This window comes from Caballeronia sordidicola (genome assembly GCF_001544455.2).
Lineage (GTDB): Bacteria > Pseudomonadota > Gammaproteobacteria > Burkholderiales > Burkholderiaceae > Caballeronia > Caballeronia sordidicola.
Map to the genome: position 1 here is coordinate 1 of NZ_FCOC02000027.1, position 54,884 is coordinate 54,884.

Below are 54,884 nucleotides of genomic sequence, written 5' to 3' on the forward strand. Positions count from 1 at the left end.
GGCTCTCTCAGTCCCCTCGAATACCGGGAAAGTCTTAGAATTGCGGCATAACCAGTCCAAGATTTTAGCCGCACCCCTGTTGGGTCAGATTTGGATGCAAATCAACAGACTTCCGGATCCGAGCCAGAAACTCTGCCGATGGTCGGTGGCGGGACGTTCCTAATGGCCGACCGGTTGAAAATCGTGCCATCATTGATTAAAATACCATCAATGATGGAGGGAAAAATGGCGAGCATGACGATCCGTAACCTTGACGAGCAGCTGAAGGCGCGTCTGCGCGTCCAGGCGGCGCAGCATGGACGGTCAATGGAGGACGAGGCCCGGGACATTCTCCGTGCGGCGCTCTCGACCGAATCCATCGGCGGTCAGCGTAACTTGGCTGAATCGATCCGAAGCAGGATCGAGCCATTCGGTGGCGTCGACCTGGAATTGCCGCCACGCGACGCGATTCGGGAACGAGTGGACCTCGGCGCATGATCGTTCTTGACACGAACGTTCTGTCTGAGACGTTGAAGCCTGTGCCAGACGTCAGGGTGATGGCTTGGCTTGGCGCACAGCCGCGCGCGGCGCTTTTTACGACGACGGTAACTCGTGCCGAAATCCTCTATGGGCTGCATCTGCTGCCAGACGGTTCCCGCAAGGGTGCTCTTGCCACCGCGGTCGATGCGATTTTCGTCGAGGATTTTGCGGGCCGGCTTCTTGCGTTCGACAGCGATGCAGCGGACGCATACGCAAGGATTGCGGGGTCGCGCAAAAGCGCGGGCAGACCGATCAGCCAGTTCGACGCCATGATCGCTGCCTGTACGCGCTCAAGAGGGGCGGCGCTGGCCACGCGTAATGTGAAGGATTTCATCGGATGCGAGATTGCAGTCATCGATCCGTGGGCGGTGTCCTGAGTTGGGATTCGAACCGTTTTTCGGCGGGTTGAAATCGGGAATTGGGCCGTGTCGGACAGCAGAAAAACGGGTCTTTTTGAATATGGGTAGAAGTATGGGTAGCGGAAAGGTGTTTTTTCGGAGCCTTGCCTGTAAAGGGTTTCCGGGCGATTTGGCATCCCTCCGTCGGGCGCAAGCCGATGATGATGTGGTCCGTCTTGTTGTACGCGCTGTTGACAGGGTGCACGGCGTTCTCGGGCAACCTGATTTACCTGTGCGTCTTGCGCTTCCTGACTGGCCTGGCAATGGGCAGCGAATGGAGCACGGGTATTGCGCTCATTGCAGAGACGTGGCCCCGCGAAGCGAGGGCCAAGGGTGCTGGATTTCTTCAATCGGGATTTGGCTGGGGAACGCTCATTGCCGCCGTGATCTGGTATGCCTTGTCGAGCTTCGATCCATTTGGCGCGGATAACTGGCGCGTGATGTTTGTCGTCGGCGCGCTGCCCGCGTTCTTCGTGCTGTATATCCGGCGCGGCGTCGATGAATCGGAGCAATGGCAGCAGGCGGTGCGCAACAAGCAGTGGAGCGCGACCGGCTCCAGCGATGAGAGCAACCTCTCGGCCAAGCGTCCCTTTACGCTGAAACAGGTTTTCAGCGAGCGCGAGTCCGTTCGCCGCATTGTGCTTACGACCATACTCTCGATCGTCACAATCGTGGGCTGGTGGGCTGTTTCGAGCTGGCTGCCTGCCCGCACAGCGGAATTGGCGGCACAGGAACATGTCGTCAATGCAGCTCACTGGATCTCGTCGGTATCGATTGTCTATACGGTGGGCGCCATTCTCGCCTATATGCTTTCCGGCTTCATTATCGATGGCGTGGGCGTCGCTGGTTTCTCTTTCTGGCCTTCGCGGGTTCGCTGGCGACCACCGTTCTGGCCTATGGCTGGATCAGTACCGTGGAAGGCATGTTGGCCGTCGCGGCAATCAACGGGTTCTTTACGCTCGGTTGTACGTTCGCGTGGCTTGCCATTTACCCGGCCGAATTATTCAATGCGTCGGTGCGGTCGACCGCGACCAGCTTTGTCTTCAACTCCGCCCGCCTGATTGCCTGGATTTTCCCGATTCTTTCCGGCTCGATGATCAAATCCTTTGGCGGTGTCTCGCACGCTGCACTGGTGTTCGGTTCCGTGTACGTCATCGGCATGATCCTTCCCTGGTTTCTTCCGGAAACGAGGGACATTGGCTTGCCTGAAGACCTCGATTCCCATGGCGCGCACGCCGCGCGCAATTAGGAGCCTCGAATGGGCAGTACGCTCTACGACAAGATATTCGACGCGCATGTTGTCCGAAGCCTGCCGGACGGCACTGTCTTGCTCTATGTCGATCGCCATCTCGTGAACGAGGTCACAAGTCCGCAAGCGTTCGAGTCGATGCGCATGGAAGGCCGGGCGATCTGGCGTCCGCTTGCGAACCTCGCTGTCGCCGATCACAACGTGCCCACGACGGACCGCACGAGGGGCATCGAAGACTCAACTTCCCGCACGCAGGTCATCGCGCTGGAAGACAACGCCGCGGCGAACGGTATTCGACACTTCGGCATGAACCATCCACAACAAGGCATTCTTCACGTGGTTGCGCCGGAGATTGGAAGCACCCTGCCAGGCATGACGATTGTCTGCGGCGACTCTCATACCAGCACGCACGGTGCATTCGGCACCTTGGCATTTGGCGTTGGAACGTCCGAGATCGAACATGTCCTCATTACGCAGACGCTTGTGACGAGGCGCAGCAAACGCATGCGTATCACGGTCGATGGCGTGTTGCCCGTTGGCTGCACTGCAAAAGACGTTGCGCTCGCCATCATCGGCCGCATTGGCACGGACGGCGCGACGGGTCATGCAATCGAGTTCGCGGGTCCCGTGGTTCGCGGCTTGTCCATGGAAGGGCGAATGACCCTGTGCAACATGTCGATCGAGGCCGGCGCGAGAGCGGGCCTCATAGCGGTGGATGCAACCACGCTGGCTTATTGCGCAACGCGCGCCCAGGCACCGAAGAGTGAAGACTGGGAGCGTGCAAAGAGCGAATGGGCGCATCTATATTCGGATCACGATGCCGTATTCGACTCGGAAGTCCATATCGACGTAACAGCGCTCTCGCCCCAGGTAACTTGGGGAACCTCTCCCGAGATGGTCACCGATGTGACGGGCTGTATTCCGGATCCTGCATCGACCGGAGATCACCCAAAACGCGCGTCCTATGCCAACGCGCTTCGCTACATGGGACTGGAAACAGGAACGCCGATGACTTCAATCGAACTGGACAAGATATTCATCGGTTCGTGCACCAATGGACGCATTGAAGACTTGCGTGCCGCGGCAGAGGTGCTGGCTAGCGTCGGCGGATGCATCGCCCCCAATATCAGGCTTGCGCTTGCGGTGCCGGGATCGACATCGGTTAAACGTCAGGCTGAGGCCGAAGGGCTGCACGAGATTTTTCTGGCCGCCGGATTCGAGTGGCGCGAAGCCGGCTGTTCAATGTGCCTGGCGATGAATGCAGATCGCCTTGGCCGAGGCGAGCGTGTTGCATCCACGTCGAACCGCAATTTCGAGGGCAGGCAGGGCGCTGGCGGCCGGTCGCATCTCGTGAGTCCGCCTACGGCGGCCGCAGCTGCACTGAAAGGGCGCTTCGCCGATGTCCGTGCATTATTGCAAGAACGCAGATCGCATAAATGACGCCCTTTACCAAACATACCGGCGTGGTGGTCCCGCTGGACCGGGATAACATCGACACCGACGCGATCATTCCAAAGCAGTACATGAAGTCGATTGCCCGAACCGGTTTTGGGCCCTATGTATTTGACGAATGGCGTTTCCTGGACGAGGGGTATTACGGAAAACCCTTGTCCGGGCGCACGCCGAATCCGGATTGTCCAATCAATTTTCCGCGCTTCGCCAATGCGTCGATCCTGCTGACGGGGAAGAACTTTGATGCGGCAGTTCCCGTGAGCACGCGCCTTGGGCGCTGTATCAATTCGGGATTCGCGTAGTGATAGCGGCAAGTTTCGCCGATATCTTCTTCAACAACTGCTGCAGGAACGGCATCTTGCCAGTCGTCCTGGAAGAGGCGCAAATCAGGACGCTGCGGCAAGCGGTGGAAGACACAGTGGGCTTTCGTTTGGGCGTCGACTTGACGAGGTGCGAAGTGAACGCGCCGAGCGGCGAGCGCTTTCAATTCAACGTGCCCGAAGCGCTGCGCACGAACCTTCTTCAGGGCGTTGACGAAGTCGGCGCGACGTTAGCGTTCGTGGATGAAATCAGGGCATTCGAACAGGCTAGGCTGGCTGATCGTCCGTGGTTGTGATGCAACTCAGGCGCAGTTCAGCCCGGTTCAGGCGTCTGGATGAGCGGGATAGCCTACGGTTTGCGCAAGCACAGGCAGACGCTCGCGCGACAGGCGCATATGCTCGGCGAGAACGCTCCGGTTGAACCAGCCACGCGCGGCCACCGAAAGTCCGGCCGACGCGCAGAAGAGGTACACGTTTTGCACGATCGCGCCGGCGCACGCCGCTGCAAAGATGTCCCGTTGAGACGCAGGAATTTCGCGCATGCGTGAGACATTGGCAACGTACACGAGATCAAGCGGTGCCTCGCCCGCAAAGTCCTGGTAGCCCGTGAGTCCGCGCAGGTCCTGCGCCGCGACCAGTTCGAGCGCGTGCGCCCTGGGCTCATACAGGTTGAGTCCGCGCGCGAGAACAGCATAGATATCGATTTCGTGCACGCCCAGAGCCGACGGCGCCGTGCGGCCGCCCTCGTCCGGGCGATTGATGCCATTGGCCGCCCAAAGCAGATCGCCAAGCAACACATCGGGCAATTCCGCCGATGCAAACTCGCGCCTTGTGCGGCGCAACGCGAAAGCTTCCATGAGCGGCCGGCCACCGCTTCGGCCCGGCGCGGGCAACGCGATCCTGGGCAACGCATCGCCACTCACGGGTCGGGGCCTGACGCCCTTGAGCAGCGTGTTGCCGAGCGTGAATAGGGGTTTCATCGACGTCTCGTTGAAATGCAGCGCCTTCGCGCCGATACACCATGCTGCGCTTTCGGATTGCAGCACCGTTGACTTGCATCAAACGCGGCGCGCACCGCGAAGATCAGGAGACCACATCGGAGAGCGCACGGCGCGGCGAGTGCCCGGCACGTGGCCCGCAGCCCATGCGCAAGAGCAGTTGCGGATAGGCGCTCATGCCCGTGACCTGGGCCAGCGCGTTACGCAGCGATTCCACCTCGATGGGCTGATTCAGATAAGAGGCTGTCAGCCCGAGTTGCACGCCCGTCAGCAACACCCGCTCAAGCGCCTGTCCGGCGACGAGCCACGCTTCGCGGTCATCCGTCGCGGTGCCGATGCATAAGAGGACCGGTGACCCGTACGCCAGCGATTTGTGCGCGGCGGCAAGCCCTCCGCCAAGATCGAAGGTGCGAATAATCGATGCTGTCAGCGGGACGGCGAAATCGAGCAGCTTGTTCACGTCGGGAGCGTAGGCTGGCATGCCGTCCGCCGCGCGGCGCGAATGAATCCAGCTGGCCAGTTCGCGCCGGAAACGCGGATCGCGAAACTGGATGCCATCTGCTTCAGCGACAAGGTTTCCGATCTGTTCACGGCGGTGCAGTTCGTCCATGCAGACTGCTTCCGCGCCTTCCGCATCAGCCGCCAGTAGCAGGCGATCCTGATCCTCCGGTGCGATGGCCTCGGCGCGGAACGCCTCGCGTGTGGTTACGCGCTTCCTGATGGCGTCAAAAAGCGATGCCGCGTGGGTATCGCGGGCGCCGTCAGGCAGCACACGCACGATTGCCAGCACGTCCGGGTCGGCGACGGCAGGAAAAAGCGTGATCGCGTAACCGAGCGCGAAATGGCTGAGCGCCACGCGCAGGTTGAAAAGCGCTGCGCCGCAACTGATGACGAGTTCGCGGTCGAATGGGTCGATCACCGGGAGCGCCCGGGTACGATCGGCGCACAGGATGATCGTCTTGCCATCGGCGATAAAACGCCACGGTTGCGCGTTGTGGCTGGAAGGCGCCAGAACCGCATAGTTCAGGGCAAAGCGCGCTCGGGCCTCCGCGGGGGCGTCTGGCGCCAGGCGGTTTTCGTCGATGTCCCAAACTGAAGGCGTCGGCATTTTGTATCACCATAGTCGGATGGAGCGTGCTTTGATCGTGTCAGTCTTGAGCGGAAAAGCATTGACGCAAATCAAGTGCAGGCGGCTTCATCGTGTCCAATGAATGTGGAAACCGACGTGAGGAGGCGACATGCGCGCGATGGTATTTGACGGAAACTCTCCGACGCTGCAAGCGCAGGATGTGCCCGATCCGGAGCCGGGACCGGGGCAAGTGCTTATCGATGTCCATGTGTGCGGCGTATGCCGAACCGACCTTCACCTGGTCGACAGCGAATTGCCGGAGCCGAAACGGCCGGTGATTCCGGGCCATGAGATTGTGGGCAGAGTGTCGGCGCTCGGTGCGGGCGTGTTCGGTTTCGCGCTCGGTGATCGGGTAGGCGTGCCGTGGCTCGGCCGCACCTGCGGAGCGTGTCCGTTTTGCCGTTCGGGGCGCGAGAATCTTTGCGATCAGCCCGGTTTTACCGGTTACACGCTCGATGGCGGATACGCCGAGCGCGTGGTGGCCGACAGCCGGTATTGCCTGCATGTGCCCGAGTGCTACACGGATGCCGAAGCAGCGCCGCTCATGTGCGCCGGGTTGATCGGTTATCGCACGTTGGCGATGGCGGGCGATGCAAGGCGTATCGGCATTTATGGATTTGGCGCGGCGGCGCATCTGGTGACGCAGGTCGCACGGCATCAAGCGCGCGAGGTGTACGCATTTACCCGTGAAGGCGACACCGAGGCCCAGGCTCTAGCGTTGCGCGTGGGGGCGTGCTGGGCTGGCAGCAGTGCGGACCTGCCGCCGGAACCGCTGGACGCGGCGCTGTTGTTCGCGCCGGTCGGCGCGCTGGTTCCGCAGGCGCTGCAGGCGGTGACGAAAGGCGGCACGGTGGTGTGCGGCGGCATTCATATGAGCGATATTCCATCGTTTCCCTATGCGCTTCTTTGGGGCGAGCGACGGGTGGTATCGGTGGCGAATCTGACACGCAAGGACGGCCGTGATTTCATGCGCATTGCAGGGGAATCGAAGCTTGACGTGGCGACGACACCCTACGAGCTCGCCGATGCGAATCGTGCACTCGGCGATCTGCGCGATGCAAGGGTGCACGGAGCCGCGGTGCTGCGGGTGCGGGGTTGATGGGTACGTGGATACAGGACGTCGCGCCATAGTCAGGTCCGATCTATCATTCGATCAGCCGGGTCGCTTTTGGAAAAATATGACACGTTCGGTTTTATTAAACCGAGGGCGTGATGCATCGCGTGTGTTCCGTAGGCAGCGTCATCAAGTTCGATTAATGCCACCCAGCGATGTACTATGCGCGCATATTGACGTGTCGATATTTGCGACGTGCTGTGAACTCGGCTGGGAAGGACGAAATCCGACGATGCCAGCTTCGCTGCCTTGATCCAGAGTTCGAGGCTCTCAAGGGTTTGCTTCGTCATCTCGAACTGCACCCCAGACTTAGCATCACGGGCTCACTCGCCTGAAGGTAAGGAGGCTTCAACCGCGGACCGCCACAGTAACCACAATGAGAGCCGAGAAGATCAGCGCCGGGGCGAGATGCGGGAAAGGCTCCCGATTTCGTAGCAGTGTGAAGAGCGCGCCAATCATGATCGCACTGGCCAGCGTTAAGCCTAAAACTCTGGTTTGTTGTCCAAAAAGAAGTGCTGCACTGAGCAACTCGAGAGCGCCACAGAGCAACCGGAACCGTGCCGGGTAACCCCAGCGTGCGAAGTCTCGCTTCACTGCGCTGGGTCCGGCGAGATTGACCACCCCAGCAATTGCGAACAGAACCGCTACGATCATGGCGAAAATCGACTCGAAAGATACGCTGTTCCACGCCATGATCAGGCTCCGTCGGTTTGCTGAAAGTGCTTTCGTGCAGAGAGGTCCGCAATCAGGCCAGGCCCATGGAGCTCCCACTCAAGAACTCGCCGGGCATGCTGGCCGCTTACCGTCTGGTCGAGCGCCAGCGCGTCAGCGAACGGTCCAAGCGATTTGCGAGCATCGTCGAGCGGCCAGGGTTCGACGCGGTCGGCGCCGACCGAGGTCCGAATCGCTTCACCCATTTCGGCAACGACAACGCCATCTTCCGCGACCACGTTGAAGATCCGTCCCGCCACTCGCGCGTCCCCGCCTGCCGCCCGCTCCACCGCGTTCAGGTAGGCCGTGGCGAGATCATCGACGTGAACGGCCGGCCAGTGGTTACGACCATCGCCGACGATCCTCACACTGCCGGTCTGACGGACCATGCCGGCAAGCATGCCGAAGACGCCGCCGCCGTAGCCGTGCACCATTGCCGGCCTGAGGATCACCGCAGCGATCGAGCGGCGTGCTGCCAGCGCCAGAACCTGCTGCTCCACTGCGGGCCGCCAGGCGACAAGCGGCGTCGGGTTCAGCGCCGATGCTTCGGTCGCGGGCTTCCCCTCCGTATTTCCGTAGACCCAGGTGCCCGACGTATAGACAAACGCCGCGCCCGAATGCAAATGCGAAAGCATTGCCGCAGCCGCGGCCTCATCAGCCGCCGCGGCGGAAGCATCGTTGGTCGACGCCATGTGCACCACGCCATCGGCGGCACCCGCAGTCGCAGCGAAAGACCGTGGCTCAAGCAAGTCTCCGCTATGCAATTTCACCCCGAGACTTGCCAGCGCACTCGCGGCCGCCGACCTGTCGTCGCGCACCAGCGCCGTCACCTGATGGCCGAGGCTGATTGCTTTGCGCGCGACCGCTTGCCCGATATAACCCGTCCCGCCTGTGATAAATAGTTCCATAGGCGTTCTCCTCAAAGATCAGCCGCAAAGTGGGTAAGTCACTTAAACGAGACTCATCGGTCTCGTTTCCGAAAATCTAAACGAGACTAGTCAGTCTTGTCAACTATTTGATGATCTGCTATTTATCTGGCATGAACACGACCTCTCTCTCCGACCTGAGCCCGTTGCAACGCCGTAAGCGGTCCGCCATTCTCGACGGCGCGAAAACGGTTTTTCTAAGCCAGGGTTTTGGCCTGGCAACGATGGACGATGTCGCCGCAGCTGCAGGCGTCGGCAAGCAGACGGTCTACCGCCACTTCAAGTCGAAGGAAGCGCTCTTCGTTGGTCTTGTCAGCGAAATGTGCGCCCAGGTGGGTGGATTTCTTGCCAGCGCTCAGGCCGAGCAATCCGATGGATCACCTGAAGTTGAGTTGCGCGAGTTGGGATGGTTACTGGCACGAAGCCTTATTACGCTGGACAATCTGCGGCTTTACCGCGCCATCGTTGCTGAGGCCGAGCGTCTTCCGGAACTCGGCCAGGTGTTTTACGAAAATGGTGCAAAGGTCGTGCGTGCCTTTGCCGCAAACATTCTGCGAAAGCGATTTGACAAATCGACTGCTGGATTGCGTGCTGCAACATTCGTTCAGTTGGTGCTTGGCGACGCGTATCTGGAACTCTCAATTGGCTACACGGTGCCCAATGTTGAAGCGCGCTTTGCGCTGCAGATCGATGAGGCGGTAACGGCTGCACTTCGCTAAGGAGCGCCGCATAAGATGTCGAGCCACTGCATGCGGAGCGCAACAGCGCGTAGCGTGGGAAGCAAGACACCGCGCTTCCGATTCCAACACATTCGCACACTGGTTTTCGCACGATCCAGGCGCGTTTCTAAAATTGTGAATGCCGTTTTGTGGCCGGCAACCGACATCAACCCGATGTCTTACCGTTGGTCATCGCGTGACCATCCCTCCATTCTCATGCGCTCACGAACCCTGTCCGCGCTCCAGTTCGACAAGACATGACGAGCAGTTTCGTAGGCGCTGTCCGAGAGCCAAGTTTTGACTGACTCGAACCGGGCTAACCAGAATGGCTCCGCAGTAGGTGGAGCGTCCGGTTGATGCAACGCGCTGTCAACGATGTTCGCCGCTTCCAGTTCGAGAAGTGCAGCAAATGTCGCCTCATCGAGGCTCGCGCGCGTCGCAACGGATGGAAGAGGAACAGAGTAGGGTGCGGCCGTCTGCCCTGAGAAGAGGGCACCGCGATCAGCCGTGCAGAAAAGATAGACGAGTGCCTCAGCCTCTTTGCCGATAATCTGCCGCACCTCGGGGCGCCTTTCCAACGAGACGGCGCTTAGTCGGAACTCTTCCTTTCCGTAGATGCTGTGAAAGGCGCCGGCGGTGACGAGGGCCAGCGAACTGCCCCACTTCTCGAGCCATCGGCCGGTCTCTATAAGGTGGACTGTCAGTGGTCTTCCAAAATGCATGATTGCGTCGGTCCCGAACTTGCGGACGTCGCGTTGCAGATGTTCGAGCATGAACTTCCCTTGCGGTTGCTGGTATTCGTTGGAAAAAGGATTCCTTCGCAAGTCGCCTTCATCTTCAATTCCAGCCGAGGCATAGACCGATGATCGACCTCAATCGATTTCTCGCAGAAACGACTGCCAGCGGCAAGATTCCTAGCGTGTCGCTTGCCACTCTTCGCGCGGGGATGCGCAGTACCAAATGTTACTTCGGTGTTCGCGGTGCACACGATCTCGCCGCTGTCGATGCAGCGACCGTCTTTGAGGCTGCGTCTCTCACCAAACCGCTCGTCGCGTACATCGCGCTCCAGCTTTCCGAAGAGGGGCTGCTAGACCTGCAAAGACCCCTGTTCGACATATGCGGAGAGTACGTACCCGGCTACTCAACTTCTCGGCGGATAACCGTCGTTCATGTGCTGACACACACGAGCGGTCTTCCAAATATTGTCCGCGAAACAGCTCCGCTGCGCACGTATTTCAACCCCGGCGAGCGATTCAGCTACGGCAGCAGCGCATTTGCGTGGCTTCAGCGCGCGATGGAGGCCGTAAGCGCACGCCCGCTGGAAACGTTGGCACGAGAGCGCATATTCGAGCCGTTGGGTATGCATCGTTCGAGCCTGGAATGGCAGGAGCGCTTCGCGGTCAACCATGCGCGGGGCCACGAGTGGGAAGGCCAGCCGGTGCCCAAGCGTCGCGTGCAAACGGCGCAGGCATCATGGTCGCTCGTCACGACGGCATCCGACTACATCAGCTTTATTCAGCATGTACTAGCTCGCCGGGGCTTGGCATCCGCAACTCATGATCAATGGTTTTTGCCACGCATCAATACGCGACAAGGCGACGATGCCGAAGACCTTATCGGTCACAACCCGCCTGATCTGAACATAGCGTGGGGGTTGGGCTGGGGCCTGGAGCCCTTCCAGGGTTGCTTCTTTCACTGGGGAAACAGCCCGGGTTTCCTGGCGTTCGTTCTCGCCAACCGTGCAACGCAGGATGCGGTCGTCTGGTTCGCTAATTCCGCCCAAGGCTTGAGACTGGTCCATGCGGTCGTACCGCAAACCGTTCCCGGCGAGCATCCTGCCATTGAATGGCTTCGGATCGGTAACTTGTGATGCATCGTCAACGGTTGAACTGCTGAATTCACCAGCGCGGACAGTAGCCAAGCCGCGGCTTGTATTACCAGCACCGCTAATGCCGGCAGCGTGAACATCCCTGTCAGCCGAGGCGTGGTCGGTGATTTTATTTCGATTCCGCCTCCGCGGCCGTTGATCAAGCCCCGTGTCCCGGCAATTCGCATGGCAGAAAAATCGCCCGGACATTGTCGAGCCCCTTGCCATGGGTGCGCCAGAAATCACGCACTTTGGCATCCAGGTCAATGAGTTCTATGCAATGCGGGAAACGGTGATGCGCAATCTCGATGTGTTCGTGATGCAGGCGGTCGCCTTTCAAATATCCCGCATGGACGCGATGCAGGAGTGCCTGCTCGATTCCAGCTTCCTTCGCATGGCGAAGTAATTGCGAGGCAAGGCTCGGTCGCGATACGCGATGCCAGAGGCGTGTCGGACGAGCCCTTTCGGAATGGTGGAAATAAAGGCGAAGCGAAATCAGTTGAGTCATGACGTTGAGCAGTAAGGTCTTCGAAGCGTTCAAGGTTGTGCGGCGACAGTCGCGGCCTTGCGGCGTGCGCGGCGCCAGGCCGGGATGTCTGCCAGTCGCATGCCGGCTGGAATGAGCGGATGTTTTGCGTGGCCGACCCGTTGCGCGCGGTAGATTCCCGTGTGACCAGAGAAGAGGTAGCTGACCACGCACGCGAGAGCCGCATACACGCCAATCTGAGGGCCAAAGAGTTCGATTGCCATTACCGTCGACGCGATCGGGGTGTTCGCCGCGCCAGCGAACACGGCGACAAAGCCAAGCCCCGCAAGCACAGGTATGGGCAACGCGAGGATGTGACCCAGCGCGTTGCCAAGTGTTGCGCCGATATAGAAAAGCGGAGTCACCTCGCCACCCTTGAAACCTGACGCAAGCGTGACCACGGTGAAACCGAATTTGCCGGCAAAGTCATAGACCGGCAACGGACCGTTGAAGGCCTGCACGATGGTCGGTATCCCGAGACCCAGGTACTGCGGAACGTTCAGAACGGTAGCGAGGATCGCGACCACCGCGCCGCCAAGGACAGGCCGGAAGGGAGCATAGGATATCTTGCATTTGATGAGGGCGGACAACGCATGCGTCGAGTCGGCAAAGAGCATCCCCACGACACCGAATGCAATACCGGCGATGGTCGCCGATCCAAACCCGAGAACCGTGACAGGCGGCACGAAAGGGATCGCGTACATCGTGTGGTGAATACCCCAGAGACGGCATACGGCGTCTGCCACGACTGAAGCCGCGAGACACGCGAGCAACGCGTCATAGCGCAGGCGGCCGATCGCAAGCACCTCGAGGCCGAAGATCGCGCCCGCGAGAGGCGTGCCGAACACCGACGAAAAGCCCGCCGCGATGCCGGCCATCAGCAAAATCCGGCGGTCCTCGCGACCCAGATCGAAGAGATGCGTGACCCGGTCGGCCAGCGCACCGCCCATCTGGACCGCAGTGCCCTCGCGGCCCGCGGAGCCGCCGAACAAGTGCGTGACCACAGTGGCCACCAGCACGAGCGGCGCCATGCGCTTTGGCACGATCTTCTGCGGATCGTGAATTTCATCGATCAGCAGGTTGTTGCCACCTTCGACGCTCTTGCCAATGCGGTGATAGATCCAGCCGGTCAGGAACCCCGCAACCGGCAGTAACCAAATGAGCCATGGATGATCCAGCCGCGTATTGGTGGCACGGTCCAGTGCAAAGAGAAAAAGCGCGGACGCAGACCCGGCGAGGGCGCCCAGCACGGAGGAAAGCAGCAGCCAGCGCGCGAGATACGGCACCATGGCTATCTGTTCGACAGACTTGAGACGTTTCATGATTTTCAGGTTCGAAAGAACATCAAACCTGGGCGACAGGGCGTCGCACGGACGGCCTACGACCTCCTGCACCCAGGAACTCGTAGGCATCATCAGCCGAAGGATCGGCGGTTGTTTGGAGGAATGCCATCTCCAGAACCGCGGATTCTACGGATAAAATTTGCGCAACGCAACAACGATGTACGCAGTTCTTTGTGCTCGCGTCCTGTCCGCCAAGTTCCTCAATTGAAGACCCGAGAGTCGGAAAACTTACCCGCAGCTACGCACGGAATCCATGAATTTCCGATCCGGGAACAACCCGGCATGGTGGCAAATCCTTGACACCCGATGCGCCAAAGTCCTGCAAGCTCCTGTGTCCCCGCGCCGATCGCACCGCTTGATATGAGTCAAATGATGTCCGGCCCTATGCGCAGACACTAAAGCGCATGACATCGGGGGATCTTGCCGTGTACAAACGAATTCTCGCGGCCCTGGACGGCAGCCGCAGCGCACATCGGGCGCTGGAAGAAGCGCTTAGGCTCGCGCGGGCCAGCGAAGCGACGTTGATGGTGGCGACCGTTCCCATCATCGATTCGTCCCGGGGAATCACCGAAATGAACGCCATCGATGAAGCCGCGCAAAAAGCCGCATGGCAACGTCTCGATCACGCGCGCCAGTTGTGCAAGCTCCACAAGGTTCCTGCGCGCATCTGGGTCATCGACGCCCACGGCGCGAGCGTGCCGGCCGCAATCATGCAGGCGGCGCTGACGGCGGGAGCGGACCTGATTGCCATGGGCACGCACGGGCACAGGATCGCGCGCCAGCATCTGCTTGGCAGTGTCGCGGAAACGATCCTGCGTTCGAGTCACGTTCCGGTGCTCATGGTTCGCGACAATTCTTCCGGTGACGCGTGCGAGCACTAGCCGCGCGAACGGATAAAAAGCGCCCGGCTTGCGGGCGCTTCGGAGCGTGCCTGTCCGACGGGATAATCGAACGGCCGCATAAGCCCTCTAGCAATCAATGCGACATGAACACCGGCGTGGTCATGCTTTCCAGCATCGTCCGGGTGACGCCGCCGAGCACGATTTCCCGGACTCTCGCGTGACCATAAGCTCCGAGCACCAGCAGGTCCGAGTGAGTATCGGTCAACGCGTTGAGAAGCGTCGCGCCCGTGCTGACGCCCGACACGCGGGGCAAGGTCAGGACACCCGCGCGAACCCGATGTCTTTCGAGGTACGCGGCAAGCTCCATGCCCGTCGCGACGGTCTCATGGTTATGCTGCTCGACAACCGCAATTTCCACGAAATTCGCAAGCCGGAGGAAGGGAAGGGCGTCGGCTACCGCGCGCGCGGCGGCCGGGCCGCCATCCCACGCAATCAGCACCGTTCCGGCGAAGCGCTCCGTATTTCCAGCGTACGGCAGCAGGATCATTGGCCGGCCGCTTTCCAGTAGCACATCGTCCGGAAAATTCCTCGCGATATAAGCGGCCGGATCGGCCTGATCCCGCTGCCCGTAAATCAGGAGGTCGGCATGCCGTGCGTGCAGGATCGCGGTCTCCACAGCAGGCCCGGGCGGCGCGCGCCATTCCGAGGCGATTCCCGCGCGGCGCGCCGCCTCCGTGAAGTAATCGCGTGCTCGGGCCAGCCGTTGCGCAGCCTGCTTCTCATTGGTCGCGAGGTCCAGGCTTTCGTCCGGCCAGAACATCGGACGCAGGAGGTCCTGGCATACGATATAAAGCCCGATCAGGTGCGCATTGTGTTTGCGGGCAAGTTCGACGGCGAAGTCAACTCGCGAGTCGCTGCAAAGGCTGTCGTCGATATGAACGAGCATGGTTGCGCAGTTCATAGCCATGCTCCGGCAATGTCTGGCGCGCTCAGGATGTGCGGCGCCTTTTGCTCGCCGGCGTGCGAGGGGACGAGCAGCACAGGGCAACTGGACATGCGCAGGAACCGTTCGGCGACGCTGCCAAGCACGAGCCGCCGCCAGCCGCGGCGTCCATGCGTGCCCATTACCACGAGGTCGGCGTTGAACGCCTTGGCCGCACGGCTTATTTGCTGTGTGATGTCGTCACCGACAGGATCGACTTCCAGCACTTGAGGCGAGCCCTGCACGCTCTCGCCTTGCATCCTGGCAACGGCCTCTGCAATCACGCGAGCACCTTCTCTCACGAAAACATCGCGCGCGTGCGACGGATCGGAAGCGGGGTCGGCGTACAGGGTCGGTGGCACGTCGATCACATAGACAGGCTTCAGCTCGGCGTGGTTTTCGCGCGCCAGCAACAGCGCGGCGTCCAATGCGCGAGCCGATGTCTCGCTGCCGTCGATTGGCACAAGGATGTGTTTGTACATGAGTGGTCTCCTCGAATTCAGTGCGACATCAGGACCGGTACCGTCATGGAAGCCAGCATGGTGCGCGTTGCACCGCCCATCACCAGTTCTCTCCACCGGGCGTGGCCGTAGGCGCCCATCACCACGAGATCCGCACCAAGGTCGGTCGAGCGCGAGAGCAGGACGTCGCCGGCCGGCACGTCGTCGATGCCATCCAGATCCAGGACATCGGCTTGCACGCCGTGCCGCGCCAGCACCAGCGCAATATCGGCGCCGGGAAGCCGCTCGCCGGGGAGTTCATCCTTCAGTCCATTGAGCGTCACGATGGTGGTCTTTTTTGCGCGCTTGAGCAGCGGCAGGGCGTCGTGAACCGCACGGGTCGCTTCGCGGCTGCCGTTCCAGGCAACCATCACGTTCGTGCCGAACGTCGTGAACACGCCCGTGTACGGAATGAGTATCACCGGCCGGCCAGCAGACATCACAAGCGTTTCAGGAAAATGATCCGAGATGAACGACTCGGGATCGTTCGGATCATCCTGGCCCGCGATCACGAGGTCGGCACAGCGGGCAACGCGCGGGACGAAGTCGTTCGCGTATTCGTGGGAATCGATCCATTGACCGGACAAGTTGGCCCGTACCCGTTCTGCGTGAAACAAGCGCTCGAGCGCGCCATGCCGTTCGTCACGCAGCTTGCGGTGCGCTTCGTAGTAGTAGGCCGAGCCTTCCATCACGCGGAACGACTTTGGATCGGGCGTGAAGATGGCGAACACGCCGGTGACGTGCGCATCGAACTGCTTGGCGAGCCGCAACGCATATTCGAGGCGCGAATGGGCACGCCCGCTTGTATCGAGTTGGACAACGATACTTTTATAGCTCATGGCAAGGGCTCCGTTGATGGATCGCTCGGAAGGCGGGCACTGGAATCGATCCGCCCGCGAGGTCATGAGACCCAGTCTATGGGGCGACGCTTTCCGTGGATTGACGTAGATCAAACGTGCGAGACGGCGTTCGAGCCCTACTTGAGTTGACCCAGGTCAAGGATCGGCCGGCTGTCGCGCATACATTTAAGCCGACAGCCGGCGCGCGAGCGCGCCCTACACATGCAGGAGGAATTGGCCATGTCCGCGCCTTTTATCGATCCGTTTGATCTTGGCAGGAACAACCTTCGTTTCGCATTGCACTTGCTGACGGTGGCCGGGGAATACCGGCAGCAGATGTGCGGACTGGAGGAAAAGCGCATCGAACGCGATCTGGACGCCATACACCGGGAACGGGACGCGCTTGCCAATGCAAAAGATATCAACGAGCTTGCTTCGGCCTCACAGGATGCCTTGCGGAACTATCTTCAGAAAACGGCGAACCTTTGGCAGGAAGCGGCGGGCGTCACCATGCGTAATCAGGGCGCGTGGGGCGAAGCCGTTTCCGATGCAATCAGAAACTGGCAATCGATGTGGACCGGCGGCTTTCAGCGGCCATCCTCCGGTTTGACCACGGCGCCGGTCTGGCTGGGCGGTTTCGGCGCGGCGTTTCCTAATGTGCAAACCAGTCCACCGGGCGCTCACCCGGCTGCGGCCGCGCCGGTATCGGATCGTCATGCGGCTTGAGCGCGTTGCAGCCATGACCCGCGCGGCCGGATGCCGGGCTTTCCGCGCCAATGATCCGCTTGTCCTCCGGCAAGACGCCTGCGACCGATGCGGATGCACGCGCGGCAGCCCCGAGTGGAATGTACATGCCGTGAGCCGATGAAACGCGATCCCATTACGACGACGTACGACAAACCGCCAGCATTCGTGGCCGATTGTTCCCGAGCGCCGGACAGCCGCGAGTCTCTCGACCGTGCGGCCCATGCCGCGCTCGCGCGGCTGAGTGGCGGCTTGTCGCCCGCTGCCTTGTGCCTGGCCGTGTTCGACTGGGCGCAGCACTTTGCGCTGGCCCCGGGCAAATGGATTGAGCTCACGGCGCAGCTTGCGCAGGACAACACGACCGCGCCGGTTCCGGTTTCCGGCGATCCGCGCTTTGCTGCTGCTTCGTGGAATGACTGGCCCTATTGCGTCTGGCGTGACGGTTTTCTCCGCTTGCAGCAATGGTGTGAAAGCGCAACGACTGGCGTGAGAGGCGTCGAGCGCCACCACGAAGACGTCGTGCGTTTCGGGCTCAGGCAGATGCTGGACGCGCTCTCGCCAAGCAATTTCGTGTTGACCAATCCGGCGGTGATCGAGGAAACCCTTCGAACCGGCGGAGCCAATTTCGTGGCGGGCCGTCAACACTGGATCGAGGACCTGACCGCGATGCTGGCCCGCGCGCCGGGCAAGCGCCAGCCCGGCGCGCAGGCCTTCATGCCTGGGTGCGACGTCGCCATCACGCCGGGCAAGGTGGTGTATCGAAATGATCTGTGCGAGTTGATCCAGTACTCGCCGTCCACTGACACGGTTGCCCGCGAGCCTGTCTTCATCGTGCCTTCATGGATCATTAAGTACTACATTCTCGACCTGAGCCCGCACGATTCACTGGTTCGTTATCTGGTCTCTGAAGGATTTACGGTGTTCATGATTTCGTGGAGAAATCCGGGCCCGGAAGATCGCGATCTCGCGCTGAACGACTATTTATCGCGCGGCGTGCTCGACGCCTTGGCCGAAGTCCGAAAGCGCTGCGACGCCACGCCGGTGCATGCGGTCGGTTATTGCCTGGGTGGCACGCTGCTTTCGATCGCCGCGGCAATGCTTGCGCGTGACGCGCGCGCGGATGAGTTGCGCAGCGTGACGCTGCTTGCCGCTCAAACCGATTTCACCGAACCTGGAGAACTCGGGCTTTTTATCGACGCAAGTGAGCTCGCCACGCTCGATGCACTCATGTGGGAGCAGGGCTTTCTGGATGGTTCCCAAATGGCGGCGGCATTCCAGTTGCTCAATGCGCGGGATTTGATCTGGTCGCGGCTCATGAGCGAGTACCTGCTCGGACGCCGTTCGAAACCGAACGACCTGATGGCGTGGAACGCCGACACCACGCGCATGCCTTACCGCATGCACAGCGAGTATCTGACTCAGCTTTTCCTGCGCAACGATCTGGCGGAGGGCCGGTATTGCGTCGATGGACGTCCGGTCGCCCTGTCAGACATCGAGCAGCCGATGTTCGTGGTCGGAACCGAGCGGGACCATGTTTCTCCGTGGCGCTCCGTCTACAAGCTGCACTTGCTTACACACAATCCGCTGACCTTCCTGCTGACGGCCGGCGGCCATAACGCGGGGATCGTCTCCGAGCCGGGTCACGCGGGACGGCATTATCGATGCGGCACGCGTTCGGCTGGCGCTTCGTATCGCAGCCGGCATGCCTTTTTCAACGAAACCGAGCCCACCGAGGGATCCTGGTGGCCGCGCTGGTCGCAATGGCTGCACGAGCACTCGGACGTCCCGGTGCCCGGACGCGTGCTGGATGACGCGCTGCCGGATGCGCCCGGCACGTACGTGCGTCAATCATGAACGATCACATCGGCGCCATGCCGCAACCGGGTGTTCGTTTGCCGGGCATCTTGCCGGGCGCAACAGCCGGCCGTCCCGGGTTGCTGGAACTTGCTCGCGCTCACGCCGCGATGCGAATCGCCATTGTTCATCCGTGCGATCAGACCAGTCTCGTGGCAATGCGCGACGCGCAACTGGCGGGTTTGATCGAACCGTTGATCGTCGCTCCGCGCGCTCGGGTCGAGGCCGTCGCGGCAGCCAGCGCAATCGCGCTCGACGGCATCCGGATCGAACACGTGGAGCACAGTCACGCGGCAGCGGCGCGTGCCGTGGAACTCGCGGCGAATGGAACAGTGAGCGCGCTGATGAAGGGCAGCCTGCATACCGACGAACTGATGAGCGCGGTCATGGCGCCAGGCTCCGGCCTGCGCACGGACAAGCGTATTTCACATTGCTTCCTGATGCACACGCCCGCATACGAACGGGCTTTCATCATCACCGATGCCGCGATCAATATCGCGCCTGATCTCGACGAGAAGGCGGCGATCGCGCAAAACGCCATTGACCTGGCACACGTGCTTGGCGTCGCCCGGCCGCGCGTTGCAATACTCTGCGCGGTAGAGACGGTGAATGCGCGGATGCGCGCGACCGTCGACGCCGCCGCATTGTCGAAGATGGCGGAGCGAGGGCAATTGACCGGCGCGGCCGTCGATGGGCCGCTCGCTTTCGACAACGCCATTTCCGAAAGCGCCGCGCTGATGAAAGGCATTGTTTCGCCCGTGGCCGGACACGCGGACATTCTCCTTGTGCCCGATATTGAAGCGGGAAACATGCTTGCGAAGCAACTGGAGTTTTTGGGCGGCGCAGCGAGTGCTGGAATCGTGCTCGGCGCTCGCGTGCCTGTTGTGCTGACGAGCCGTGCGGACTCGGTCGCCTCGCGCCTTGCGTCATGTGCGCTGGCCGTATTGCTCGCGGCGCACGCCAGCCCGCGCAGTATTTCATTGCTTGATTCAGGTCACGCGAGCGTCGTCTCACACGCCTAAAGTTTTGATTGGGACGCGTTGGTTCATCGGTTCCGGCGCACGAGATGTGGCGGACTTGTGTAGTAGTACTTTCATCGAGGAGCAGGAAAATGAGCAACCTTTCCCGTTATGACCCGTTTTCGATCGAGCCGGTCTCGGACATGTTCCATGGCTTGTTCCGGCCACTGCGCAGCATGATCAGCACGGACGACGCGCCGCTTGCAGACATGAAGATCGACGTCTCCGAGACTGACCAGGCGTATCAGGTGAAGGCGGAACTTCCTGGCGTCGACAAGAAGGATATCAGCGTGAAGATCGACGGCAACGTCGTGTCGATCAGCGCCAAGGTAGAGCGTGACAAGGAGTCCAGGGACGGCGAGCGCATCATTCGCCGGGAGCGCTATTCGGGGGCGATCAGCCGTTCGTTTTCGCTTGCAAGCGATATAGATGAAACTGCGTCCACGGCGCAGTATCAGGACGGCGTCCTCTCGCTGACGTTGTCGAAGAAGGCGCACTCCGAGCAAAAGCATCTGCAGATCAGTTGAGTTGCGGGCACGCGATCCGCGCGCCTGGCGCTGCGGGTCCGGTTATGTCGATTGGCGCTTTAGCCGGAGCTGCAGGAGAACTGAAACGGGAGTGCGGATTGGAGGTTCACGATGTCGAATGCAAAAATCCTGGTGGTCTACTATTCCCGCACGGGCGTGACCGCGCAGATGGCAACCCGGCTTGCTGGCCGACTGGGCGCCGACATTGAGGAGATCGTTGATCGTACCGACCGTTCGGGCCCATCCGGATTTGTCCGGTCGATGATCGACGCGCTTGCGGAACGATCCATCCCGATCGGCGCGGCCGCGCACGACCCCGCATCCTATTCGATCGTGGTGATCGCCACGCCGGTCTGGGCACACCATGTGGCGGCACCTGTACGCACGTGGCTTGGCGCGTATCGGAATCGCCTGCACCGCGTCGCGTTTCTGTGCACGCTTGGAGGCAGCGGCGCCAATGCCGTATTCGAACAGATGGCTCGGCTGAGCGGCAAGTCGCCCGTCGCCCGTTGCAAGATAGATGCTCATGACCTGAGGGATCATGCAAGTGTGCGCCTGCTCGATGTTTTCTGTGACCGGCTTAGCCGCAAGCTGGAGCACGTCAAGGAAATCGAATGGGCGTGTTGAAGGCCAAAATACGCCGCCGCGAAGCGGGCGATGCTGACACACGGCACGCACCGTCCAGATCGGATTTCATTGCATTGCCCCCGGTCTGCCTCGATCGGTTCATCGCGGTTTGTTCGCGGCGCTCGATCCGAGTGGGCCTTCACAGTCCTCGGTGAGTTCAACATGCCAATGGCCCGCGACTGGCTGGATACCAAGATCCGCGTACCACATCGCCGCACCGGTCTCGCCTTCGAACGGACCGTGGGCGGAAGCTGTATCAAGGCCCTCGAGCACGCATAAATACTGTGCGCCTGAAGGACCGCAAACCACGGTGCCATTCGGTCCCGCAATCAGAGAACCTTCGTGAGAAAGCGTCACGCCGCACTGGGACGACAAGACCCAGCGCCGGGTGTCCTTGTCGATCTCGAGGATGGCATAGCCGCAAGGAGAGACCCGGTCAAAGGTATCGATATGCATGGTGATACGCATGCTGACTCCCATCTGGGTTGATGCTTCGCCGATACGATTCTGAACGCAAGGTTCACAGCGGCAGCCGTCTTGCATCGATGCACGCTGCAAGGCTCCAAGTCTTAACCAGCATCGTCCGCGAAATTGCTGTGTTCGGCCGTCGTCGTTTCTCGGTCGATAAAAAGAATCCTCCATTTGCCCACGGACGTTTTCGTTTCGTTGCATCCATGCAGCAATGCACGGCCTCTCAACCGGTCATGAGGTCCAGGCGGCTCGTTACAGTCGTGCGTGTGCGGCGACTTCGCAAGTTCGTCCAGATCCAGCTTCCCCAGGGAGGCAATCAGATGCGGGGCAGTTTCCGATTGGTCGCACAACCTCGTTTCACCAGTGGCCGGTACCACGATTCCCCATTTCGGAAGGTCGAGCAGTTCATGGCTTTCACGCGACCAGCGCAGCATCGCCGTGTCGAGCCAAACGGAGGCGAACGCAGCCTCGCCGACGTCCTTGAACGAATTCAGTTCGATGGTCAAGCGCATGGAACCTCCTCTAAAGCTTTGCCGATGGCAGCATTCACCGCCACGCATGCGCGCAGCGTGTTTTTATGCTGCGCCAGCGGCGTGGCCCCCAGTTGATCTGCATCAAGCGTTGTCGATCGCACGGCCGCGCTCGCCACGATCCTCATAACGAAATAGCGAAAATCCTGCGCCGCGCACCCGCTGGTTTCGCCCACATCCTCGGAACGCAACTCAAGCCCTATCTCAGGCCATATATTTTCCGCCGTTGATGGAAAGCGTGGCCCCGTTGATAAACGAAGAATCGTCGGCCACAAGGAAGAGCACGCCTCGGGCGATCTCTTCCGGGCTGGCGAGCCTCTTCGCAGGAACATTTTCGACAATACCCCGCAGCGTCTCGTCGGGCAGACGGTTCACCATTCCCGTGTCGGTGTAGCCCGGCGCTATCACGTTGGCGGTGATGCCGCGCGAGGCGCCTTCTAGTGCAAGCGCCTTCGTGAATCCGATAATTCCCGCCTTTGCCGCTGCATAGTTGGTCTGCCCGAACTGTCCGGAAAGGGCGTTGACGGAACTGATGTTCCCGATCCGGCCAAAGCGTCGTTCGCGCATGCTCGATATGACGGCGCGGCACGCGTTAAAGCAGCCGCCAAGGTCTACGTCGATAACACTCCTCCATTGATCGAGCGTCATCTTGTGCAGCATGCTGTCCCGGGTGATGCCGGCGTTATTGACCAGTATCTCGATTGGACCCGATGTCGCGACGATCCCGCCTATGGCAGCCTGCGTGGCCTCGAAGTCGGCCACGTTCCAGTTGAATACGGGGATTGCCGTCTTCGCATGAAACTCCTCTGCTTCGGCGTCGTTGCCAAAGTAGTTGACGATCACGGCATAACCTGCGTCTTTTAACGATACGGCGGTCGCCGATCCGATTCCACTGACTCCGCCGGTCACAAGTGCTGTTCTTGGCATGGCGTTCTCCGTTGAGGAAAAACAATCAGGAATGTTAAATGTGCCGGGTACGACAATCGGCACCCTTGATCCATATCATTCGCCGCGCGTTGTTTTCTTTCCGCGGCCGGGAGAAGGCGTGCCCACAGCAAGACTTCCCGCCGACAGTTCGACGATTTCCGAGGTGATTTCGTCCTGCCGCAGACGGCGGAAATCGCCCGTCAACGTGGTGAGCGTGTCGTGGACGTTTTCACTCGCGGCGGCCATCGCGCGCCTGCGTGCTTCGTTTTCAGCGGCGAACGAAAGCATGATTGCTTCGCAAAGCTGTGCGAAGACGTACTCTTCTGCAAGCTGCGCCAGGAGCCGCTGAGGCGTCACGGCAAGGAGCGGGGACTCGTCCGCGGACACCTTCGAAAAAGCGCTGTAATCGAACGGCAGCAGCATGCGCTCGGCAATCCCGGAAGCCGGGTTTGGCATCGCGTGAATCAACACCACGCTGGCGATGTTCCCGTCATGCAGACGTTCGTACAACGCGTCGCTTACGCGATCCGCGAGTAGCGGAACTTCGCCCGCGTGCGTGACCATGGAAGCAGACCAGCCGACTGACAATCCGCGTTCAGCCGCGATCACCGCGCCTCGATCTCCAACTACAAAATATTCTGCCCGCGTAGCCGGAAGCGCGGCCGTTTCCGGCTTGGCCGCCGTGTCGATCAGCCGCTCGTTGAAGGTTCCGACAAACCCCTGTTCCGCGCACAGCACAATTAAAAGAGCCACATCCCCGCGCGTCCCGCCGGGTTCGGCATAGGTATGATTTTCAGTGAGGCGCAGCGCCGCGCCAATCGCCGCACCGACCATTTGCGCACATGCCCGGATCCCGGCCAGATGATCGCGGGCTTCGCGAGAACGCGCCGCCGCAATGCCGCGCATGGCGCCGACCACCGACTCCAGACTCTGGACGCTCGCGATTCGCGCCTGGACCTGACTGAGTTTGTCGGTCATGTCGAGGCAGCTTGCGGGGCAAATTCCGACGCGACCCGCGTCGCAAGACTGCGCACGGCATCGACAAGCGCCACGAGCACACCCGCTTCGAGCTTGCCGTTCGCGGCCAGTTGCGCGATTGCGGGCGCGGCGCCGTTGGCATCGAGATGCGCGGCGAGAGACGCCCGAACAGCCGTTACGGTGGACGCGGGCAGTGTGTCGAATACGCCGTCCGCGAGGGCGGCCAGAAGCGCGATTTCATCGATGGGACGTAAAGGGGTGACGCGCGGTTGCGTAATCAACGCCCGGATGCGTTCGCCGCGCACGAGTTGCGCTTTCACGCGCGGCTCCATCACGCCGCCGAAGCGGGTGAACATCTCCAGTTCCAGGAACTGCGAGTAATCGAGCCGCAACCGGCCGGAGACGTCGCGTAAAGCCGGCAACTGCGCCTTGCCGCCCACCCGGCTCACGCTCATTCCAACATCGACGGCCGGCCGCTGGTTGGCTGCAAAAAGCGCCGAGTCGAGCACGATCTGGCCGTCGGTGATCGAGATCAGGTTGGTCGGGATATACGCCGAGAGATTGCCCGCATCGGTTTCCGCAATCGGCAGTGCCGTGAGCGAGCCGCCGCCGAGTGGCGCGGACAGCTTTGCCGCCCGCTCCAGCAGGCGCGCGTGCAAATAGAAGATGTCGCCGGGATAAGCCTCGCGGCCCGGCGGCTCGCGCGTCAGCAGCGCAAGTTCGCGATGCGTCGTCGCGTGCTTGCTCAAGTCGTCGATCACAATGAGCGCGTGCTCGCCACGGTCGCGGAAATACTCGGCAATGGAGAAACCGGCGAATGGAGCGGCCCATTGCAAGCCTGGAGGCGTCGCGGCGGGAGCCACCACGAACACGCAGCGCTCGGGCGCGCCGTGGCGGCGCACGGTATCGATTACACGCTGTATGGCAGTTGCCCGCTGACCGATCGCCACGTACACGCAGATCATGTCGGAGTGCTTCTGGTTGACGATCGCGTCGACCGCCACGGAGGTCTTGCCGGTAGCCCGGTCGCCGATGATCAGCTCGCGCTGGCCCCGGCCAACTGCGAACAGCGCATCGATCAGCAGAATGCCCGTGGCGACCGGTTGCGTCACAAGATCCCGGTCGATGATCGCCGGCGCGGGCCGCTCGATAGGCAGGTGCATGGCCGCTTGCACCGGCTCGCCGCGGTCAAGCGGCCTGCCGAGCGGATCAACCACGCGGCCGAGCAGGCCGGGACCGACCGGCACTTCCAGGACCTGTCCTGTTCCTGCGACGCGCGAGCCCGCTGAAATGGCGTCGCCTTCGTCAAGCAGCACCGCGCCGATGGCGTCGGCGTCGAGCGTGAGCGCGAAGCCCAGACGGCCACCCTCGAAGCACAGCAGTTCGTTAAGGCGGACGTCGGGCAGACCGGAGACCGAAGCAATGCCATCGGACACGCGCTCTACGCGCCCAAGCGACTCGGTCTGCGCGGCGAACCGCGTGCGCGAAACAATGGCGCGGCGTTCGGCGAGCCAGTCGGGGGCCGATGTGTCGGGGTCAGGTCGCGTGGGCGTCATGAGCCATGAATTCCAGTTTGAGACGGGCGAGGTCGTGCCTGAAACTGTTTCGCACTGTGGTGTGCGCGGCGTCCAGTTCGAGTCCGGCAATCACGCCGGGCTCGACCGTGACGAGCACATTCAGGTCGCGGCCAAGCGCGCGGGAAAACGCCCGATTGCAGGCCGAGAGTTCCTCCTCGGTCAGCGGGCGCGGCGCGAGCAGGCGGGGCGGCGAGTCATTGGCGGTCAATTCGCTGCGCGCCGATTCCGGCAGTTTTTCCAGTTCGGCCGCCAGTCCATCGATAAAACCCGTGATCCGCGCCTCAGCAGGCAGCCGGTCCAGCAAACGCGAAGTGATATCCAGCGCGAGTTGCGTGGCCCTGTCCGAATTGGCGGCGGCGGCCTGGGCGCGGCCGGCTTCGAGCGCGGCGGTTCCGGACTCGCGTATCTGCTCGGCTTCGGCGCGTGCGGCGCCTTCCAGCGTGGCCTTGACTTGCGCGGCTTCGGCCGCCGCCGCTTCCATCAGGCGGGCGCGCTCGGTGGCGAACTCGGCGTTTTTCTCCACCAGCTTCTTTTGTTCGTCGAGCGCGGCGGTCTTGGCGGCGCTTGCATCGTCCAGCAGGGCGGCAGCCACGCGCTGGCGCTCGGCCACGACTTTCGCCACAGGACGAAACAGAAAGTGCGCAAGCAGCCACACGAGCACCAGCACGTTGATGGTCTGGAAACCAAGCGTCCACCAGTCGATATGCATGATGGTTTCTGCTTCACTTCACGAACGGATTGGCGAACAGCAGCAGCAGCGCGATGACAAGGCAGTAGATCGCCATCGTCTCGATCATCGCGAGGCCTACAAAAAGCGTCCGCGATATCGTGCCCGCCGATTCCGGCTGGCGCGCGAGCGCGTCCATGGCGGCGGCAACCGCGCGGCCTTCGGCAAGCGCGGGTCCTATTGCGCCGAACGACACGGCCAGCGCGGCCGCCAGAATACTCACGATCTGAATCAGGTTGTTCATGGTGTTTATTACGGGCCGGTTTGCGTGGTTGAAGGAGTGGGAGCGTTTTCAAGCACCGCCGCGCCGATGAACACCATCGCGAGCACGGTGAAGATGTAGGCCTGTACCGCGCCCGTAAGCAGATCGAGCGCCATAAGCGGGATAGGCACCAGCAATCCCGCAAGGGACAGCACGATGCCGACCACGAATACGCCGCTCATCACGTTGCCGAACAGACGCACCAGCAGCGAGAACGTCCGCGTGATCTGCTCGACGAGGTTCAGCGGAATCATGATCCAGGTAGGCTCGGCGAACGTTGCGAGATAACGGCCCAGACCGCGGGTGCGAATGCCGTGGAAGATCGTCGCGCAAAAGACGATCAGCGCCAGCGCGGCGTCGGTTTCAATGTGCGCGGTCGGCGGCTCGACGCCGGGAACAAGCGACGACGCATTGCTCACGAGAATGAACAGGAACAGCGTGCCAACCAGCGCGCGATACCGCTGCGGATCGGCTTGCATCGTGTCGCGAATTTGCTGGTCGATCGTGCCTACGATCAATTCGAGTACGGTCTGTATCTTCGACGGCACGAGCGTCAGGCGGCGTGTGAAACAGGCAGCACCCGCCCACAGCAGCGCCATGATGATCCACGTCGTCACGACCGGCTGCGAGACCGCCACGGGTCCAATATGAAACAGCGCGAGGGTTTCAAGCGGCGAGTTGGTCACGGCGACACTCCCGATGTGCGCTTCACTTGCCGGAGCACGGCAAGGCGGGCAGGCAGCAGTGCGAGCGCACCCGACAGCAACGCCCACGGCCCAAGCCTCGTCAGAAGGAAAAACACGCCTGCAACGCATGCAAGGCGCACGAGCTGCACCATGAACGCTTTAACCGGCGCGTCGCCTGTCATCAGGCGCACGTTGCCGCGCAAGCTCCAGAAATGAACCCATCCATACACGAGACCGATACCCAGGCCCGCCGGGATTTGCATGCTCAGTGTTGAATACGGCGTCATGATCCGTCGTCCTTGAGTGTCTGCCGATGCATCCATCTCCATGCGCACCACAATCCAATGCCCGCGCTCACCATCAGTAGCGGCGCCGCGAAGAACACGCCGGTATGAAAGCGCCGGTCGAGCCAGTGGCCAAGCGTGAGCCCAAGCAGCGTCGGCACGACGATCAACCAGCCGAGCACTCCGATCTGCCCGAGCCGGCTTCCAAGCGATGGTTCCGGCGTTTCTCGCGCGCGCCGCTCCGATTCCATGGCTTCGCGGACGGCGCTGGTGATGCCGTCTGGGTCGCTGCCGTGATCCTGGCGCAAGCGCTCCGTCATGACGTGTTCCCTCCATGACGGGCAGGCTCAGTGGAAGGGCGCAGATAATGCAGCAACTGGCGCATGGCCTCGGCGTGCAGCCGGGTTTCATCGACACGGGCTCGCCGCACGGCATCGAGCTGCTCGGCGCGCGTTGTTCGAACCTGCGCCTCCAGCAATTCGAGCGAGTCTCCGAGCACGCCTTCGCGGCACGCGATCGTCACGTCGTGCCCGGCGGATACGCGCAGCACGCCCTTCTTGATCGCGCAAAAATGCGGAACGCCTTCCGCGGCGTGCCAGCGCAGCACGCAGGGAACAAGCACCGTCAGGAACGCCGCGTGACCCGGAAGGATGCCGAAACTGCCGGTTTCGTCCTCGGCGCGCAATGCCACCACCTCCGTGCTGTCGAACAGCACGCTCGCGGGCGTGGCAATGCTCAGGTGCAGGGTCGCGCTCATGACTTGGCCGCCGCGGATGCGGCTTGTCCCTTCGCGGCGGCGGCTTCATGCGCGCGCGCCTCGTCGAGCGAACCGATCATGTAGAGCGTGCTTTCCGGCCAGTCGTCGCATTCGCCGGCAAGGATCGCGCGGCAACCGGCAATGGTGTCGGCAATGGGCACCGAGCGCCCCGGCACGCCAGTGAACGCCTCCGTCACGGCGAACGGCTGGGTGAGGAACCGCTGCAGCCGCCGCGCGCGCCCGACAATGCGGCGGTCATCGACACCGAGTTCCTCCACGCCCAGGAGCGAGATGACATCCTGCAATTCGCGATAATGCTCGATCGCCTTGCGCACTTCGATAGCGACCGCGGCATGCTCCTCGCCCACAAAATCGGGATCAAGCAGGATCGAGGCCGATGCGATCGGATCGATCGCCGGGTACATGCCTTCGGCCGCCATCGATCGCGACAGGACCACCATGCTGTCCACATGCGCCGCGATCGTCGTCACGGCGGGATCGGTGAAATCGTCCGCCGGCACGTAGACCGCTTCGATTGCCGTGACCGACACACCTTCGACCGACACAATGCGCTCCTGCAGCGCGGCGACCTCGGACGCAAGCGTGGGCTGATAACCGACCCGCGAGGGCAGGCGTCCGAGCAGGCCCGACACTTCGGCGCCCGCCTGGACGAACCGGAACACGTTGTCCATCAGGAGCAGCACGTTCTGGCGGCGTTCGTCGCGAAAATATTCCGCGATGGTGAGCGCGGTCAGCGGCACGCGCCAGCGCGCGCCGGGCGGTTCGTTCATCTGCCCATACACCAGCACGGTACGCGGCAAAACGCCTGAACCGCGCATGTCGAGCAGCGTCTCGTGGCCTTCGCGCGAACGCTCGCCCACGCCCGCGAAAACCGAGATGCCTTCGTAGCGCGTGACCATCGCGTGGATCAGTTCCATCACGAGCACGGTCTTGCCGACGCCTGCGCCGCCGAACGTTGCCGCCTTGCCGCCTTGTGCAAGCGGCGTTAGCAGGTCGATGACCTTGATGCCCGTCCAGAATATCTCCGTCGATGCGCTTTGCGACGCGAACGACGGCGGCAGGCGATGAATCGGACGCCGGGGCACGTCGCTCGCGAAAGGTGCGCCGCCATCGCCCGGCGTGCCGGTGACATCGACGAGACGACCGAGCAGCGCTTCGCCAACCGGGACCTGTATCGGACCGCCCGATGCGAGGACCGGCGTGCCGCGCCGCAGCCCGTTCGTGGCTTGCAGCGCGAGCGCGCGCACCGTGTATTCGTCCAGATGCGCCTGGACCTCGGCTGTGACCGGTGGCCCCTGGTCCGCGAGAATCGTCAGGGATTCGTCGATAAGCGGCAGGTCGCCATGCTCGAACACGACGTCCACGATCGCGCCTCTCACCGCGATTACACGCGCGCGGGATTCCGGGCCGCGCGTGTCTGGCGCAGCCTCGGGCGACGTTTCGATTCGAGTGCCTTCGCGGCGAATATCCAAGTTCGCTCCTTTCATTCGTCATGCAAGCAGCCACGCTTCCCCGCGAAATACTGAGTGTGCTGCTTGAACGACTATGAAGCGTCCGGCGAATGAAACGTTGATGCAAGTCAATTGGAGCGGCCCAACGCATGCGGGGCTACGCCGTATCGATTACTTGATTCAGGTCAACCGGAAGACCGCTTGCGCGCATAGAGTTTGGCTTGGACGCACCGTTCACTCACCCTCAGGAGCCTGACGATGAAAGCACTCGTGTACCACGGAGCCGGCAAGAAATCGCTGGACGAGCGGCCTGTGCCGAAACTCGTTTCAGCAACCGACGCCATTGTCAAAGTCACTCATACGACGATTTGCGGCACCGACCTCCATATCCTCAAGGGCGATGTTCCGACCTGCGAGCCCGGCCGGATTCTCGGGCACGAGGGCGTGGGCGTGATCGAGGAAGTCGGCGCCGCGGTATCGACGTTCAAACCGGGCGATCACGTGCTCATTTCATGCATTACGTCGTGTGGCAAATGCGAATATTGCCGCCGCGGCATGTATTCGCATTGCACGACCGGTGGCTGGATACTCGGGAACCGGATCGACGGCACACAGGCCGAATATGTGCGGATACCGCACGCCGAGACGAGCCTGTACCCCATTCCCGCCGACGCCGATGAAGAAGCCCTCGTCATGCTCTCCGACATTCTTCCTACCGGCTTCGAGTGCGGCGTGCTCAACGGGCGGGTGCAGCCGGGCAGCACGGTGGCTATCGTGGGGTCGGGTCCTATCGGGCTCGCCGCATTGCTGACCGCGCAGTTCTACACGCCCGCGCAGATCATCATGATCGATCGCGATGCGAACCGGCTTGAGATTGCGCGGACCTTCGGCGCGACTGCGTGCGTGGATATCAGCCAGGAAGACGCGGTAGAGCAGATCATGAAGTTGACCGAAGGCGTGGGCGTGGACTGTGCAATCGAAGCGGTCGGCGTGCCCGCCAGCTTCGAAATGTGCGAAGCGATCATCGCGCCCGGCGGCACGATCGCCAACGTGGGCGTGCATGGCGTGAAAGCCGATCTGCATCTGGAGCACCTGTGGGATCGCAACATATCGATCACGACGCGGCTCGTGGACACCGTCAGCACGCCGATGCTGCTCAAGACCGTGCGTGCCGGCAAGCTGGAAGCCAACAAGCTGATCACGCACCGTTTCAGTCTCAACGACATGCTGAAGGCCTACGAAACGTTCGGTCAAGCCGCCGATACCCATGCGTTGAAGGTCGTCATCAACGCGGTATGAGGCGAGCGGCAACATGACACTCAAAGGTAAGGTCAGCGGAGAGGGCTGGAGCGTCTCGGTGGATACGGTCACCATCGCGGATGGTTTTTCGTGCGACGTCCAGGTTGAGCATGGCGGCGCGAGCGGCGAGTTCAAGCATCGGTTTCGCCATTGGCAAACCTTCAAGACCGAACGCGAGGCGGTGCTCGACGGCCTGCGCGAAGGCATGGTATGGCTCGCCCTGAAGCAGGCGCAAACCATTCATTTGTGATCGATTCGTGGGCGAGGGCCGCCGCCATGTTCAAGGCGAAAAAGAGCGCCGCCGATGACCCGCCGCACAGGATCACCGGCGCGAAATCTGGCTCACCCCATGAGCCGCGTCCACGCCATCGCCATCCCGCCAGCCTCCGCCAAGCGTCCGATACAGCGACACAGCCGCTTGCAGTTGCCCGAGGCGAACCTGTACCGCGTCATCCTCGGCGGCATAGATGGTTTGCTGTGCATTGAGCACGACCAGCAGCGTCTCCGAGCCCGCGCGATAGCGGCTTTGCGCGAGCGCGAACGCGCGCCGTGCTTCTGCGAGCGCTTCGTCCTGCGCGGCCCGCTGCGCGTTCGCGCCGGCCACTGCGTTGAGCGCACGCTCGACATCGGCGAACGATGCAACGATCGCCTGGCGGTATCGCGCCAGCAATTCGTCCTTTTGCCCGATAGCCAGATCGCGACCCGCCGCAAGAGAACCCGCGTTGAAAACCGGCGCGGCGAGCCCCGCTGCAATGCCGTACAACGAATGATCGAAAAGCCCGCTTAGCCGGTCGCTGCCCGAGCCTATGGAACCGGTCAGCGTGACGCTGGGCAGCATTGCGGCGCGGGCAGCTGCGACATTGGCGTTCGCGGCTTCGAGCTGCGCCTCAGCCGCAGCGATATCGGGGCGCCGGGTCAACAACGCCGACGGAACGCCTGCATCGATAGACGGAACGCCTGCATCGATACGCGGTATCTGCAGATCGTCGAGCGGTGTAGTGGCGAGTTCAAAACCCGACGGCGGCACGCCAAGCAACACGGCAAGCGTCGCCTCGCTGTCGTTGGCCGCCTGATGCAGCAACGCAACGTTACGGCGCTGAGTTGCAACCAGACCGCGCTGCTGCGCCAGATCGAGCGGGGTTGCGGCACCCGCGCGGAACTGCGACTCTATAATGGCCAGCACCCGCTGCGCTGCCGTCAGATTCTGCTGCGCGATCGTGCCGCGTTCGCGCAGCGCCACCGTTTGCAACCAGGTGTTCGCGACATCCGACGTGACGCTCAAGACGACCGTATCGCGATCGAAAACCGAAGCACGCAGATTCGCCGATGCAGCGTCGCGAAGGGCGCGGTTGCGTCCCCAGAAGTCGAGTTCGAAACTCGCGGCGAGACCAGGGTCGAAGCCTGTACCTTGCTGCCCCGTATTGTTGACGAGCAATCCGCCTTGACGGCTGGCATCGGCGAAACCGGTGACGGTCGGCAGCAGCGCCGCACCTGCAATCCGCGCCGACGCCCGGGCTTGCTCGACCCTCGCGATCGCGGCCGCGACGTGGAAACTGCCGGCCGCCGCGCGTGTGACGAGCGTATCGAGTTCCGGATTGCCGAAGCTGCGCCACCAGTCGGCCTTGACCTGATCGCGATGGACAGGCCCCGATGCATAGCGCCATGCGTCAGGAGGAACCACGCCCGACGTCTGCCGGGGCAGTGTTGAACCGCAACCCGACAACACCAGCAACGCGCCGAGGATAGCCCAGTTTTTCATGACGTCATTCACTCGCCAGCGCGACGACCGGGTCAAGCCGCGCCGCCTTGCGCGCCGGCATGAAGCCGAACACGAGGCCGGTCAGCAACGCGCAGGCGAAAGCGCCAGCAATGGCCCGCACCGAGAAAATGGCGGCCACGTCCGCTGCAATCAGCGCGGCGCCGATCAGCAAGCCGGCGGCCACGCCCAGCACCCCGCCAATTCCGGACACGAGCGTTGCTTCGGTCAGGAACTGCCGCAAGATATCGCGTTGCCGCGCGCCTGTCGCCATGCGGATACCAATCTCGCGCGTGCGTTCCCTGACCGTCATGAGCATAATGTTCATGACGCCGATACCGCCCACAAGCAGCGATATGGCGGCGATCAGCCCAAGCATGACCGTGAGCGTATTCTGCGTTTCCGTCTGCGCCTTGACCGAAGCCGCCCGGTTGTAGACCTGGAAGTCGCGGATAAGGTGGCTTGCCGCGAGGACATCGCCAATCTGCTTTGCGGTTTCATCGGCGAGATCGAGCCGGTCTATCAGCACGGATATCCACGACAGATTGGTCGTGCCCACCACGCGCCGGCTGCCCGTGGAGAAAGGCGTGAGCACGACGTTATCGTCGTCCGCGTCTCCGGATGTCGCGCCTTTTTCCTCCAGTTCGCCAATGACTTCGAAAGGCACGTTGTTCACGAGCACATAGTGGCCAACGGGGTCCGCATCGCCAAAAAGCTTTTCGCTGACGCGCTTGCCAAGCAGCACAACGGCAGCGAGATCGCGTTCATCGTCGGCGCTGAAGAACGTTCCGCAGCTCGGCTTCCAGTTCAGTACGCGCGATGCCTCGTCGGTGACGGACCACAGCGTGGTCTGAACATCGACATTGCTGTACCGGAGCGTCACGTGTCCTTGCAGAAACGGCGTCGCGGCCGTGACATTGGGCACTTCGCGCACTTGCTGCGCGTCCGCCGTGGACAGCGTGCCGCCCGGTCCCCGCGTGTTGTCGCCGCCCGGCGTCACATACAGCCGGTTGGTGCCGAAGCTCGCCATCTTTGCAATGACTTCGCGCTCCGTGCCCGCTCCAATGGCGAGCATGACGATCACCGACGCCACGCCGATAATGATTCCAAGCAGCGTCAGCAGGGTACGAAAACGGTTGATCCACAGCACGCGCCACGCGGCGCGCAATGCCTCGCGCGAGTCGGTGAAGAGCGACGCCGTGTGCGCGACGCCTTCAGCCATGGATGCAATGAACGCGGCTGCATCCAGCGACGCGGGCGCTGTGGTGCGTGAGCCAGCGCCCAAGCCTGCAGCTACGCCCGAGTCACTGACAATTTCACCGTCGCGGATTTCGATCACACGATGCGCGCACGCGGCGACCTCGCGATCATGCGTGATGAGGATGACCGTATGCCCGGCCGCGGCCAGTTCCTGCAGCAGCGCCATGACTTCCGCGCCGCTGCGGGAATCGAGTGCGCCCGTGGGTTCATCGGCGAGCAGGATGTGGCCGCCGTTCATCAACGCACGGCCTATCGATACCCGTTGCTGCTGTCCGCCGGACAATTGCCCGGGCCGATGATCGAGCCGTCCTGCAAGCCCGAGCCGGCTCAGCAATGCGACGGAGCGTTCGGCGCGTTCCTGCGTTGGGACACCTGAATAGATGGCAGGAATCTCGACGTTTTCACGCGCCGTTTCTGTCGCGATCAGGTGATATCCCTGGAATACGAAGCCAAACGCTTCGCGCCGCAACCACGCGAGTTCATCGGCGTTGAAGTTCGCGATGTCCTTGCCGGCGAAGCGGTATTCGCCTGCGCTTGGTCTGTCGAGGCAGCCGAAAATATGCATCAGCGTCGACTTTCCGGAACCCGATACGCCGACAATCGCAACGAATTCGCCGGCCGCGATCTGCAGGCTTACGCCGCGCAGCACATCAACGGAAGGCGCTGCCGTGCCGCCATCGACAGCCGCGCGGCCGCCATACGACTTCCAGATGGCGCGCAACTCGATCAGCGGCGCGCCTACCACTGGAATCTCCCGTCGGCGGCGTGAACGCGGCTGATGCTCGTGACGAGGCGCTCGCCAGCGCTCAGTCCCGACAGAACCTCGGCGTTCAGGCGATCGCGTACGCCCGTGTGGACCGTGCGCGAGACGATTTTTCCATCGACCAGGACCACGCTGATCATCGGGCCGATCTCGTTTGTTGGCCTGATGGTGCCGCATATTGCGCGGCTGCTTGGCTTGCGCCGGCCCGTGATGCAGGTGAGCGGCGCCGCGTTGCTGGGCGCCGCCATGCTGGTCGCCGCCGACTGGCTCGGCCGCAATTTGCTGTTTCCGTACCAGATGCCCGCCGGGCTGCTCGCCACCTTCGTGGGCGGCCCGTATTTCCTGTTCCTGCTTTGGCGCGAGCGCGAGTGACGCGCCCCGCGAGTGTTCCATGGAAACGTTCATGACTTCATCCACCGTCCTCGCCGCGCCTCTGCATGCCGCGGGACCGCTGTCCGCGCACCCGCCGGTGCCGTCTCCGATGTTCGAGCTTTCCGGCGTCAGTTTCGCCGTGCCCGGGCGAACGCTGCTGCATCCGCTTTCGCTCACGCTGGAGCCGCATCGCGTGATTTGCCTGATTGGTCACAATGGCTCGGGCAAATCCACGCTGATCAAGCTGCTCGCGCGTCAGCAGTTGCCCACCCACGGCGATATCCGTTTCGAACGCGAATCGCTCGATGCGTGGCCGGGCCGCGGGCTTGCGCGCAAGCTTGCGTATCTGCCGCAGCACACCGTCGGCGGCGGGCGTGCTGGTGCGCGAACTGGTGCGTTTCGGCCGTCATCCGTGGCATGGCGCGCTCGGCCGCTTCCGTCCGGAAGACCACGCGAAGGTGGAGGAGGCCATGGCGCTGACCGACGTCGAGCGCTTCGCCGACCGTCTTGTCGACACACTCTCCGGCGGCGAACGGCAACGCGTCTGGCTGGCGATGCCGGTCGCGCAGGACGCCGACTGCCTGCTGCTCGATGAACCCATTTCGGCCCTCGACGTGGCGCATCAGGTCGAGGTGCTGTCGCTGGTACAGGAGTTGTCGCGCGCGCGTGGGCTTGGCGTGGTGGTCGTGCTGCACGACGTCAACATGGCGGTACGTTTCTGCGACGAGATCATTGCGCTGCGCGGCGGCAAACTATGCGCGCGCGGCACGCCCGCCGAGATCATGACGTCGGCGCGGCTGGAGGAAATCTACGGCATCCCGATGGTCGTGATGCCGCATCCGCATACGGGCGAACCGGTATGCGTGGTCCGATGAAGTCCGCGTCCGCGCGGCCGGTGCAACAACGAGATGCCGCGCTGCTGCGCGGCGTGGCAACGCGCGGCATGGCCGCGTCGTGGGAGAGCATAGGATGACTGATCAATCGAAGGATGACGCCACGCCGGACGTCCATGTTGGCCGCGAGTTTCTCCGGCTGTTCCGGCCGTTCTGGCATCTGTGCCTGTTCGTCACCGCGATGGGCGCGCTCGCGGGCCTGAGTACCGCGTGGCTTCTGGCGACCATTAACGACGGATTGCACGCGCCTGGCGGAATTTCCGCCGCCACGGTGTGGACGTTTATCGGGCTGGTCGTGCTGACGCTGGCGGGCAACGCAATCTCGGGCGTGGGCAACAGCATGATTGGCCAGAAGATCGTGGCGTCGCTGCGCAAGGACATTTCCGCGCGGATCGTCTGCGCGCCGATCGCGGCGGTGGAGCGTTATCGCGTGCACCGTTTGCTCGCCACGCTCAACAGTGACGTCGACACCGTCAGCGCCTTCACGTTCAACTTCCCGAGCTTCGCCGTGGCGCTGACGGTCGCGCTCGGCTGCGTGGTCTATATGCTCGTGCTTTCGCCGCCGCTGTTCCTGCTCGCGCTGGCCGCCATCCTGATCGGGGTGTGGATCAACCACTACGCGTCCATGCGCTGGGATCATCACTATCAGGGCGTGCGCGGCGCGCAGGACGACCTGCAAAAGCAATATCGCGCGATCACCGAAGGCGCGAAGGAACTGCGCCTGAACCGCGAGCGGCGCAACCGCGTGCACGCCGAACAGCTTTCGGGCGCGGCTGATATGATTAGCGCACTGAAGATTCGCGCGATGCGGCTTTTCTACGCCACGGGCGCAATCGGCACGACGCTGTTTTTCGTGGTGATCGGCGTGATTCTTGTGATGCAGAACCGGCTTGGCATCGACTCGCGCCTGGTCAGCGGGTTCGTGATCGTGCTGCTTTATATTCGCGGACCGATAGAACAGGTTGCGGGCGGCGTGCTGGCGCTGATCCAGGCGCGGGTGTCGTTCCGGCGCATCGCCGAGCTTTCGAGCCAGTTCGAGAATCGCGAAGCACGGCTTCTCGATGCGCGGCCGGCCGCGCCCGCTGCAGCGCCAATGCAAGGCATCGCGTTGCGCCGCGCGGTGTTTGCGTTTCCCCAAGTGGGCACTGCCGCCGGGTTTCAGCTTGGACCCATCGACCTTGAAATCAGGCGGGGCGAGACGCTCTTCATTGTTGGAGAGAATGGATGCGGCAAGACAACGTTGCTCAAGCTGCTGCTGTCGCTATATTCGCCGGTGCATGGTGAATTGCTGGTCGACGGACAGCCGGTGCCCGATGACAAGCTCGACGATTATCGCCAGCAATTTTCAGCGGTGTTTTCTGACTATCACCTGTTCGATGATCTGGTGGTCAATGACGCGGCGACCATCGAACGCGCGCGCGGTTATCTGGATCATCTCGAACTGGGCCAGAAAGTGCGGATCGAAAATGGCGCGTTTTCGACCATCGACCTGTCGGCGGGACAGCGCAAGCGGCTGGCGCTGGTTCATGCATATCTGGAAAACCGTCCGTGGATGGTGCTCGACGAATGGGCCGCCGACCAGGATCCGACTTTCCGCCGCTTCTTTTACACGGAGATGCTTCCCGACCTGAAGCGGCAGGGCAAGACGCTGATCGTGATCTCGCACGATGACCGCTGTTTCGGCCTGGCCGACCGTGTCATCCAGCTGCATCAGGGGCGTATTGCGCAAGTGGCGGACTGCAGCGCATTCGCGTATTCGGCCTCGATAGACGATGCATCGTTCGAAACAGCGGGAGGCGCGGCGCAGCACGATGATGATGTTCGACTGTGAGGTGCGGCCGCGAGAGTATCAAGCGAAGGCCTTAACGCCCTCGCTTTTTTTCACGCATTCGCACAGGAAGCCGGCGATTCAACCCGCGCTCGCGTAGCGGCTCTTCGGCCGGTCGAGGCCGAGGTTCTCGCGCAGCGTGCCGCCTTCGTATTCGGTGCGAAAGAGACCGCGATCCTGCAGCACCGGAATCACATCGGCCACGAATTCGTCGAGTCCGCCCGGCAAATACGGCGGCTGGATCAGGTAGCCGTCTACGCCATATGCCTCGAACCATTCCTGCATCTGGTCCGCGATCTCCTCGCCCGTACCAATCACGGTCCGTTGGCCGCGCGCACCCGCAAAGCGCTCGTAAAGCTGGCGGATCGTCAGCTTCTCGTTGCGCGCCCAGTTGAGCACATTGCGGAACTGGGTCTGTCCGCCCTCGGTGTGCATTGCGTCGAGTTCGTCCGGCAGCGGGCCGTCCGGATCGCAGCGCGACAGGTCATAGCCGCCGAGCGCGTTCGACAGCAGTTCGAGTCCGACATCCGGATGAATCAGCGATTGCAGGTACTGGTGCTTGTCCAGCGCCTCCTGACGCGTGCGGCCGACAACCGGGTTCAGCCCCGGCATGATCTTCAACTGGTCCGCGCGGCGTCCGTAGCGTTCCATGCGCGCCTTCACGTCCTGATAGAACGACTGCGCGGCATCGAGCGTATGCAGCGGCGTGAACACCGCCTCGCACAGCCGCGCGGCCAGCTCGCGGCCCGGCGGCGAGCCGCCTGCCTGGAACAGCACCGGATGCCCTTGCGGCGGCCGCGCAGCGTTCAGCGGACCCTTCACCGAAAAATGCGCGCCCACGTGGTCGAGCGTATGGACCTTGGCCGGATCGAAGTATCGGCCGCTCGCACGGTCACGCACGAACGCGTCGTCGTCCCAACTGTCCCATAGGCCGCGCACCACTTCCGCGAATTCGACCGCGCGCTCATAGCGTTCGTCGTGCGGGTAGGACAGGTTGTCGAAGTTCGCGGCGACCGACGCACCCGCCGACGTCACCACGTTCCAGCCCGCACGGCCGCCGCTGATGTGATCGAGCGACGCATACGCGCGCGCGACATTGTACGGCGCGCTATAGCTTGTTGAAGCAGTCGCGACGAGCCCGAGATGCCTGGTGCACGCGGCAATTGCCGACAGCAGCGTGATCGGTTCGAAGTACACGGTGTACTGGGGCCATCGGCTGAGCGCCTCGGCTGGCGCGTCGCGCACCGAGAGACTGTCCGCGAGGAACATCAGGTCGAACTTGCCCCGCTCGGCCGCCTGCGCGAGGCTCAGGTAGTGCTGGAAGTTCGTACCCGCATCGATCTGCGAATCCGGATGCATCCATGCCGCGACGTGGTGCCCGGTCGGATGGAAGAAAGCGCCCAGCTTCATCTTGTCGGGGCGTTTATTGGCGTGCATGAAAAACTCCTTGATTTACGAGGCGGCAGCGAACTTGTGAAGCCGCGAAGCCGGAAACGGATAGGGCGCGCGTTCAGTGGCGCACTGCGTCGGGGGGAATCGGCCACGTGCTCGCGCTCGTCCACCACAGCGGGATCGTCGCGCCTTCGCCTGCGCCCGCGAGAGCCGTGGCCGACGTCTGCACCCGAAGCTCGCGCGCGTCGTAACCGTGTTGCCGCGCGATCACGAGGACGCTCGATCCCATGTTCAGCACGCTGCTGATCTGCGCGGACGCGGTATTCGCGACAATGCCCGCGGGCAACTCGCCGATCCGCATGTCCTCCGGGCGCACCAGCACGCATCCCGCATCGGCTGGCAGCGGGCACGCCGCACGCAGCGTGAGGCCGCCGTCCGCGACCAGTTCGTCGGCGTGCGCACCGCGCCGGCCATCGAAGATATTGCTGTCGCCTATGAAGGTCGCGGCGAACCGGCTGACCGGCCGCGCATAGACGTCGAGCGGCGTGCCGACCTGCTCGATACGGCCGTGGTTGAACACCACAATGCGGTCCGACAGCGTCATGGCTTCGCTCTGGTCGTGCGTCACATACAGTGTCGTGATGCCGATCTGCCGGTGGATGCGGCGCAATTCGATCTGCATCTGCTCGCGCATGTTCTTGTCGAGCGCGCTCAGCGGCTCGTCGAGCAGCAGCAGCTTCGGCTCGTAGACCAGCGCACGCGCAAGCGCGACACGCTGCTGCTGCCCGCCGGAGAGCTGCTTCGGCAGGCGCGCGGCTTTGTCGGCGAGGCCGACCAGCGCCAGCACGCGCTTGACCGAAGCGTCGATATCCGCGCGCTTCCACTTGCGCACCTTCAGCGGAAACGCGACGTTCTCCGCAATCGACAGGTGCGGAAACAGCGCATAGCTCTGAAACACCATGCCGATGTCGCGCTGGTTCGCCGGCACGTTTTCGACGCGCCGTCCGCCGAGCAGAATGCTGCCGGCGCTCGGCTCCTCGAAGCCGGCGATCATCATCAGCGTGGACGTCTTGCCCGATCCGCTCGGCCCGAGCAGGCTGACAAATTCGCCATCCTGAACGTCGAGCACCGCGTCGACCACGGCCTGCACCGCGCCATAGTCCTTCGATACGCCTACAAGCTGTAAATGTGACATCGGTTCAATTCCCCAGCAGTGAGTCGCGATGATGGATGTACGCCTTGAATCCAAGCCGCTCGACTTCGGCGCGCGCCGCGAGTTTCGACGGCGCATCCGGTTCGTAAAGCGGCGCGATCGTATCGACGCCCGCACGCAGCGCATCGACAAAACCAGCGACGTCGAAGCCGCCATTGATCGAGCGCTTCAGCGCCGCGACGCCATCCGGATGCAGATGTGCGAGCGGGCGCACGGCGTCGAGCACCGCGTCGAAGAAGCTCGCCTCCGGCAGCACCTCGTTGACGAGGCCCCAGTCGAGCGCTGTGCGCGCATCGAGCGAGCGGCCGAAAAACAGCAGCTGCTTCGCGCGGCGCACGCCGACAATCCACGGCAGGATCGTGATCGACGCCGGATTCCAGTAGCGGATCTCCGGCTCGCCGAATGTCGCGCGCTCGGACGCGTACACGAAGTCGCACAGGTTCGCGAGGATGAAGCCAGCGCCGAGCGCGTAACCGTCGACTGCCGCCACGACCGGCTTGCGCGCGCGCCAGATCGCGAGAAAGCGTTCGAGATTGGCGCGCAGGCGCGGACCGGCCGCTTCGGACGAACCGCCCGCGCTCATGTCGAAACCCGTCGAGAACGCCCGGCCGGCGCCACGAATCACCGTGAGGGCGATCGTTTTGTCCGCGTCCGCCGCTTCGATCTGCGCGGCCAGTTCTATAAGCATGTCCGCGTCGATTGCGTTCAGCTTGTGCGGCTTGTTCAGGGTCAGCACGCGGATCGGCCCGTGCTGTTCGGCGAGCAGCGTATCGATCATGCGGTGTGTTCCTCGGCGGTGGCGATCAGCGCATCGAGCACGACGGGCACCGCCGCGCGGTCGGTGAGGCGGACCGGGTTCAGTTCGATCAGCGAGAGCCGGCCGTTCGCCGCGACATAAAGGTCGCCGATGGTTTCCGCGAACCGCACGATCGGCTCGACGCCGCCGAACAGCGCGCCGGAACGGCTCGTGAGAAAACGGCCAAGCCCGCTTTGCGCGAGCCGGGCGGCCACTTCGCCCTCGCGCGGCGGCAACGGAATCGCGACCACGTCGCGCACCGTTTCGAGAAGGAAGCCGCCGAAGCCGAGCATCAGCATCGGCCCGCATTCAGGGTCGGTGCTCGCGGCGACAAACAAATCGAGGCCGGGGCCGGTCATCCGTTCCACGAGGAGCGGCACGTCGCGGCACGCGGGGAAGTGCTCGGCAAGACGCGCACGGATCGTGGCGGCCGCGTGCGTGACCGCGTCGACGCTATCGAGGTCGAGTTGCACGAGGCCGTAGGGCGTGCGATGCGCAATCCGTTCGTCGATGACCTTCAGCGCAACCGGAAAACCAAGGCCGGCTGCAAGTGTCGCCGGGTCATCTGTCGCTCGGGCGAGCAAGCCACGCGGCGTTTGGAGCCCGAGGTCGCGCAGCCATGCTTTCGCCTTCGCTTCATCGAGCCAGTGCTTCCCGGCCGGCAGCGTATTGGCGAGCGCGCCATGCAACGCGGCGGCGGACTGGCGCACGCGCAGCGCCAACGGCGTAGCCGCTCGCCAGGCGGCGCCGTTCGCGATCGCGCGCAACGCGGGCTCGACGCCGGCCAGCTGGCTCGCACCATGCGCGGCCAGGCGGTCCGCGTATTCACGGCGGAACAGCCCCGCGCGCGAGCTGAGCAGATAGAACGGCTTGTCCGACGTGGCCGCCACGTCGAGCAATGCATCCACATAGCGGGTTGGCCGGGTCGGCTGGCTGTCCATCGTGTCGGTCACGAGCACGACTGCCGCATGCGTGGGCGATGCGGCGAAGGCAGCGAGGCCCGCGCGCAGATTTGTTTCGTAGTCCCCATTGCCCCATGCATCGACCGGATTGCCGTGCGCGGATACCGTGCCGATCGTCGCCGCGAGCAACGCGCGCTGCTGTTCTGGCAACGCGGGCAAGTCGATGCCCGCGCGCGCGGCAATATCGAGCGCGTATTCAACATGCCCGCCAGACGGACTCACGATGCCGATGCCGCCGCCAGCGGGCCGCCGCGCGGCGCGCAGGCAGACCACGGTTTCGGTCAGTTCCTCAAGCGTCGAAACCTCGATGCAGCCGTGCCGCGCGAGCAGTGCTGAAAACACCCGCGCGTCGCCAGCAATGCCGCCTGTGTGACCGAGCGCGGCCTCCCGGCTGAGCGTGGTCTTGCCGACCTTCAGCACGACAACGGGCTTGCCGCGCTCGCGCGCGCGTTCTGCGGCGGCCACGAAGCGGTGGATATCGCGAACCGCCTCGAGGAACAGTGCGATCACGCGCGTCGCCGGGTCGTCGGCCAGCGCAGCCAGATAGTCGGCGGCGCTCAGCACCGCCTCGGCACCAGTTGAGATGACGTGGCTATAGCCGAAGCGGCGCACGTCGGTCACGAGTCCGATCGCCATCGAACCGCTCTGCGTGATCAACGCGACGTCGCCGCCAATAGACGACGCATCCAGCACTTCGCCCATGTAGAGCGTCGAGCGGGTCGCAGGATTGAGGATGCCCATGCAGTCGGGGCCGCAGAACGCGATGCCGGCGTCCATGCACGCGGCCCGGATCACGTCGAGCGACGCAAGTCCCTCATGACGTGTCGCACCGACGCCGCTCGCATACGACACGACGCCTTTCACGCCGGCTTGCGCGGCGTCGAGCACCGCAGCCGCAACGCGCTCTGGGCCAACGCACAGCAGCGCGACGTCCGGCGTGCGGTCAAGCGCGGCGAGCGACGGAGCGCATGGACGGCCGAGCGCCTCGGCGCGTGCGGGATTGACGGCATGCAGTTCGCCGTCGAAGCCGAGCGCATCGAGCGACGCGCGAATGCGCGTGGCCGGCCCCGGCCGGTCGGTCGCGCCGACGATCGCGATGCTGCGCGGCGCAAACAGTGCACTCAGATCGGAGAATACAACGGACAACGAAGGGTTTGCGTTCATTCTGCGATCCGTTGCAAGCCGAGCAGCCGGTCGTACACGAACAGCATGGCCATGATCGCGGCAAGCAGCACCATCGACAGCGCGGAGGCGGTGCCGAAGTCGAGCAGCGATTCGATCTCGTCGGCAATCAGGCTCGAAATCATCATGTCGCGCGGAGACCCGAGCAGCGTCGGCGTGACATAAAAGCCGATGCAGAAGATGAACACGAGCAGCGAGCCGCTGACGACGCCCGGCAGCGAGAGCGGAGCGATCACACGCCAGAACGTCTGATGGCGGCTCGCGCCGAGGCTGTGCGCGGCGCGGATCAGGCTGGTGTCGATCTTCGCGAGCACGACGTACAGCGTAAGCACCATGTACGGCAGCAGGATGTGCGTGAGCGCGATCAACGACGCGGCGGTCGTGAACAGCAGCACCGGCGGCGGATTGATGCCGAACGCGCGCGCGATCTCGCTGTACGGCCCGTGGTTGCCGAGGATGACGGTCCACGCATAGGTCCGCACCAGAAAGCTGATCCAGAAGCACAGGCCGGTGATCGCAAGCATCACCGTGGCCGCGACGCCGCCCTTGCGCGCCATGTAGTAGGCGAGCGGATAGCCGAGCAGCAGGCACAGTGCGGTAACAGACAGCGCGACCGCCGCAGTGCGCAGGTAGACCGTCAGATAGATCGGATCGGTGAACACGTGCCGATAGTTGTCGAGACCGAGCGTCGGGTCTGAAATGCTGGTCCAGAACGTGTTCGCGAGCGGAACGCCGAACGTTGCGAGCAGATAGACGAGCGCCGGTGCCAGCAGCAGCCAGGTTGGAACAGAGCGCATTGCGCGTGCGCGGCGCGCGCCGTTGCTGCGCGCCGAAGTGACGGCGGGCGGTGCGGTTGCTGCCGCCTGTGCGTTATGGCTATTCATCGATGATCCTTCGAGGCCTCGCGGCGTCGCGAGAATGCGGCCATCGCGACCATCACGGTCAGCGCGGCGGCGATCAGGAATGTGGAAGCGACGGCAATCACCGGATCGGCGTCGAGATTGATGCTGGAGAACATGCGCTTGGGCAGCGTGGCCACCTCGCGGCTCGAAATGAACAGCGAGATCGTCGCTTCATCAAAAGAATGAATGAACGCGAAGAACGCGGCGATCACGAACGCCGGACGCAGCAGCGGCAGGGTGACGTAGCGGAACATCTGCACTTGCGTCGCGCCGCAGATCAGCGCGGCGCGCTCCAGATTGCGGTCGAGATTGCGCAGCGGCGCCGCCATCGCGATCAGCACGACCGGGATCGAAATGCAGGTGTGCGCAAGCACGACGCCAAGGTACGTCTGGTTCAGCCCAATGCGGCCGAACACCGTGTAGTAGCTGATCGCCATGATGATGCTCGGCACGAGCATTGGCAGCAGCAGCATGATCTGGAGCGTGCGGCGCGCCGCAAACTCGCGGCGGTTCACCGCGAAAGCGGCCGGTGTCGCGACAAGCAGCGTGACAATGCTCGACACGATTGCGATCAGCACGCTGTTCAGCGTCGGCTTCAGCCAGTCAGCCGTGAAGTACGCGCGATAGTGGCCGAGCCAGTAACCGGGCGGCGGGAACTCGAACGAGCGCGCGGTGCTGAACGACATTGGCACGACGATCAGCATGGGCGCCAGAATGAACGCGGCCACGCAAACCGCAATGACCGCATTCAGCGCGGTGGGGCGCTCAAGGGCGTTTGCGCGCATGGTCATTGCTGAAGCCAGCGCTGGAAACGCCGCTCCGCCTGGTTCATCACGTCGCCCATCTGGCGGCCGTCGAATTCGATTGCACCGCTCGCGTACTTCGGGTTCGTCGGCATGTTTTTCGTCTGCTCCGGGCTAAGGTACGCGAACGCGGCTGGATTGACCGGCCCGTATGCGCCGTCGACGCAAAAGCCCGCGTTGTTCTTCGGCTGCAATGCGAATTTGATGAATTCCCATGCATAGTCCGCGCGCGGCGTGCCCTTCGACACAATCCAGTACGTGCGGTCCATCGTGAACTCGTTCCAGACGATCTCGACGGGCGCGCCGCTGTCGCGCAGCGCGACGCCGTGCGCGTGCCATACCGACGCCATGTCCACCTCGCCGCCGCCGAGCAGTTCGCGAATCTGCGGGCCCGTGGTCCACCACACACGCACGCTGTTCTTGATCTTGTCGAGGCTGCGGAACGCCCGGTCGAGGTCGATCGGATACAGCTTGTCACGCGGCACGCCGTCAGCGAGCAGCGCGAACACGATGGTCTGCGACAGCGTGCGGCCAAGCGAGCGCGGGCCGGGGAAGCGCTGCTGGTCCCAGAAGTCCTTCCATGTCTTGATTGAACCCGGCGCGAACTTCTTTGTGTTGAAGCAGATGTTCGTCGAGTACGCGTGATTGCACACGCCGCTCTCGAGAATCAGGTTCGAGGGCACCGTGTCGCGCCCGAATACCGAGTAGTTGACCGGTTCGAGCAGGTTGGCGTTCATTGCCTGAATCACGCTCGGCGCGCCGACGGTCTGGATATCGAACTCGTACACGCCGTTGCGCGCCTGAAGCGCGAGCTTTGCGAACGACGCGCCGGTTGCGGTCTTGATCGCAATGCCCGTCGCTTTCGTGAAGGGATCGAACAGGTTCTTGCGCGCGGCGGCTTCCCACGTGCCGCCCTGCGAATTCACGTACAGCACCTTGGGATCCGCCCGCACGATTGCCGGCATTGCGAGCGCGACCGCGGCAGCGCCAGCACGCAGGACCGTCCGGCGTCGAGCATCGAATGCGGCAGCGGGTTTCTCGTTGTTCGTGATGGAGTTCGACATCCGATTTCCGGTAGAAGTAGAAGACGGCAGGCAGGCTGTGTCCATTAAAAGCAAGGGGTATGCCATACAGATGCCGCAGCGTGGCTATTCGTGGCCAGTTCCGCGCATCGCCCATTTATGTGGTGTACCACGAAATCGGACAGTGCGCGGACCGGCGCGGATGTTCGTGATGTCTGGAATGCTGCTTCGCGGCGGTGCAAGGTTGCACTCCAATCAGGCATCGCGCCGGGCCATGGGTCAAAACTTGTGGCGAATACCGACGAGTCCGACGATCTGATGGTTCGAGCTCGACGCGGTCGCGCCCGTGATCGCCGCAACGGCTGGGCCGCCGGTCGAATCGGTACCCGCTGCGCGCTGATAGAACGCATCGACAAACAGATCGGTGCGCTTGGACAGGAAGTAGTCCGCGCCCACGTTCACCTGGTGGTAGATCGCCGGCCCTACGCCATTCGCATTGCCGTTGTGCGTGTACGTGTAGGCGAGCGCGAGTTGCAGCGCGGGCATCAACTGGTACATCAGGTTGCCTTCCACGATATTGAACACGGCATTGCCACGGAACGCTGCGGGCTTGCCGCCGAGGCCCGTGACGCTGACGTTGCCGAGGTCGTCGAAGCGCGTGTTCGTGTATGTGAACGCGAACGTTGCCTTACCGAACGCATACTGTCCGGCCGCGGCGAAGATCTGCTGCGTTCTCGCCGTTGCATAGCCGCTTACCGCCGGGTTCGTGATGTTGTTGCCGGTCGTGCTGTCGTTCGCCTTGCTGCCGAAGAACGAGTAGTTCGGCTGATACGACTCGTTGAACGCGAGCGCAAGTGCAAGCGGACCATTCAAGTATTGCGCGCCGACGCCCCAGGTCTGCTTCTGCGACATCTGGCCGGGTACGCCGCCGAAGCTGTAATCAGCGCCGAACTGCAAGCCGCGAAACGACGGGCTCAGGTACTTGACCGCGTTGTTGATCCGGTTGAAGTTGTCGAGCCCGTCGAGATCGCCGAGGTGGGTGCCGTAGCCAATGCCGGATGCAGCCCAGGTGCCGCCGGACGGGTAGGGGCTGATGAAGTCGTACTGGATCGTCGCCTGGCGTCCAGCCGACACCGAGCCGTACGACTTGCTGGCGAGGCCCACGTAGGCGCCACGCCCGAACAGCGTGCCGCCCTGGCCGATTGTGCCATTCGTACTGCTGAATCCGCCTTCCAGCCTGAAGAACGTGCTCAGGCCGCCGCCCAGATCCTCGTTGCCACGGAAGCCCCAGCGTGAACCCGACGCATTGCCGCTCGTCATCGCGTATTGCTTTTCGCCCTTCGCATTGCTGTTGAACGTCAGCCCCGCATCCACAACGCCATACAGCGTGACCGAACTTTGCGCGTGTGCGCTCGACAAGCAGCCTAACGAGGTCGTCGTCGCGGCGATCATCATCATTTTTTTCATCGTGGATTCCCCAAGTAATAAGCGTCCAAAAGGACGGCTGGATTTTCGGCGCGGCTGCGCAGTAAAACGTCAAACAGGTGCTGACGACCGTCCGTGAACGCTGCGCGATTCGCCGGGCGGACTTCATTCCATTCGTTCATCAATAAAATTCGGATGACTTATTATTTTGAAAATGCTTCGGCATGGAATCGATCGAGCTTTGCCATCGTGTTTGCAGGGTTGGCGCGGCAGAAAACCGGGCCGCCACGCCCGTCGTGCTCAGGTTTCGGTCGACACGACCGTGCGGCCGTGCAGCACGTAGTTGCCGTCATCGCCGAACAGTGGGGAAATCGGCCACGGCTCGTTGAAGCGCAACCACAGGCGCAGCATGTGCCGCTGCTGGTGATGCTCCGCGCCATTCACGAAACTCGTGCGCGAATGCAGCGTCGTCAGGTTGTTGCAGAACGCGATTTCGCCCGGCGCCATGGTGAAGTCGAGCCGCAGGTCGAGGCGCTGCGTGAGCGAATCGAAGAAATCGAGGGCTTCGCGCTCCATCGGCGTCAGCGCAATGCCGCGCTTTTCCGCGCCCGCATTGATCTGGTTGCGGATGTAGCGGCAGCGGATCACGCCGTCGCGATGGCCGAACACCGGCAGCGGCAGCGCGGATACGCCGTTGCCGGTCAGCGCCTCCTCGCGGCGAATGTAGTAGAAGCCGTTGTACAGCAGACCGAAGTATTCGGGATGCTCTGCCAGAATGATGTTGTAGATCTCCGCTGCACTTACGTAGCTGCTGAGGCCGCCTGCAAGCCCCTGGCGCAGGCACATCAGGCCGAGCAGTTCCGCGCGGTCGGTGTGGTACGGCAGATACGCGCTCGTCTCGTAGCCGCGCACATCGATTTTTCCGTATTCGCGGCCCTAGTCGAACACGTGGCCAAGCAGATCGCCTTTCGGATTCTGGCCGAGCGGCTCGCCAAGATAAAGCCCGAGTCCCCAGTAGATCATGCAGACCTCTTCGTCGGTGAGGCCGGCAATGTCGAGGCCCTGGAGCAACACGAGGCCCGCGCCGTCGCGCACTTCGGCCGCGATCTCGTCGAGACTCGCACGCAGTGTATCGAGCGGAAAGTCGCCGGTCTGCCATTGCAGCATTGGCACCTTCGCGGCCTGCGCGTGCCGAAGCGCCGCGATGACCTCGCGCTGTTCGGCAGCCGTGATGCGGCGCTGCCAGCGATCGTTGTCGAGCATGTCGGCGCGGCGCCATGCATGCGGCGTGGCGATTGGCTGCCGCCAGACGGTGTCTTGCATGATCGGTTCTCCGTTGTTCATGATGTATCGATACTGGAAAAAGGCGGCGTGCTCAGCGGCGCCTGGTGTCGAGCGCATCGCGCACGCAGTCGCCGAACACGTTCAATGAAATGACGAGCACAAAGATCATTGCGCCGGGCGCGATCGCCATCCACGGGGCGTCGACCATGTACTGCTGCGCGGCGTTCAGCATGCTGCCCCACGAGGGCGCGGGCGGCTGCTGCCCAAGACCAAGGAACGACAGCGACGCTTCCGCGATCACCGCCGCAGCCGCCGTGATGCTCGCCTGCACCAGCAGCGGCGGCAGCATGTTCGGCAACACATGGCGGAACACGATCCGCAGCGGCGTTGCGCCGACCACGCGCGCTGCATCGACATAGTCCTCGGTGCGGATCGTCATGGCGGCTGCACGCGCGAGCCGCAGGAACGCCGGCAGCGCGGCGACGCCGATCGCGAGAATGGAATTGCGCAGGTCGGGGCCGAGAAACGCGGCCATCGCGATCGCGACGATCAGGAACGGCACCGCGAGCATTGCGTCGGTGACGCGCATCACCAGCGCGTCGATCCAGCCGCCCGCGTAGCCGCTGATCACGCCAAGTGGCACGCTGATTCCGCACGCAACGAGCACCGGCACGATCCCCGCGAGCAGCGACGCGCGCGTGCCCCAGATCAGCCGCGACAACACATCACGGCCGACTTCGTCGGTGCCGAGCCAGTGCAGCGCGGACGGCGCCTGGCGCACCATCAGGAAGTCCGAATGCAGCGGATCGAGCGGCGCGAGCCAAGGCGCGAAGATCGCGGTCGCAACGAACAGCACGATCACGACGCCAGCCGCGACGCTCGCGGGCCGGCGCAGCAGCCGTCGGCCGGCGGTATGCAGGCGGCTCGACGCACGCGGCGGGGCGGCGGAGGGCAATGGAACGATGACAGCCATCGTCAACTCCTCAAACGCGGGTTGATCACGAAATACAGCATGTCGGCGGCGAGGCTCACGAACAGGAACATCACCGACGACACGAGCACGAGCCCCTGCACGACCTGATAGTCGCGATTCAGCACGCTGTCGACCATCAGCTTGCCGAAGCCTGGAATCGAGAACACCTGCTCGGTGAGCACCGCGCCGGCGAGCAACTGGCCGAACTCGATTGCGCCGAGCGTGACGATCGGCATCAGCGCATTGCGCAGCGCGTGGCGCAGCACGACGCGCGTCTCCGTCAGTCCTTTCGCGCGGGCCGTGCGCACGTAGTCGGCGCTCAACGCGTCGAGCATTGCGCTGCGCATGTGCCGCATCAGCACGCCGGCAATGCCGGTGCCGAGCACGATGGACGGCAGCACGAAGCCCATCGCGCAGCGCAGCGGATCCTCGGAAAACGGCACGTAGCCAGACGCCGGAAACCAGTTCAGATGCACGCAGAACGCGAGCACGAGCAGGATGCCGAGCCAGAAGTGCGGGACCGAGATGCCGCCCAGCGCGAAGGCGGTCGCGAGCACGCCCGCGATACGCCCGCGCCGGGTCGCCGCAACAATGCCTAGCGGAATCCCGACTGCAAGCGCGAGCATCATCGACGCGAACGCCAGTTGCAGCGTGATGCCGAGTTTGCCCACGAGCAGTTGCGTGACGCCGATGTCGTTGCGCATCGACACGCCGAGATAGCCGTGCAGCGCGCCGCCGACCCAGTGCAGGTACTGCACGTAGACCGGCAGGTCGAGGCCGTACTTGTGGCGCAGTTCGCCGAGCGTCTGTGCATCGACGTTCTCTCCGCCCGCGAGCGCGAGCGCGGGATCGCCGGGCAGCATCCGCTGCAGCAGGAAGATCAGCACGGACAGGATCAGCACGGCCGGCAGCGCAAGCGCGAGACGGCGGCAGACGTATGCGGCAAAGCGGATCACGGGCGGCTCCTCATCACGGCTGCAGATGCAGCCCCTTTACGCGGATCGTGCTGTCCGGATGCGGCATGAAGCCGCTCAGCTTCGCGCTCACGCCGGTGAAGGTGCGCCTGTGCCACAGCACGGACGACGGATAGTCCTGCACGAGCATTGCATTGACCTCGCGATACAGGCGCTGACGCTCTTTATCGGTCGTGGCCTCGCGCGCGGCGACCATCACCTGGTCGACGGCCGGATCGCAGAACTTCGAATCGTTCGTCGGGCCGTTGCACGAGTACTGCGCGTACAGGTTGCCGTCCGGATGCGGACGGCCGCTCCAGAAGTTGAAGATCGCATCGAAGTCGCCGCGCCGCGCGCGTTGCAGCATGACCGCGTCTTCCTGCGTCTCGATCTTCATCGTGATGCCCGCTTCGGCGAGCATGGCCTGGATCATCTGCGCGGCTTCCTGGCGCTCGCGCTCGGGCGGCACGAGCAGCGTGAACGTCAGATGCGCGACGCCGGCCTGCTGCAGCAGGCGGCGCGACGCGGCGACGTCGCGCGCCGGCACCGGATGCGCGGGATCGTAGTACGGACTCGAAGGACCGACGAACTGGTTGCCCGGCTGATACTGGTCGTTGAACAGCGCCTTCACGAGCACGCGCCGGTCTATCGCGAGATCGACCGCGTGCCGCACGCGCACGTCGCGGAAAATCGCGGCGCGCGGACCATTGCCGCTGTTGTAGCGGATGTAGTGATAGCCGAGGTCCGGTGCGGAGACGACCTTCACGCGCGGATCGCGCGCGAGTTGCGGCAGGTCTGTGGGCGTCAGGCGTTCGGCGATCTGGATCTGGCCGGAGCGCAGCGAAGAGAGGCGCACTGTCGAATCGCCAATTGGCAGGTACTCGATCCGGTCAGGGTCGCCGGCTGTGTGCGCGGCGTCCCAGTAGCCCGCGAACTTCTCGACGACGATGCGTCCCTGCGGCACGCGCTCCACAAACCGGTATTCGCCCGCGCAGACCGGCTGCGAGCCGAAGCGGTCACCGAGTTGTTGCGCGGCTTGCGGCGCGACCATCATCCCCGCTCGTTCCGCGAGGCTGTAAAGCAGCAGATTCGCTTGCGGCGCGTTCAGCACGAAGCGCACGTCCGACGGGTCGACGACATCGACGTGATCGACCATGCTCAGTTCCGTGCGCCGCAGCGAGCCTGGCAATGTCATATGCCGCTTGATGTTGAACGCGAGCGCGGCGGCGTCGAACGTTTCGCCGTCATGGAACTTCACGCCTGTGCGCAGCTTCACCGTGACCGACCTGCCGTCCTTCGCGACCTCGTAGCCCGTTGCAAGCTGCGGCGTGAGCGCAAGATCGCCGGGCTTGACGTCGAACAGCTTGTCGCAGAGCGCGGTCAGCGGCTGGCGGCCGGTCGCGAGACGGTTCAGCGTTGGATCGAGCGTATCCGGATCCTCGACAAGACCGATCCGCAGCACGCCTTGCGCGGCCGCCTGGGCGGCAGTGAAGGCGAGCAGCGCGGCGGAAAGCAGCAGATGAAGCTTGCGCATGGGGTTTTCGTTTCCTGATATTGAGTGAGAGTGCGAAGCCGGGCAGCGGTGCATCTAGGTGGATCGGGCGCGCGGTGCGGGCAGCGGCAACGGCGCGGGCGTCTGCCGGAACCGCTCGATCAGCCGCGCGGTCCGCGGCGGTGGCGGTTCGGTCAGTGACGGACTCAGGCCTTCCCAGTGCGGCAGATCGCGCCAGTGATGGCACGCGCACGCGTGCCCGGTTTCGTCCGCGACGAGTTCGGGCGCTTCGCGGCGGCAGCGTTCGGTTGCGAACACGCAGCGCGGATGAAAGTGGCAGCCGGACGGCGGATCGAGTGGACTTGGCAGATCGACTCCGAGCACCACGCGCGCGCGCTGTCCCGCTTCGAGCGCCGGCACCGCGCCGAGCAGCGCCCGGGTGTACGGATGGCGCGGCGCGGAGAAGATCGTGCGCGTGGGCGCGGTTTCGACGAGCCGGCCGAGATACATCACCGCAATGCGATGCGCGATGTAGCGCACCGCCATCAGGTCATGCGAAATGAACAGCATGCCCACGCCGGTCTGCCGCTGGAGCGCGCGCAGCAGGTTGAGCACCTGCGCCTGCACCGACACATCGAGCGCGGACACAGGCTCGTCGCAGACGATCAGTTTCGGCTCCAGCGCCAGCGCACGCGCAATGCCGATCCGCTGCCGCTGGCCGCCGGAAAATTCGTGAGGATAGCGATGCATGTGCGCGGCATGGAGTCCGACCGTTTCCAGCAGCTCGGCGACACGCCGATCGATGCCCGTGCGCAGATCCGCATGGTGAACGACCAGCGGCTCCGCGACCAGCTCGCGCACGGTCATCACCGGGTTCAGCGAACTGAACGGGTCCTGGAACACCATCTGCAGGTCGCTGCGGAAATCGAGCAGCGCATTGCGTTTCAGGCGCGCCAGGTCGGCGCCGCGAAACTCGATGCGGCCTTCGTCCGGATCGAGCAGGCGCAGCAATAGCCGGCTGACGGTCGATTTCCCGCAGCCGCTCTCGCCGACGAGTCCAAGCGTTTCGCCCGCGGCGATATCGAACGACACACCGTCCACCGCCGACACGCGCACACGCCGGCCAAACATGCCGCCGGCCGCGTAGCGCTTTTTCAGGTTGCGCACGCGCAGCAGCGGGGCGTCATCGTGCGCGGCCGGGCGCGTAGCGGCCGAGGCTGAGGCTGAGCTCAAGGTTGAAATCCCGTTCATGCGTTCGGCTCCAGCGGGGCGGCGTGGCATGCGCCGGAGTGAGCGGACCCAAGCGAGCGCAGCGCGGGATCGAGCGTCTGGCACGCGTCGATGCGAAACGGGCAGCGGGGCGCGAACGCGCAGCCGGGCGGCAGCGCGCGCAGGTCCGGCACGCTGCCCGCAATCGCAACAAGCGGCGCATTGCCGGGTTCGGCACGCGGCACCGCGCCGAGCAGGCCGACCGTGTACGGATGCTCGGGATGCGAGATCACACGCGCCGCTGGCCCGTGCTCGACAATGCGGCCCGCGTACATCACCGCGATTTCGTCGGCGAGTCCGGCCACGAGGCCGAGATTGTGCGAGATCAGCACGATCGCGGTACCGCGCTCGCGGCGGATTTCATCGAGCAATTCGACTATTTGCGCCTGCACGGTCACGTCGAGCGCGGTCGTCGGCTCGTCGGCAATCAGAAGGCGCGGGCTGCATGCAAGCGCCATCGCGATCATCACGCGCTGGCGCATGCCGCCGGACAGGCGGTGCGGATAATCGTCGACGCGCCGTTCAGCCGACGCAATGTGCACCTGGCGCAGCAGCTCGATTGCGCGTCGCCGTGCTTCGCGGCGCTCGACGGCTTCATGCGCGACGATCGCCTCGGCGATCTGGTCGCCGATCGTGAACGCGGGATTGAGCGACGACAGCGGATCCTGGAAGATCATCGCGATCGCACGGCCGCGTTGCGCGCGGCGCAGCGCGGCGGGCATTGCGAGCAGATTGCGTCCTTCGAATTCGATGCTGCCTCCCGTGACCCGCGCGCCGGGTTGCGGCAGCAGGCCCATCACCGCGAGCGAGGTCACGCTCTTGCCGCTGCCCGACTCGCCGACGATACCCACGCAGCGACCCGCCGCGACGTCCAGATCGACGCCGCGCAGCGCGGGCACCGGGCCGTGCTCGCTGGCAAACGAGACGGACAGGCCGCGGATTCGCAGGATCGGCGCGGGCGCTGCCGCCGCCTGCGGCGACGCGACATGCTCCATGCAAGGCGACGCGGCCTCCGCGCGGGGATACGCGCCGCTCATGAGCGCGCCCGGGCGGCGGCGTACGGCTGGTCTTGGGTCATACCGGCGTCTCCACTGCAAGAAAAACACGGTTGGTGTTGAGGGACGACCCCGAAAAGCGCGAGCGATGCGGCGCGGTTCGCTCCGGACCGG

The 54,884-nt window shown here is 63.3% G+C and carries 58 protein-coding genes, 3 pseudogenes and 1 riboswitch; of the genes and pseudogenes, 21 read left to right on the top strand and 40 right to left on the bottom strand.

Annotated elements, in window-relative coordinates:
• The first annotated feature begins 225 nt into the window (after window positions 1-225).
• From AWB64_RS27365 to leuD, 6 genes and pseudogenes are all read left to right on the top strand, one after another.
• On the top strand, window positions 226-477 hold the full coding sequence (locus tag AWB64_RS27365; protein ID WP_060858614.1) for a FitA-like ribbon-helix-helix domain-containing protein: 252 nt from the start codon (window positions 226-228) through the stop codon (window positions 475-477).
• Entirely contained in the window at window positions 474-896 is a 423-nt protein-coding gene (locus AWB64_RS27370) for a type II toxin-antitoxin system VapC family toxin (protein WP_060858548.1), read from the top strand. The genes AWB64_RS27365 and AWB64_RS27370 overlap by 4 nt, the downstream gene beginning before the upstream one ends.
• A gap of 185 nt (window positions 897-1,081) precedes the next feature.
• Window positions 1,082-1,564 (top strand): annotated as a pseudogene (locus AWB64_RS32640) (MFS transporter); the annotation flags it as partial.
• 32 nt (window positions 1,565-1,596) lie between these two features.
• The gene (locus AWB64_RS32645; protein WP_341845251.1) at window positions 1,597-2,166 is read left to right on the top strand and encodes an MFS transporter; all 570 of its coding nucleotides are present in this window, start codon (window positions 1,597-1,599) and stop codon (window positions 2,164-2,166) included.
• 9 nt (window positions 2,167-2,175) lie between these two features.
• Entirely contained in the window at window positions 2,176-3,606 is a 1,431-nt protein-coding gene (leuC, locus tag AWB64_RS27380) for a 3-isopropylmalate dehydratase large subunit (RefSeq protein WP_060858549.1), read from the top strand.
• Window positions 3,603-4,234: pseudogene (gene leuD / locus AWB64_RS27385) on the top strand (3-isopropylmalate dehydratase small subunit). The gene leuC and the pseudogene leuD overlap by 4 nt, the downstream one beginning before the upstream one ends.
• Window positions 4,235-4,261: 27 nt before the next feature.
• On the opposite strand, the gene AWB64_RS27390 reads toward leuD, so the two are convergent.
• The gene (locus tag AWB64_RS27390) at window positions 4,262-4,918 is read right to left on the bottom strand and encodes a SagB/ThcOx family dehydrogenase (RefSeq protein ID WP_060858615.1); all 657 of its coding nucleotides are present in this window, start codon (window positions 4,916-4,918) and stop codon (window positions 4,262-4,264) included.
• Window positions 4,919-5,021: 103 nt separating this feature from the next.
• Window positions 5,022-6,044: an Acg family FMN-binding oxidoreductase gene (locus AWB64_RS27395; protein WP_060858550.1), complete on the bottom strand. Its 1,023-nt coding sequence runs from the start codon at window positions 6,042-6,044 to the stop codon at window positions 5,022-5,024.
• 130 nt (window positions 6,045-6,174) lie between these two features.
• On the opposite strand from AWB64_RS27395, the gene AWB64_RS27400 reads away from it, so the two are divergent.
• Window positions 6,175-7,164 (top strand): zinc-dependent alcohol dehydrogenase family protein, encoded by a 990-nt coding sequence (locus AWB64_RS27400; protein ID WP_060858551.1) that lies wholly within the window; start codon window positions 6,175-6,177, stop codon window positions 7,162-7,164.
• 363 nt (window positions 7,165-7,527) lie between these two features.
• Here the strand turns inward: AWB64_RS27400 and AWB64_RS27410 are convergent, their stop codons facing one another.
• Window positions 7,528-7,872: a DoxX family protein gene (locus AWB64_RS27410; protein ID WP_060858553.1), complete on the bottom strand. Its 345-nt coding sequence runs from the start codon at window positions 7,870-7,872 to the stop codon at window positions 7,528-7,530.
• A gap of 2 nt (window positions 7,873-7,874) precedes the next feature.
• A complete protein-coding gene (locus tag AWB64_RS27415) occupies window positions 7,875-8,798 on the bottom strand; it encodes an NAD-dependent epimerase/dehydratase family protein (RefSeq protein WP_060858554.1) in 924 nt (307 codons plus the stop codon).
• Window positions 8,799-8,929: 131 nt separating this feature from the next.
• Between AWB64_RS27415 and AWB64_RS27420 the strand changes: the two genes are divergently transcribed.
• A complete protein-coding gene (locus AWB64_RS27420; protein ID WP_060858616.1) occupies window positions 8,930-9,535 on the top strand; it encodes a TetR/AcrR family transcriptional regulator in 606 nt (201 codons plus the stop codon).
• Window positions 9,536-9,714: 179 nt separating this feature from the next.
• Here AWB64_RS27420 and AWB64_RS27425 read toward each other — a convergent pair whose 3' ends face one another.
• Complete coding sequence (locus AWB64_RS27425) at window positions 9,715-10,308, bottom strand: DUF6817 domain-containing protein (protein WP_060858555.1); 594 nt, start codon at window positions 10,306-10,308, stop codon at window positions 9,715-9,717.
• 89 nt (window positions 10,309-10,397) lie between these two features.
• Here AWB64_RS27425 and AWB64_RS27430 point away from each other — a divergent pair, with 89 nt between their 5' ends.
• Entirely contained in the window at window positions 10,398-11,405 is a 1,008-nt protein-coding gene (locus AWB64_RS27430) for a serine hydrolase domain-containing protein (RefSeq protein ID WP_060858556.1), read from the top strand.
• Between the two features lie 157 nt (window positions 11,406-11,562).
• On the opposite strand, the gene AWB64_RS31185 is transcribed toward AWB64_RS27430, so the two are convergent.
• Together AWB64_RS31185 and AWB64_RS27440 are read right to left on the bottom strand one after the other, a co-directional pair.
• Entirely contained in the window at window positions 11,563-11,943 is a 381-nt protein-coding gene (locus AWB64_RS31185; protein WP_157766717.1) for a DUF190 domain-containing protein, read from the bottom strand.
• Window positions 11,940-13,250, bottom strand: a complete 1,311-nt coding sequence (locus AWB64_RS27440) for a voltage-gated chloride channel family protein (protein ID WP_060858617.1) — start codon at window positions 13,248-13,250, stop codon at window positions 11,940-11,942. The genes AWB64_RS31185 and AWB64_RS27440 overlap by 4 nt, the downstream gene beginning before the upstream one ends.
• Window positions 13,251-13,326: 76 nt before the next feature.
• A riboswitch (Fluoride riboswitch) is annotated at window positions 13,327-13,393 on the bottom strand.
• A gap of 303 nt (window positions 13,394-13,696) precedes the next feature.
• On the opposite strand from AWB64_RS27440, the gene AWB64_RS27445 reads away from it, so the two are divergent.
• Window positions 13,697-14,152: a universal stress protein gene (locus tag AWB64_RS27445; RefSeq protein ID WP_063493289.1), complete on the top strand. Its 456-nt coding sequence runs from the start codon at window positions 13,697-13,699 to the stop codon at window positions 14,150-14,152.
• A 94-nt stretch (window positions 14,153-14,246) separates the two neighbouring features.
• On the opposite strand, the gene AWB64_RS27450 is transcribed toward AWB64_RS27445, so the two are convergent.
• The 3 genes from AWB64_RS27450 to AWB64_RS27460 are packed head-to-tail and all read right to left on the bottom strand — an operon-like array spanning window position 14,247 to window position 16,434.
• Window positions 14,247-15,074 carry a universal stress protein gene (locus tag AWB64_RS27450; protein WP_060858559.1) on the bottom strand — a complete coding sequence of 276 codons (828 nt, stop codon included), beginning with the start codon at window positions 15,072-15,074 and terminating at the stop codon, window positions 14,247-14,249.
• Window positions 15,071-15,577, bottom strand: coding sequence for a universal stress protein (locus AWB64_RS27455; protein ID WP_060858560.1), 507 nt, complete (start codon window positions 15,575-15,577; stop codon window positions 15,071-15,073). The genes AWB64_RS27450 and AWB64_RS27455 overlap by 4 nt, the downstream gene beginning before the upstream one ends.
• Window positions 15,578-15,594: 17 nt before the next feature.
• Window positions 15,595-16,434 (bottom strand): universal stress protein, encoded by an 840-nt coding sequence (locus AWB64_RS27460; RefSeq protein ID WP_060858561.1) that lies wholly within the window; start codon window positions 16,432-16,434, stop codon window positions 15,595-15,597.
• Window positions 16,435-16,674: 240 nt separating this feature from the next.
• Here AWB64_RS27460 and AWB64_RS27465 point away from each other — a divergent pair, with 240 nt between their 5' ends.
• The 5 genes from AWB64_RS27465 (at window position 16,675) to AWB64_RS27485 (ending at window position 21,205) form a co-directional block, all read left to right on the top strand.
• A complete protein-coding gene (locus AWB64_RS27465; protein ID WP_060858562.1) occupies window positions 16,675-17,160 on the top strand; it encodes a hypothetical protein in 486 nt (161 codons plus the stop codon).
• A 138-nt stretch (window positions 17,161-17,298) separates the two neighbouring features.
• Window positions 17,299-19,032, top strand: a complete 1,734-nt coding sequence (locus AWB64_RS27470) for a PHA/PHB synthase family protein (protein ID WP_060858563.1) — start codon at window positions 17,299-17,301, stop codon at window positions 19,030-19,032.
• Complete coding sequence (locus AWB64_RS27475) at window positions 19,029-20,054, top strand: bifunctional enoyl-CoA hydratase/phosphate acetyltransferase (RefSeq protein ID WP_060858564.1); 1,026 nt, start codon at window positions 19,029-19,031, stop codon at window positions 20,052-20,054. Before AWB64_RS27470 ends, AWB64_RS27475 begins: the two co-directional genes overlap by 4 nt.
• An 89-nt stretch (window positions 20,055-20,143) precedes the next feature.
• A complete protein-coding gene (locus AWB64_RS27480; protein WP_060858565.1) occupies window positions 20,144-20,578 on the top strand; it encodes an Hsp20/alpha crystallin family protein in 435 nt (144 codons plus the stop codon).
• A 111-nt stretch (window positions 20,579-20,689) separates the two neighbouring features.
• The gene (locus tag AWB64_RS27485; RefSeq protein ID WP_060858566.1) at window positions 20,690-21,205 is read left to right on the top strand and encodes a flavodoxin family protein; all 516 of its coding nucleotides are present in this window, start codon (window positions 20,690-20,692) and stop codon (window positions 21,203-21,205) included.
• A gap of 99 nt (window positions 21,206-21,304) precedes the next feature.
• Here AWB64_RS27485 and AWB64_RS27490 read toward each other — a convergent pair whose 3' ends face one another.
• The 12 genes from AWB64_RS27490 to atpD form a co-directional block, all read right to left on the bottom strand.
• Window positions 21,305-21,673 (bottom strand): DUF3564 family protein, encoded by a 369-nt coding sequence (locus AWB64_RS27490; protein WP_060858567.1) that lies wholly within the window; start codon window positions 21,671-21,673, stop codon window positions 21,305-21,307.
• A gap of 101 nt (window positions 21,674-21,774) precedes the next feature.
• Window positions 21,775-22,182 carry a DUF3564 family protein gene (locus AWB64_RS27495; RefSeq protein WP_157766718.1) on the bottom strand — a complete coding sequence of 136 codons (408 nt, stop codon included), beginning with the start codon at window positions 22,180-22,182 and terminating at the stop codon, window positions 21,775-21,777.
• A gap of 228 nt (window positions 22,183-22,410) precedes the next feature.
• A complete protein-coding gene (locus AWB64_RS27505) occupies window positions 22,411-23,133 on the bottom strand; it encodes a 3-oxoacyl-ACP reductase (RefSeq protein ID WP_060858570.1) in 723 nt (240 codons plus the stop codon).
• A gap of 75 nt (window positions 23,134-23,208) precedes the next feature.
• On the bottom strand, window positions 23,209-24,111 hold the full coding sequence (locus AWB64_RS27510; RefSeq protein WP_060858571.1) for a F0F1 ATP synthase subunit gamma: 903 nt from the start codon (window positions 24,109-24,111) through the stop codon (window positions 23,209-23,211).
• The gene (locus AWB64_RS27515) at window positions 24,108-25,667 is read right to left on the bottom strand and encodes a F0F1 ATP synthase subunit alpha (RefSeq protein WP_060858572.1); all 1,560 of its coding nucleotides are present in this window, start codon (window positions 25,665-25,667) and stop codon (window positions 24,108-24,110) included. Before AWB64_RS27515 ends, AWB64_RS27510 begins: the two co-directional genes overlap by 4 nt.
• Window positions 25,648-26,397: a F0F1 ATP synthase subunit delta gene (locus AWB64_RS27520; RefSeq protein ID WP_060858573.1), complete on the bottom strand. Its 750-nt coding sequence runs from the start codon at window positions 26,395-26,397 to the stop codon at window positions 25,648-25,650. Before AWB64_RS27520 ends, AWB64_RS27515 begins: the two co-directional genes overlap by 20 nt.
• 13 nt (window positions 26,398-26,410) lie before the next feature.
• Window positions 26,411-26,659, bottom strand: a complete 249-nt coding sequence (locus tag AWB64_RS27525; RefSeq protein WP_060858574.1) for a F0F1 ATP synthase subunit C — start codon at window positions 26,657-26,659, stop codon at window positions 26,411-26,413.
• Window positions 26,660-26,667: 8 nt separating this feature from the next.
• Window positions 26,668-27,363: a F0F1 ATP synthase subunit A gene (locus tag AWB64_RS27530; RefSeq protein WP_060858575.1), complete on the bottom strand. Its 696-nt coding sequence runs from the start codon at window positions 27,361-27,363 to the stop codon at window positions 26,668-26,670.
• Window positions 27,360-27,650 carry an N-ATPase subunit AtpR gene (locus AWB64_RS32080; protein WP_060858576.1) on the bottom strand — a complete coding sequence of 97 codons (291 nt, stop codon included), beginning with the start codon at window positions 27,648-27,650 and terminating at the stop codon, window positions 27,360-27,362. The genes AWB64_RS27530 and AWB64_RS32080 overlap by 4 nt, the downstream gene beginning before the upstream one ends.
• Entirely contained in the window at window positions 27,647-27,967 is a 321-nt protein-coding gene (locus AWB64_RS27540; RefSeq protein WP_060858577.1) for an AtpZ/AtpI family protein, read from the bottom strand. Before AWB64_RS27540 ends, AWB64_RS32080 begins: the two co-directional genes overlap by 4 nt.
• A complete protein-coding gene (locus AWB64_RS27545) occupies window positions 27,964-28,404 on the bottom strand; it encodes a F0F1 ATP synthase subunit epsilon (protein WP_060858578.1) in 441 nt (146 codons plus the stop codon). Before AWB64_RS27545 ends, AWB64_RS27540 begins: the two co-directional genes overlap by 4 nt.
• Complete coding sequence (gene atpD, locus AWB64_RS27550) at window positions 28,401-29,870, bottom strand: F0F1 ATP synthase subunit beta (protein ID WP_060858618.1); 1,470 nt, start codon at window positions 29,868-29,870, stop codon at window positions 28,401-28,403. The genes AWB64_RS27545 and atpD overlap by 4 nt, the downstream gene beginning before the upstream one ends.
• A 264-nt stretch (window positions 29,871-30,134) precedes the next feature.
• Here atpD and AWB64_RS27555 point away from each other — a divergent pair, with 264 nt between their 5' ends.
• A complete protein-coding gene (locus AWB64_RS27555) occupies window positions 30,135-31,175 on the top strand; it encodes a zinc-dependent alcohol dehydrogenase family protein (protein ID WP_060858579.1) in 1,041 nt (346 codons plus the stop codon).
• 13 nt (window positions 31,176-31,188) lie between these two features.
• Window positions 31,189-31,425 carry a hypothetical protein gene (locus AWB64_RS27560; protein WP_060858580.1) on the top strand — a complete coding sequence of 79 codons (237 nt, stop codon included), beginning with the start codon at window positions 31,189-31,191 and terminating at the stop codon, window positions 31,423-31,425.
• Between the two features lie 72 nt (window positions 31,426-31,497).
• On the opposite strand, the gene AWB64_RS27565 is transcribed toward AWB64_RS27560, so the two are convergent.
• From AWB64_RS27565 to AWB64_RS32810, 3 genes are read right to left on the bottom strand one after another with little or no spacing between them, the layout of a single operon-like run.
• Entirely contained in the window at window positions 31,498-32,934 is a 1,437-nt protein-coding gene (locus AWB64_RS27565) for an efflux transporter outer membrane subunit (protein WP_060858619.1), read from the bottom strand.
• Window positions 32,935-32,938: 4 nt separating this feature from the next.
• Window positions 32,939-34,936 carry a MacB family efflux pump subunit gene (locus AWB64_RS27570; RefSeq protein ID WP_060858581.1) on the bottom strand — a complete coding sequence of 666 codons (1,998 nt, stop codon included), beginning with the start codon at window positions 34,934-34,936 and terminating at the stop codon, window positions 32,939-32,941.
• Entirely contained in the window at window positions 34,930-35,094 is a 165-nt protein-coding gene (locus AWB64_RS32810; protein ID WP_510183558.1) for a permuted SH3 domain-containing protein, read from the bottom strand. The genes AWB64_RS27570 and AWB64_RS32810 overlap by 7 nt, the downstream gene beginning before the upstream one ends.
• On the opposite strand from AWB64_RS32810, the gene AWB64_RS27575 reads away from it, so the two are divergent.
• From AWB64_RS27575 to AWB64_RS27585, 4 genes and pseudogenes are all read left to right on the top strand, one after another.
• The gene (locus tag AWB64_RS27575; protein WP_510183559.1) at window positions 35,051-35,326 is read left to right on the top strand and encodes an iron chelate uptake ABC transporter family permease subunit; all 276 of its coding nucleotides are present in this window, start codon (window positions 35,051-35,053) and stop codon (window positions 35,324-35,326) included. The genes AWB64_RS32810 and AWB64_RS27575 overlap by 44 nt on opposite strands.
• A 109-nt stretch (window positions 35,327-35,435) precedes the next feature.
• Window positions 35,436-35,627: pseudogene (locus tag AWB64_RS32775) on the top strand (ATP-binding cassette domain-containing protein); the annotation flags it as partial.
• A 4-nt stretch (window positions 35,628-35,631) separates the two neighbouring features.
• On the top strand, window positions 35,632-36,201 hold the full coding sequence (locus AWB64_RS32085; RefSeq protein WP_374728653.1) for an ATP-binding cassette domain-containing protein: 570 nt from the start codon (window positions 35,632-35,634) through the stop codon (window positions 36,199-36,201).
• A gap of 94 nt (window positions 36,202-36,295) precedes the next feature.
• On the top strand, window positions 36,296-38,050 hold the full coding sequence (locus tag AWB64_RS27585) for a cyclic peptide export ABC transporter (RefSeq protein ID WP_060858583.1): 1,755 nt from the start codon (window positions 36,296-36,298) through the stop codon (window positions 38,048-38,050).
• A 78-nt stretch (window positions 38,051-38,128) separates the two neighbouring features.
• On the opposite strand, the gene AWB64_RS27590 is transcribed toward AWB64_RS27585, so the two are convergent.
• From AWB64_RS27590 to AWB64_RS27660, 15 genes are all read right to left on the bottom strand, one after another.
• Window positions 38,129-39,484 (bottom strand): LLM class flavin-dependent oxidoreductase, encoded by a 1,356-nt coding sequence (locus AWB64_RS27590; RefSeq protein ID WP_060858584.1) that lies wholly within the window; start codon window positions 39,482-39,484, stop codon window positions 38,129-38,131.
• 73 nt (window positions 39,485-39,557) lie between these two features.
• Complete coding sequence (locus AWB64_RS27595) at window positions 39,558-40,634, bottom strand: ABC transporter ATP-binding protein (RefSeq protein ID WP_060858585.1); 1,077 nt, start codon at window positions 40,632-40,634, stop codon at window positions 39,558-39,560.
• A 4-nt stretch (window positions 40,635-40,638) separates the two neighbouring features.
• Window positions 40,639-41,430, bottom strand: a complete 792-nt coding sequence (locus AWB64_RS27600) for an enoyl-CoA hydratase/isomerase family protein (RefSeq protein ID WP_060858586.1) — start codon at window positions 41,428-41,430, stop codon at window positions 40,639-40,641.
• Entirely contained in the window at window positions 41,427-43,574 is a 2,148-nt protein-coding gene (locus AWB64_RS27605; RefSeq protein WP_060858587.1) for an acetate--CoA ligase family protein, read from the bottom strand. The genes AWB64_RS27600 and AWB64_RS27605 overlap by 4 nt, the downstream gene beginning before the upstream one ends.
• Window positions 43,571-44,476, bottom strand: coding sequence for an ABC transporter permease (locus tag AWB64_RS27610; RefSeq protein WP_060858588.1), 906 nt, complete (start codon window positions 44,474-44,476; stop codon window positions 43,571-43,573). Before AWB64_RS27610 ends, AWB64_RS27605 begins: the two co-directional genes overlap by 4 nt.
• Window positions 44,473-45,279, bottom strand: a complete 807-nt coding sequence (locus tag AWB64_RS27615) for an ABC transporter permease (RefSeq protein ID WP_060858620.1) — start codon at window positions 45,277-45,279, stop codon at window positions 44,473-44,475. Before AWB64_RS27615 ends, AWB64_RS27610 begins: the two co-directional genes overlap by 4 nt.
• Window positions 45,280-45,281: 2 nt before the next feature.
• On the bottom strand, window positions 45,282-46,361 hold the full coding sequence (locus AWB64_RS27620) for an ABC transporter substrate-binding protein (protein WP_060858589.1): 1,080 nt from the start codon (window positions 46,359-46,361) through the stop codon (window positions 45,282-45,284).
• 237 nt (window positions 46,362-46,598) lie between these two features.
• Window positions 46,599-47,786, bottom strand: coding sequence for a porin (locus tag AWB64_RS27625; RefSeq protein ID WP_060858590.1), 1,188 nt, complete (start codon window positions 47,784-47,786; stop codon window positions 46,599-46,601).
• A gap of 258 nt (window positions 47,787-48,044) precedes the next feature.
• Window positions 48,045-48,656 (bottom strand): TauD/TfdA family dioxygenase, encoded by a 612-nt coding sequence (locus AWB64_RS27630; protein WP_060858591.1) that lies wholly within the window; start codon window positions 48,654-48,656, stop codon window positions 48,045-48,047.
• Window positions 48,657-48,680: 24 nt separating this feature from the next.
• Complete coding sequence (locus tag AWB64_RS27635) at window positions 48,681-49,067, bottom strand: hypothetical protein (RefSeq protein ID WP_157766719.1); 387 nt, start codon at window positions 49,065-49,067, stop codon at window positions 48,681-48,683.
• A 52-nt stretch (window positions 49,068-49,119) separates the two neighbouring features.
• Window positions 49,120-50,001 carry an ABC transporter permease gene (locus AWB64_RS27640; RefSeq protein WP_060858593.1) on the bottom strand — a complete coding sequence of 294 codons (882 nt, stop codon included), beginning with the start codon at window positions 49,999-50,001 and terminating at the stop codon, window positions 49,120-49,122.
• A 2-nt stretch (window positions 50,002-50,003) separates the two neighbouring features.
• On the bottom strand, window positions 50,004-50,957 hold the full coding sequence (locus tag AWB64_RS27645; RefSeq protein ID WP_374728654.1) for an ABC transporter permease: 954 nt from the start codon (window positions 50,955-50,957) through the stop codon (window positions 50,004-50,006).
• Between the two features lie 13 nt (window positions 50,958-50,970).
• On the bottom strand, window positions 50,971-52,488 hold the full coding sequence (locus tag AWB64_RS27650; protein WP_060858594.1) for an ABC transporter substrate-binding protein: 1,518 nt from the start codon (window positions 52,486-52,488) through the stop codon (window positions 50,971-50,973).
• 54 nt (window positions 52,489-52,542) lie between these two features.
• Window positions 52,543-53,697, bottom strand: a complete 1,155-nt coding sequence (locus tag AWB64_RS27655) for an ABC transporter ATP-binding protein (protein WP_060858595.1) — start codon at window positions 53,695-53,697, stop codon at window positions 52,543-52,545.
• Window positions 53,694-54,752 carry an ABC transporter ATP-binding protein gene (locus tag AWB64_RS27660; RefSeq protein WP_082850656.1) on the bottom strand — a complete coding sequence of 353 codons (1,059 nt, stop codon included), beginning with the start codon at window positions 54,750-54,752 and terminating at the stop codon, window positions 53,694-53,696. Before AWB64_RS27660 ends, AWB64_RS27655 begins: the two co-directional genes overlap by 4 nt.
• Window positions 54,753-54,884: the final 132 nt, after the last annotated feature.

Bases quoted from the DNA above. Each gene is read 5' to 3' on its own strand.
- AWB64_RS27365 (WP_060858614.1), top strand. From the start codon at position 226: ATGGCGAGCATGACGATCCGTAACCTTGACGAGCAGCTGAAGGCGCGT.
- AWB64_RS27370 (WP_060858548.1), top strand. From the start codon at position 474: ATGATCGTTCTTGACACGAACGTTCTGTCTGAGACGTTGAAGCCTGTG.
- leuC (WP_060858549.1), top strand. From the start codon at position 2,176: ATGGGCAGTACGCTCTACGACAAGATATTCGACGCGCATGTTGTCCGA.
- AWB64_RS27390 (WP_060858615.1), bottom strand. From the start codon at position 4,918: ATGAAACCCCTATTCACGCTCGGCAACACGCTGCTCAAGGGCGTCAGG.
- AWB64_RS27395 (WP_060858550.1), bottom strand. From the start codon at position 6,044: ATGCCGACGCCTTCAGTTTGGGACATCGACGAAAACCGCCTGGCGCCA.
- AWB64_RS27400 (WP_060858551.1), top strand. From the start codon at position 6,175: ATGCGCGCGATGGTATTTGACGGAAACTCTCCGACGCTGCAAGCGCAG.
- AWB64_RS27410 (WP_060858553.1), bottom strand. From the start codon at position 7,872: ATGGCGTGGAACAGCGTATCTTTCGAGTCGATTTTCGCCATGATCGTA.
- AWB64_RS27415 (WP_060858554.1), bottom strand. From the start codon at position 8,798: ATGGAACTATTTATCACAGGCGGGACGGGTTATATCGGGCAAGCGGTC.
- AWB64_RS27420 (WP_060858616.1), top strand. From the start codon at position 8,930: ATGAACACGACCTCTCTCTCCGACCTGAGCCCGTTGCAACGCCGTAAG.
- AWB64_RS27425 (WP_060858555.1), bottom strand. From the start codon at position 10,308: ATGCTCGAACATCTGCAACGCGACGTCCGCAAGTTCGGGACCGACGCA.
- AWB64_RS27430 (WP_060858556.1), top strand. From the start codon at position 10,398: ATGATCGACCTCAATCGATTTCTCGCAGAAACGACTGCCAGCGGCAAG.
- AWB64_RS27440 (WP_060858617.1), bottom strand. From the start codon at position 13,250: ATGAAACGTCTCAAGTCTGTCGAACAGATAGCCATGGTGCCGTATCTC.
- AWB64_RS27450 (WP_060858559.1), bottom strand. From the start codon at position 15,074: ATGAACTGCGCAACCATGCTCGTTCATATCGACGACAGCCTTTGCAGC.
- AWB64_RS27455 (WP_060858560.1), bottom strand. From the start codon at position 15,577: ATGTACAAACACATCCTTGTGCCAATCGACGGCAGCGAGACATCGGCT.
- AWB64_RS27460 (WP_060858561.1), bottom strand. From the start codon at position 16,434: ATGAGCTATAAAAGTATCGTTGTCCAACTCGATACAAGCGGGCGTGCC.
- AWB64_RS27465 (WP_060858562.1), top strand. From the start codon at position 16,675: ATGTCCGCGCCTTTTATCGATCCGTTTGATCTTGGCAGGAACAACCTT.
- AWB64_RS27470 (WP_060858563.1), top strand. From the start codon at position 17,299: ATGAAACGCGATCCCATTACGACGACGTACGACAAACCGCCAGCATTC.
- AWB64_RS27475 (WP_060858564.1), top strand. From the start codon at position 19,029: ATGAACGATCACATCGGCGCCATGCCGCAACCGGGTGTTCGTTTGCCG.
- AWB64_RS27480 (WP_060858565.1), top strand. From the start codon at position 20,144: ATGAGCAACCTTTCCCGTTATGACCCGTTTTCGATCGAGCCGGTCTCG.
- AWB64_RS27485 (WP_060858566.1), top strand. From the start codon at position 20,690: ATGTCGAATGCAAAAATCCTGGTGGTCTACTATTCCCGCACGGGCGTG.
- AWB64_RS27490 (WP_060858567.1), bottom strand. From the start codon at position 21,673: ATGCGTATCACCATGCATATCGATACCTTTGACCGGGTCTCTCCTTGC.
- AWB64_RS27505 (WP_060858570.1), bottom strand. From the start codon at position 23,133: ATGCCAAGAACAGCACTTGTGACCGGCGGAGTCAGTGGAATCGGATCG.
- AWB64_RS27510 (WP_060858571.1), bottom strand. From the start codon at position 24,111: ATGACCGACAAACTCAGTCAGGTCCAGGCGCGAATCGCGAGCGTCCAG.
- AWB64_RS27515 (WP_060858572.1), bottom strand. From the start codon at position 25,667: ATGACGCCCACGCGACCTGACCCCGACACATCGGCCCCCGACTGGCTC.
- AWB64_RS27520 (WP_060858573.1), bottom strand. From the start codon at position 26,397: ATGCATATCGACTGGTGGACGCTTGGTTTCCAGACCATCAACGTGCTG.
- AWB64_RS27525 (WP_060858574.1), bottom strand. From the start codon at position 26,659: ATGAACAACCTGATTCAGATCGTGAGTATTCTGGCGGCCGCGCTGGCC.
- AWB64_RS32080 (WP_060858576.1), bottom strand. From the start codon at position 27,650: ATGACGCCGTATTCAACACTGAGCATGCAAATCCCGGCGGGCCTGGGT.
- AWB64_RS27540 (WP_060858577.1), bottom strand. From the start codon at position 27,967: ATGACGGAGCGCTTGCGCCAGGATCACGGCAGCGACCCAGACGGCATC.
- AWB64_RS27545 (WP_060858578.1), bottom strand. From the start codon at position 28,404: ATGAGCGCGACCCTGCACCTGAGCATTGCCACGCCCGCGAGCGTGCTG.
- AWB64_RS27555 (WP_060858579.1), top strand. From the start codon at position 30,135: ATGAAAGCACTCGTGTACCACGGAGCCGGCAAGAAATCGCTGGACGAG.
- AWB64_RS27560 (WP_060858580.1), top strand. From the start codon at position 31,189: ATGACACTCAAAGGTAAGGTCAGCGGAGAGGGCTGGAGCGTCTCGGTG.
- AWB64_RS27565 (WP_060858619.1), bottom strand. From the start codon at position 32,934: ATGAAAAACTGGGCTATCCTCGGCGCGTTGCTGGTGTTGTCGGGTTGC.
- AWB64_RS32810 (WP_510183558.1), bottom strand. From the start codon at position 35,094: ATGATCAGCGTGGTCCTGGTCGATGGAAAAATCGTCTCGCGCACGGTC.
- AWB64_RS32085 (WP_374728653.1), top strand. From the start codon at position 35,632: ATGCGTGGCCGGGCCGCGGGCTTGCGCGCAAGCTTGCGTATCTGCCGC.
- AWB64_RS27585 (WP_060858583.1), top strand. From the start codon at position 36,296: ATGACTGATCAATCGAAGGATGACGCCACGCCGGACGTCCATGTTGGC.
- AWB64_RS27590 (WP_060858584.1), bottom strand. From the start codon at position 39,484: ATGCACGCCAATAAACGCCCCGACAAGATGAAGCTGGGCGCTTTCTTC.
- AWB64_RS27595 (WP_060858585.1), bottom strand. From the start codon at position 40,634: ATGTCACATTTACAGCTTGTAGGCGTATCGAAGGACTATGGCGCGGTG.
- AWB64_RS27600 (WP_060858586.1), bottom strand. From the start codon at position 41,430: ATGATCGATACGCTGCTCGCCGAACAGCACGGGCCGATCCGCGTGCTG.
- AWB64_RS27605 (WP_060858587.1), bottom strand. From the start codon at position 43,574: ATGAACGCAAACCCTTCGTTGTCCGTTGTATTCTCCGATCTGAGTGCA.
- AWB64_RS27610 (WP_060858588.1), bottom strand. From the start codon at position 44,476: ATGAATAGCCATAACGCACAGGCGGCAGCAACCGCACCGCCCGCCGTC.
- AWB64_RS27615 (WP_060858620.1), bottom strand. From the start codon at position 45,279: ATGCGCGCAAACGCCCTTGAGCGCCCCACCGCGCTGAATGCGGTCATT.
- AWB64_RS27620 (WP_060858589.1), bottom strand. From the start codon at position 46,361: ATGTCGAACTCCATCACGAACAACGAGAAACCCGCTGCCGCATTCGAT.
- AWB64_RS27625 (WP_060858590.1), bottom strand. From the start codon at position 47,786: ATGAAAAAAATGATGATGATCGCCGCGACGACGACCTCGTTAGGCTGC.
- AWB64_RS27635 (WP_157766719.1), bottom strand. From the start codon at position 49,067: ATGCAAGACACCGTCTGGCGGCAGCCAATCGCCACGCCGCATGCATGG.
- AWB64_RS27640 (WP_060858593.1), bottom strand. From the start codon at position 50,001: ATGGCTGTCATCGTTCCATTGCCCTCCGCCGCCCCGCCGCGTGCGTCG.
- AWB64_RS27650 (WP_060858594.1), bottom strand. From the start codon at position 52,488: ATGCGCAAGCTTCATCTGCTGCTTTCCGCCGCGCTGCTCGCCTTCACT.
- AWB64_RS27655 (WP_060858595.1), bottom strand. From the start codon at position 53,697: ATGAACGGGATTTCAACCTTGAGCTCAGCCTCAGCCTCGGCCGCTACG.
- AWB64_RS27660 (WP_082850656.1), bottom strand. From the start codon at position 54,752: ATGAGCGGCGCGTATCCCCGCGCGGAGGCCGCGTCGCCTTGCATGGAG.